Raw genomic sequence first — 57671 nt, 5'->3', positions numbered from 1 at the left:
CTTGGAAAGTACATCTATATTAATCCTTCCGTTTTCTTCTATAATTTGAAGCAAATCCAATTCTTTTTCTGTTAATTGCATGCGCTTATCCCATCTCCTTCTTATAAACATTGACTCATTATAGCAAATATTCCGCCTAAATGTATTACGATTATTTTACAGAACATATTGAAGAAAATACAAAGGTTTGAAATAACAATGAGAGGATAAAATACCTATATCAATTCAAACCAGGAGTGACAAAATGAAGACCAATCAATTCACAACTAATATTGGGGGGATCAATGTGTTTTATGAATTTCACCATGACTTTAACTCCCCCTTTACCAATAAACCAACACTTGTCCTTATCCATGGGTTTCTTTCGTCATCCTTCAGCTTTCGCCGCTTAATCCCATTGCTGACAAAAGAATACACAGTTCTCGCAATTGATTTACCACCATTTGGGAAAAGCGGAAAATCCAAAGAATTCGTGTACTCTTATGAAAACATGGCAAAAGTCGTGATATCGCTTCTTGAAAAGCTAGGGATTAATCGTACGGTATTAATTGGACATTCCATGGGTGGACAGATTTCCTTGAACATCAGTAATCAGAAACCTGAACTCGTTGAAAAAGTTGTCCTGCTGTGTAGCTCAGGTTATTTAAAAAGAATGCGCAGGTCGATTGTTTATTCATCACGCATTCCATACTTCTACGTATGGTTAAAATATTGGCTTGCAAGACAGGGCCCTATCCAAAATTTATTGAATGTGGTGTATGATCATTCCTTAATTGATGACGAGATGATTGCGGGATATACAGAACCTTTTTATGATGACCAAATTTTTGTCGCATTAACGAGAATGATCCGCGATCGGGAAGGGGATCTTGCTGCTGAAATATTAAGAAAGATTGAAACACCAAGCCTATTGATCTGGGGGGAAGAAGATAAAGTGGTTCCTCTTGAGGTCGGAAAGAGACTCCATAAAGACTTGCCGAACTCCCGATTAATTACCTATAAAAAAACCGGTCACCTACTTCCAGAGGAAAAACCGCAAGATGTATATGATAACATTTTAGACTTTCTGCAAACCTCTCCATAAAAAAGGAGAAAAGCTCTAAGCGGCTTTTCTCCTTTTTATGAGGAAGCTTATTTTCATGACAATTAAGAATCAGTGGCTTATTATAAAGAACAAGAATCCTCTTCGTTTTTAATGACCATTAGCTCCTTGGCTTTTTCTTTGCATTTGGATAAAGGAATAAATTCCTCAAAAGAAAATTCATAAATATCTTGGATTTTTTTTGCTAATATTTCTGTATCGTCCATTTCATGCACTGCTTGAACAACATCTACGCATTCCGTATCGTAGGCATCAACGCCATAGCCTAGTGGATCCCATTGCAGTAAGTTTTCCATTAATCTAACATTCACACTTGCTTTTATCATGAAACTTCCACCTTGCTTTCAACAACATTTACTGCATATTATACCTTGTTTTTAGAAAATTGTTTAGTACACTGAGGTCGAATTGATTGGAGGCGATGAACAGTTATGAAAACCTATGATTTTAATGAACACATTAGCAGAAAAAACACTTCCAGTGTCAAGTGGGATGAAACAGCTCGGATTTTCGGAAGTAGTGATGTATTGCCCATGTGGGTCGCGGACATGGACTTTCAAGCACCGAAAGAGGTAACCCAAGCGATTATAAAAAAGGCGAAACATGGAATTTATGGTTATACTTCCATATCCCCATCTGTTTCCGATGCTATTGTAAACTGGTTCCAAAAACAACACAACTGGAAGCTTAAACAAGAATGGCTCACCTATATTTCGGGTGTGGTCCCAGCACTGAGCGCGACCATCCAAACCTTTTCCAATCCTGGTGACAAAGTTATCGTGTTTTCTCCTGTCTATTATCCTTTTTATGACATGGTTACAAGTAATGACCGGAAATTAATAACCAGTCCAATGGAATATAGAGATGGCAGGTATCATATGGATCTTCATCATTTCGAAGAACAACTAGATGGAGATGTAAAGCTTCATTTATTATGCAATCCTCATAACCCGGGTGGAACAGTTTGGTCTCATGCGGAATTAGAGAAGCTTGGGCAGCTTTGTGTGAAGCACCATGTAATCATCGTTTCCGATGATATACATGCTGATCTGGCATTCAATCAGCACACATACTATCCCATTGCGTCTATTTCTAAGGACATTGCTGAGCAGACCGTTACTTGTATTGCTCCGACCAAAACCTTTAATATTGCTGGATTACAGGCTGCTGCAATGGTCACTTCAAACCAATCACTCCGTGAAAAATTGGACATTTTCTTAAAAAAACAGGGCCATTTCTTGTTAAACATGCTAGGTGTCGCTGCAATGGAAGCTGCTTATAGGCATGGAAAGCCCTGGCTTGACGAAGTGTTGCATCATATAGAAGAAAACATGGATTATGCGGTAGAGTATATTCATAAAGAGATTCCTGATGTATACGCACGCAAGCCGGAAGGGACTTATCTACTCTGGATCGATTGCAGGAAGTTAAGATTAGGAGAGGAAGAACTAAAAAGTCGCCTTCTTCATAAAGGTAAGCTTGCCCTTGAATCGGGAAGCAAGTTCGGCAAAGAAGGAAACAGTTTTCTGCGCATGAATGTCGCCTGCACAAGAGCAACTCTGCAAGAGGGCCTCCTAAGACTAAAAACTGCCCTGAGTTAAGAGAATATGAATAGAAAGTTAGCAGATGATTGGAGCAAAAGGCGAAGACTCCTCAGCGAGATAGCGCTAGGTGGAGACCCCGCAGGCGTAGCCGAGGAGGCTCCAGCAGTGCCCCTAGGAAAGCGAAGCCATTTGCGGAAATCCACAGCGGTGTTTAAGGAAAAAAAATCATGTACTTTTCAGTGGCCTCGCATTGCCGAGGAGGCTCCAGCAGCGTCCCCAGGAAAGCGAAGCCAATTGCGGAAATCATCAGCGGTGTTATATAGGAACAAAAAATATGGGTTATGCAGCACAATGCTTGCATAACCCGATTACAAATTATATAAGTGCTCTGAATTATTCAATGAAACAACAGATAAACCTTCATCATCTTTCCTGATAATGTGCATTCCTGTATCTCCTGTCGGGAACTTAATGTTCGTATGAACGGGTAATTGCAACAGTGCTTTCAATAAATTTGAAGTAATTCCTCCATGTGAGACAATCGCAATTCTAACAACAGCAGAACTCTCTGATAAGATTTTTGATAGCGTCATTTCGGCCCTCATGCGAAATTCAATGTCAGATTCTCCATTTTGAATCCTCTCATGTGGTTTTCTTCCCCCAGGAGGCAATGGATACTTAGTAGCTGCCACTTCTTTAGGTAAACCTGCTAATACACCATTATTATATTCCATCAGGCCTGGTTCCTTTATGACCATGCAGCCCACTTCTTCTGCTAAAATGGCGGCAGTTTCTGAGGCTCTTTTTAATGTACTGGTCCATATAATATCTGGAGGACAATGCTCGTTTAATCGGCAAGCCAGCCTTTTTGCCTGCATCTTTCCAAGTTCCGTCAAAGGGTAGTCTGCTCTCCCCTCATGAACTTGGAGAATATCTGCTTCTGATTGTCCATGCCTTATCAATAGTATCTCCAAAGATGCCCCCCCTTTTTTTATCTATAAATTTAAAATTATCTTAAAACTACGAACTGTGTCAATAAGATTACGAATATTTCTGTAATAATACAACGTAGTTTTTTCATTTAAGCAAACAAAAGACACACCTTTTAATTGTGTGCCTTTTAGTAAAGTTATTTTTTTTCGTCTTCATCAACCGGTTCTTCTACCGCTTCATTTTTTTCTGCGACCTCTTTTGTAATGACACCGCATGCAATTCTCTCTCCTGAATCACCTGCTGGCTGAGTCATGCCATCATCAATGTTTTCTGTAATGATAATTGCCGTTCCATCTTTGCCGAATAGGGAGGTTTTTCCCTCCTCTAATGTTGCTTGTGGAGCCATCAATTCTGCAATGACCGTCCCGTCATCTTCCACCAAGATATTCGGCAAGTCTCCTACATGCGCTCCTTCAGGATGCATTAAGCCATGCTGTTTGTCATCAGGATTGAAGTGATTGCCTGCCGTTTTAAAATCTGGGGCATCGCATAACCCTTTTTCATGAATATGTACCCCATGCTCTCCAGGAGGAAGCCCTTCTAGATTCAATTCAATCTTCACGCCATTTGGGTCTTCCGAAACCTTTGCAACTCCTAAAGAGTCACCCGTCGCATTAAATATCTCCACATCAAGTGCTGTTATTTTACTCTCCATGCACCCCGTTAGAACCAAACATAGCAGAAAAGGCAGGATAAACGTTTTTGTCCGCATAAAATAGTCGACCTCCCATTACTCGTTTTACCAAAGTTTCCCCGAAAGTAAGGGGGAATATGTTTTTGTACAATAAAAAAAGGGCTCACTTCACCATTATTGGTGAATGAGCCCCTAAACATTTAATCTTTAATAACTTTTTCCCTTCGCAACTGTTCCTCTAATGCCTTCGCCTTCTGGCTTTCTCTTTTGGAAACATTAATAATATATCGAAAAACAAATATGGCAGCTATAAAGAAGATGGCAAAGGTAATCCCTGCAGGAATGTACTCAGATTTATCTTCTGGAAAATATAAGAATAGTTGTAACATAAAAAAATTAAGCATCGTTACCACACGACCTTTCAAAGGTTATGAACGTATTCATTATATCAAAAGTTTCTACAAGGAACCATTCTCGACTTATACTTCCTTATTTTACTACGGTCATCTTCTTAATCACAACATCTTCTACTGGCTTGTCTGCTTCACCTGTTTCCACTGTTGCAATGGCATCAAGCACTTCCATGCCTTCTATCACTTGTCCAAATACGGTATGTCTAAAATCTAATCCAGGTGTCCCGCCATTTTCCTCATATAATTCTATTACTTCTTCAGGATATCCCGCTTTGATCATTGATTCCATAGTTGCCTCATCTACCTCTTTAGCATGAACAATGAAAAATTGACTTCCGTTAGTATTCGCTCCAGAATTCGCCATAGAAAGAGCACCTCTGAAGTGCAGCATCTCACGACTGAACTCGTCTTCAAACGGTTGTCCAAAGATACTTTCTCCACCTCTACCTGTACCTTCTGGATCTCCACCTTGAATCATGAAATCTTCGATGACACGGTGAAAGATCAATCCATCATAGTAGCCATTTTCTGCATGTTTAACAAAGTTCTCTACTGCTTTTGGTGCTGCATCTGGATAAAGGTTTACTACCATTTTCCCTTTTGTTGTTTCTATTTCTACAGTACGGATTGTCTCACTAGTGTTTGTAAACTGTTGAAACTCACCGACTTCAACTTCTTCGCCTGCTCCTTCTTCACCTTTGTCTTGTCCTGCATTTTCTTCCGTCTGTTGTTCGTTTGTTGCATTATTGCTAGTTGCATTTTCTTCGTTTGTACTTGTCCCACAACCTGTTACAATAAGAAGTAGCGCAAGCATCATAATCATCCATTTTTTCACGTGTGTCACACCCCATATTTTATTTACTTAACAAGATATTACTAAATATAACAAAAAAAATCACTATCTGAATGCGAAAGGGGACTTATGATGGAGAAAATAGAGGTAGGCAGTATCGTAACCGGGATTTATAAAACTGGAAAATATATTGGAGAAGTAACTGCAATTCGCCCTATGCATTATTTAGTTAAAGTAAAAGCAGTATTGAAGCATCCACAGCAAGGGGATTTACACGCACCTAAAGAAACGGACGTTCCTCTCTTTCATGAGCGTCGGGCTTTGGCCTTTCATGAACAGACCAACATACCTAAAAACATGGTGAAGCTCTATGGTGGGGAAGTTATTGATTACAAAGAATCGTTAAAACTTGCACTCCATTCAGCTGCGCAAGCACTCGAGAATGACGAAAGCCTTTGGGCAAAAAGAAGCATAGAAAACTTTTCCATTCTAAAAAAGGATTATAAGCTTTGATAATAGCAAACTAAAAGCCAAATCTCCTGTTTAAGGGATTTGGCTTTTTATAAGGCATATTTGTTTATTATCTTGGAAAGGTCAATTCGGTCTCCAATGGTAGTAGGTTCTGGTTTGGCAAGATAACTTTTGTCCTTTTCAACGAGTCGAAAGATATTAAATGTCGTAAGTGCATCATCAAGTGCCCGGTGATGCTTACCTGTTCCTTCCTTTCCATATTCTTGCACAGCTTTCCATAACCCAGTTTGATTTTGGTCACCAAAGAATTTCTTGTATTCCATTGAAAGATCAACATGCTTGCACATTAAAGGAAAAGGTACTCCGTGATAATCACAGTTGTTTCTTAGCACCTTCATATCCATGTTCCCCCACGTTACAACTGTTCCCCTCTCTTGCACGTTATAGGAATTCAAAACGTCTATCAATTCTTCAAAACTTGCCCCCTCAAGGACACTCCTTTGACTGATATTTAAGAAGGTTTTACAACGGTTAGTCAAAGTTGGAAATGCAGTTGGGCGAATATAGTTTGAATATTGGTCGATTATTTTATCTTTTTCCACTGCAACAATTCCGGCTTCAATGATTTCGGGGAAAAAGTTTTTTGGATAATTTCTATTTTCGGGCATTGAAAATTCAAAATCTATAAACAAGTGTATCGGTGTTGACTTCATGGTTCCCCTCCCTCTTTAATTTTCAGAATTTTATTACTATATTATATCACGGTGAATACCGTTTTTAGCACGAAATTCACTCATTTTTCCAAAAATAAAGCTTGTTTTGTTGATTTTCCTAGAGAATGCGTTATTATTTAGTTATACGAAATATTTATAATCCGAAATTTTTGTAGAGAAGGTGACGATCATCTCCATATCAGGACGAAACTTGTTCATTATGTGGATTGCGAACTTTTTCGTTGCTGCTAGTGCTACTATGATTCTCCCTTTCTTATCCTTATTCATTGAGACGTTTGGGAATTACTCCGATTCCTATATACAGCGTTGGTCGGGATTTATTTTTGGGATTACCTTTCTCACAGCGTTTTTCGTTTCACCGATTTGGGGGAGAATTGGGGATAAGTACGGTTTTAAGCCGATCTTGTTATTAACAGGAACAGGAATTGCAACCAGCATCCTGTTGATGAGTGTCGTAGATTCTGTTCATGGGTTGTTCATTCTCCGGATGATCATGGGATTGGCAACCGGATTCATCCCGACTTCAATGGCATTAATCTCCTCTCAAGCCCCTAAAGAGATTGCAGGAAAAACACTCGGAACCTTACAGACAGGTACGGTTTCCGGCGGACTTTTCGGCCCATTGATTGGCGGCATGCTTGCAGATTCCTTCGGCTTTGCCTACACGTTTTTCCTTACATCAGCCCTAATTTATTTCGCTGTGATTCTAGTGGCATTCGGCATTAAAGAGAAGAAAAAAAGTTCTGCAAATCAGAAAGAGAAGAAATATTCACGGAAAGAAGTTCTGCAATATATCATACAAAAACCGCTATTGCTTAAGATTATGTTCTTATCCATGTTCATCCAGGCGGCTAATTTCAGCATTCAACCCTTGCTTGCACTTTATGTGAATGAATTAACAGGTGGAGCAGCAACAAACATCGCCCTGCTTGCAGGGTTCGCATTCTCTGCTACTGGCTTTGGTAATTTGTTAGCGTCACGGAACTGGGGAAAACTTGGGGATAACATTGGCCATGACAAAATCATCGTTATTCTTATGCTTGCAAGCTCGATACTCTTTATCCCTCAAGCGCTTGCCACATCGCTATGGCAACTTGTTTTGTTCCGTTTCTTGTTTGGCATGGTGGTTGGGGGCTTGATTCCATGTATGACTGCATATATCCGTAATGTAGCACCGTTATCCATGCAGGGAGAAGTACTCGGCTACAATGTCAGTTTTCGATTCTTAGGGAATGTTATTGGACCTGTAATGGGCGGAATGATAGCTGGCTTTTACGGAATTACTACTGTGTTTTACATCACTAGTTTTATCTTTTTATGCTCAGGAGTGATGTTACTCTATAGCATTTTTCATTCAGAAAGTGCAAAGAAAACAGCAGAATCTTAAATTGCTTGGTTTCACCTCCTCATTTCCTGTATCCTACTAGTAAAAGGACAGGATATGGGAGGTTTTTTTATGGCGAGCATTTCTTTGGAAAAGTATCAAAATGAGTTAATCGATTTATTTCGGACAAATAGGAATGAATGGAATAAAGAGCCAATGGAAAATTATATGCGCAATCACTTCTCTTTCTTAGGGATAAAGTCGCCTGAGCGTAAAGAGTTATTAAAAAGATTTTTTGGGGAATTTGGCAAACCAGAACGAGATTGGATCAAGCGTCTTGTAACTTTTTTATATGCTCAGCCTGAAAGGGAATTTCATTACGTGGCCCTTGCAATGATAGATGTTCATATTAAACAGCTGGACGCTCAATGGCTTCCCTTTTTGGAAGAATTGATCAGTACAAATTCCTGGTGGGATACAGTGGATCATATTGCACCACATCATATCGGGGCAATATTGCTGAAGGAGAAGTCAAGTATAGGGGATTTTCCAGATAGGTGGATTGAGTCCGATAATTTCTGGTTGCAACGATCGGCAATTCTTTTTCAATTGAAATACAAGGGGAAAACCGATGCTGAGAAGCTGTTTTCTTATATAGAGGCGACTAAGGGGTCTAGGGAGTTTTTTATTCAGAAGGCTATTGGCTGGGGGTTAAGAGAGTATTCCAAGACTGATCCAGCTAAAGTGTTGAAGTTCATTAATTCTACGGAGGATTTGGCGCCACTTAGTCGACGTGAGGGACTGAAGCATATGGCGAAGAGGGAAATGGAGGTTTAAATACCCCCAGTCCTCTTCTCTTTTTTATCTTTACCTTTTCTTTAAAATGGCCATTGTACATCGCGAAATACAAATTAACGCGTCTTCCTCATCAACAATCTTTATATCCCAAACCATCGTTGATTTTCCACGGTGTAATGGCGTTCCGATTGCCGTCACTACCCCATCCTTTTTTCCTTTGAGATGATTTGCATTTATCTCCAACCCGACACAGATTTCGGTTTCCTTGTCGATCATATTAAAAGTCCCGATGCTTGCAATCGTCTCAGCCAAGGCTACTGACGCTCCACCATGCAACAATCCGAATGGTTGATGTGTGCGTTTATCGACTGGCATGGTCGCCACCGCTCTTTCTTCCGACAGTTCTACAATCTCGATTCCTAGTAAATCTATTAGTGTATTTTCTAGTTCCACTCCTGTTTCCCCCTTTTATTTCTGCTTCTCTCTTAATAATACTACTGCAAAAAGAAAATACACAGAGAATAATACAAAAATAGGAATAAGTGCCGACCAATCCAGCATGAAACTCCCCCCTTTTCGCATAAAAAAATCTATGTTTGTGTTAAAAACAGACCGCCACCTTCCAAATTGGAAGACTAAACGGTCTGTTATTTTAATATATATATTCAAGTTTAACGGATGCACTAATGGTAATGTCTTGTGGCTCAATTGGGGTGCTTGTTTTTTCTTGAACAGCTAAAGAGGCATAACGCGGCCCTGCAAATACTTGTTGTGTAACCTCCTCTACCTTGATTGGTACAGGAGAAAGGCAAACTTGTAGAGTTAACGCCATTGCATGTGCCTTTTTCGCCCCATCCACAACTGCCAGCTGCAAAACATGACGGTAGATTTCGTTATAATTGGAAACTTCAAATGATACACTCTCGGAAATATTTGCACCATTTTCAAATGCCACATCTACGATGGTGCCAGCTTTTGTAATATCTCTGACTGCTATGCGGAAAATATGGCGGACTTCATAACCAGATAAGACAGATTTACCTGATGAATCTGTTTCATAACGCGGAAATGAAGTATAAGAGGATGTTTCAATGTCTTCTTGAGAAATGCCGGCTGCTATTAGGGCTTTAATTATTCGATTTGCTATTAATCTATTTTCTTCTTGCGCGCGCTGTACATCCGGATTGGTGGTGATCACCCCTAATTGCAGGTACGCAATATCCGGCTGTACTTCCTTTTTTGCGGTTCCCTGAACAAGCATCGTTCGTTGCAACATGACCACCATCCCCCATATCCTTTTATTCATAGTCTATGAGAGGACAACCTAACATATACGTTAACTATATTTTTGGACAATCCTTTATACTTATTAGATAAACTATCAACCTCTTTACTAATTCATGCAAACGAAACGGAGGATACTCTTATGGAAAATAAAACCGTCATTATTACAGGTGCTTCCGGAGGTTTTGGAAAAAGTTTCACAAAAGCATTTCTACTTGCAGGATATCAGGTAGTTGCAACAATAAGAGATGAAACAAAGAAGCCCATCTTGTTGGAAGGGTTATCTACAAAAGAAAAAGGAAACCTTACTTTTTCCCTACTGGATGTAGCAAACAAAGAGTCGGTGAATAATTTCGGCAGCTTCGTTCAAGGACTGGAGCGTGTTGATGTACTCATTAATAATGCTGGTTTTGCTGTTGCTGGCTTTGCAGAAGAGTTGAGTATGGAGGAATATCAGTTCCAGTTGGAAACCAACCTTTTGGGAGTAATGAGGGTAACAAATCATGTGCTTCCCAAGATGCGAAAGAAAGGCAACGGCAGGATAATCAATATTAGCTCCATCAGCGGCTTAATTGGCTTCCCCGGCCTTTCCCCTTATGTTTCCTCTAAATATGCTTTAGAAGGGTACAGTGAAAGTCTCAGACTGGAGGTAAAGAAGTTAGGTATAGACGTGGTACTTGTGGAACCAGGCTCGTTTCAAACGAATATTTGGTCTTCCGGCACCCATATGTCATCCAAAGCTGGAAACTCCAATTCCCCGTACCTTGAATTGTATACGGGGATGAATAACAGACTTCAAAAAGATCGGGAAAAGTATGGGGAGCCTGTTGAAGTTGCTAACCTGGTGTTGAAGATAGCGGACATGAAGAAAACTCCCACACTCCGCTATACTGTCGGAAAGGGTGTTAGGCTCTCTCTACTTACCAAGCGTCTATTGCCTTGGAGAGTATGGGAAAAGATTGTATTAAGCCAATTAAGCAATAAAGACTAAATAAAAGGGTGACAACTCTCCATTCCTTTTAACATTACATATAGTACTGTACCGATGAAAAAATGGAGGGTTCGTCATGTATTTTTATCAAACCCCTTTCCACCGCCCTGTCTATTATCCAAGAAATATTTATTTTCCTGTGTATACGCATGCAATGCCAAGACCATATTTCCGGATCTATCCCGAAGTGGATCCGACTGTTTTTACTGAGTCTGCAGAATCCATGCAACAATTGATGAAAGAGGCCAGCATCATTTTGCAGAAGCTGTCTGATTCCAAAGAGTTCGCAACGGAAGTGATGGCAGCTGCACAGGAAGGGAACAAAGAAAAAGTGTCTCAGCTATTACTTTCAACAGGTGTGCATTCTGGTGTAAAAGTGGACTTTAATCCTGATGGCATTAACTTGAATATGACGTCTGACACGGAAGGGAATGATTGCTGCCACTTGACCATCTCTTTAAGATGGGGATGACAAAAAGGATTACAGGGGCGCCTGTAATCCTTTTTGGTGTTATTGATTATTCCGTTTCGTCATCTGTTCCTTCAAGTTGTTGAAGAAAGGCTCTTGCACCTTTTGCTTCAAGCTTCACTTCTCTGAAGTCGATGTGATGTTTTTTCTTAGAAACACCCTCCATGTTACCTAACAAGAACTTAAGACCTAGCTGGGCATCTTCTGGTTGATCCCATTCAAAATGATAGGTATGCGGTTTACGACCAATTTCTACTACATCTTCAAAAAATCTGTGATAGTAAGGGGCGCCATTATCCATCACGACTTCAATAGTTCTAGGACGATTTGATCGCGTTTCCAGTTCGAGCTCATAGGTTATACCTCCTGCAAGCTCAAGGTTTTCCTGAAAAAACATAATATCCCACGGATTTTCACCTAGCTTTTTTATAGTAACGGTGGCATGTTCGTCCTTCGCTTTTACTCTCGCTTTAGAAGTACCATCATACTCTCCTTGCACATGTAGATTCCAGTTTTCCATACTTTTAGTAAAATCACCATTCTTAAGAGGGAATAGCTTCTCTCTTGTACCTGCAACTTCCACTCTTACATTATCTATCATAACCTGATGCTCTTCATTAGTGATATCGTTACCTGCGACGTTACCCAGCAGATATTTAAGCCCGAGTCGCATATCCTCATTAAGCGCTACCTCAAAAGTGTGAGTAGTTCGCTCTGGAGTAAGAGGAATCACCTCGGACAGAGAGCGGTTATACGAACTGTCCTCTAACACCACTTCCACACTACGCTCTAAAGTGGAAGAAGCATCAAAGGAAACAAGGTACGTATTTCCACCTTTCATCTGCAGGCCTTCCTGCATGAAGATGACATCCCATGGGTTCCATCCTACATTTCTAATAGTTGCTACCGCTTTTCCGTCTTCCACTTCAAAGCTAGCATCAGAAGGTCCATCATAAATTCCTTGGACATGGTTGTTCCAATGCTTAGGACCAAAGTTGAATTTCCCATTTTTTAATGGGAACATTTCTTCAAAAGACAGAACATCTGCATGCAGTTTTTTCGCAAACATGGATACATTATCCAATGTGACGGACCCTGCATTTCCACCTAATAAAAATACTAGTTTTGCTTCTGAGTCATCTGCATTTTCCGGTTGGAAACTAAACGTTTTATTCTCTCCCGTTTTAGAAAGGGAAATGGTTTCCCAGCCGGAATAATTCACACTTCCATCTTTATTTAAAACAGCAACCTGAATATCTCTTCCTTCTACGGCACTAGCATCAAAGGAAAGTGTGTACTCATTGTTACTCTTGATGGAAATACCTTTTTGAACAAGTTGAACAGAATCAGATGTTCTGTCTTCTTTTACATCCACCCTTAATGCTCTTGTAACTTCTTCAACATATCCTTGTGCATCTGCTCCATTTAAGATAAGATTCCAATATGTCATTCGATCCATTCGACCCTGGTCAAAGGTCCCATTATAAATATGGTTGCCATTACGTAGCGGTGGCTTCGCTGCGTCTTCGTTATATGGATCAATGGCATCTATTTCTTCCACTCTTACATTTCCAATCCAAACTGAATTCGTATGTAAGCCCATATTGAATTCTAGGCGAGCTTTCGCATCTGATTCCGCTTGCATTTGATACGTATATTCATAACTTTGTAGTTCAGGGGTTAAGGCTATCTCATAATTTGGTGAATATAGAGACCAGCCACGTTCTGCTCCACCGCTTACTTTTAGATTCATATTCCTGTTAGAAGCAGCTTTCGCATCAAAGCTAACTTTATATGTTCTACCTACTCCTGCTGGTACATTCTGAATCAATTGAATGGAATGCGGCTGTGAACCGGCTTGACCTATATCAATCTTTGCAAATCCATTTTCTACTGAAGCGCTTCCATTTCCGCCAAATTGATTTAAATGGACAAAGTTCCATTCATCTTCACTGAAAGTTTCCGTTCCATCCTTTATTTCTGCAAATCCTTTTTCAAAAGCAGTATCATAGATATAGTTACCATTTACCGGTTCCTTGGACCCTTCCGGTAACTCTTCTTTTTCAAAAACAGGTTCTACAGGTTCACGGTATTGATCTTCGGGCAGTTCGTACACTTTTACATAATCCACTTCCATTTTTCCAGGGAACTCAGTGGACTCATTTGGACCTCCACCATACCATCCTCCAATTGCAAGGTTAAAAATGAGGTAAAACTCCTGATCAAACGGTGCGGGATAGGAATATTTCGTTCCATTATCTCCATTTAGACTTGTCCAGTTATTCAAAGTTTGGAAAAGCTCATCATTCACATACCATCTTATTTCTCCAGGTTCCCACTCTACAGAATAGACATTAAAATCTGTGATGTCCGTTCCTTCTCCAAAATGGTAATCTTTTGCGGTATACGTATTATTAGGCCACTGGCTTCCATAATGGATGGCACCGCCTACTTTATTCAAATCTCCACCAGCTGCCTCCATGATGTCAATTTCACCAGATGCAGCCCAGCCGCCATACTTGTCTTTTTCTGGCATCATCCAGAAAGCAGGCCAATACCCTTGTCCGGCAGGCATTTTGATCTTCGCTTCAAATTTTCCATACTTTTGGTTAAACTTTCCCTTGGTATGAATTTTTCCGGAGGTGTAGTCATATGTTCCGTACTCATCAGAAGCATTTTCACTTTTTCCGGTTAGAACAAGATTACCACCCTCTAAAGACACATTATCTTCTTTATAATACTGAAGCTCTTCATTTCCCCAACCCGGTACATAGTTGCCATCAGGTTGAACAAATCCGTTGCCTGTGTCATAAGACCATTTAGATTGATCTAATTCCGTTCCTTCAAAATTATCTTCCCATACTAGCTGCCAAGCTCTTTTTCCATCCGTCATCGTATTATTCTCTCCTTTCCCTACAGCATCATTGGAATAGGCGTGAGAATACCCCGTTGTCAATAAGCATGCTGCCAACATAACCGTGAATCCTTTCTTTAACACGTTTTTTCCTCCTTCACCCTTTTGTTTTTCCTTCCTTAAAGTTAGCCCATCACCTCCTTAAAGAAATTAGTTGAATACAACAGTCGTAATAGATCTTGCAGGAATGACAAGTTCCATTACTTCCCCTTCAAGTTCTATCAAAGTATCTTTATTTGCTTCTGTTTCATTTAGAAGAACGACGGCAATACTTTCATCTTTATTTTTGAATGCCACAAGTGATAGGTCTGAAAGCTCCGTTTCATGCGCGATTCTCTTCGCACCAGGCTTGATAAACTTACTAAAGTGTCCAATATAATAGTAAGAACTGTTGTAATGGACATCATTTTTTTCCGTATCCGCTATGATCGGCGCATCACAGTAATTGCCCACATGGTTCGGTCCGCCTTGCATATCAAGCACAAGATTCCAGTCGATGAATCCTTCTAGCCAGTTGTTCATATCCCCGATAATGTTTCTTGCATAACGCTCCCCCGTATGCCATGCACCAAGCTTCACGCCACCTTCAATACACCCTTCTGTGAACAATAAGTGTTTGTCTGGAAATGCTTCATGTACTTTGGAGAGATTCTCAAATTCCTCTGAAACATACCAGTGGTTCCCTGTTCCCCAAACATATTTCGCTGCCTCAGGATCGGACAATACAGTTGTAGCTCTTTCAACAATGACATCTCGATTATGGTCCCAGATGATAATCTTTTTCTCTCCAAGCCCGTTCTCTTCCATCATTGGACCTAAGAAGTTTTTGACAAAATCTCGTTCTTCCTCTGCTGTGTAAATACAAGAATCCCAAACCTGTGTAGCTTCCGGTTCGTTTTGCACGGAAATTCCCCAAATCGGCACCCCTTCCGTTTCCATTGCTTTTACATATTTCACATAATAATTGGCCCATGCTTCCCTGTACTCGTCCAACAATTTTCCGCCGTTATTCATCTCACCATTTGTTTTCATCCATGGTGGAGGACTCCAAGGAGAAGCTAATATGGTCAGCGTTTCTTTCGCTTCCTGCTCTGCTGCTTTGATAAATGGAAGAACGTACTTTTGTTCCCGCTCTATGTTGAAGGACTCCAGGCTCACATCTCCTTCTTCGACGTATGTATAGTTGCCCAGCGCAAAATCACTACTGTGGATTGCAGTCCGACCAAGATTGTATCCTAATCCTGTTTCTTTATTAAAATAAGCGTTGATAATAGCTTTTTTGTTAGTTTCTGATAGCTGAGACCAATTAAACGCAGCCGCTTCCGTAAATGCTCCGCCGAAACCAAGCCATTGTTGATATTGTTCTTCAGGTAAAAGCTTCACAGAGGATTTGTTCGTGTCTTCTTTCTGCTTCCAAGCAACCTCACTTAGTTCGTTCCAATGTCTTTCTCCATCTTTCTTCGTTTGAATAACTGTTACATTTTTCATAAAATAACCTCCATTTTTTTGAGTTCGTGCCAAAATGGGGGGAGTTGATGCCGAATCAACCCGAGTTCGTACCAAAACCACATGAGTTGATGCCAAAATCCCCCTAGTTCATACGAAGCCACTGAAATAGTCATTGATTTTAGATGTTGTTAAGACACCGCTGTTGATTTCCGCAAATGGCTTCGCTTTCCTAGGGGCTGACGTGAGTCTCCTCGGCAAGCCTGCGGGGTCTCCACCTAGCGCTATCTCCCTCAGGACAAGGAAGGCTTCGGCAGCGATTCATCGCACGAAAAAAATGCGTAGCATTTTCGAGGAGTCTTCGCCTTTTGCTCCAATCAACAGCTAGAAATATTTATTAACTTTACGTTAACAGTTTTTCAGTGTCTTCGTCCCTACCAAACCCATTTTCCCTTTCAAAAAAACCACTCAATCCTGAGTGGTCCTGTGTGCAGATTTTGTCATAAAGAATAAGCAGTGCTAAGTTCTGTTAAATGAACTTATATACTCCTTAAACTGATAATCTCCTGATATCTCTTCGCACTATCTTTCAAAATTCTTTCCTGCGTTTCAAAATCCACATACACCATGCCGAAACGCTTGTCATAGCCAAATGCCCATTCAAAATTATCAAATAAAGACCAAAGGAAATAACCCGCGATATTCATGCCTTCATCATTCAACTCAGCAACAGCTGTAATATGCTTCTCCACATAATCTTTACGCTCATGGTCATGTACACAACCGTCCACGACTACATCGTCATAAGCCGCGCCATTTTCCGTGATGTAGATTGGTAGATCGGTATAGTTCTCACGAAGTCCTCTGATCAATTCCTTAAACTCTTGTGGAGAAATATCCCAGCCCATACCCGTTTTCGGATAATCAGAGTATGCACCTTTATTTAGCATTGGGGAACTTGGATCAAACTCCACCAATGATCTTGCGTAATAGTTGATTCCGAAGAAATCACATGGAGTTGAAATCGATTCCAAATCTCCTTCTTGAATGAAATCAAAGTTATGAATCAACTTGGAAAACAGGTTAATCATATCCATTGGATAAGAACCTTTGAAAATTGGATCTAGGAACCAACGGTTAGCATAGCCGTCAGAATTGTTTCGTGCAATCTGATCATTGATTGAATCTGTTGGAGCATAAGAAGGCGCTAGGTTAAGTGTAATTCCAATCGGTGTAGAAGATCCGAATTTACCTTTTAACAACTTAACTGCTTCACCATGAGAAAGTAGTATATGATGTGCTGCTTTTACTCCTTCTTCAAGGTTTGTATGTCCAGGAGCATGATGTCCAAGGTGATAGCTCAAGAAACTTGCACACCACGGTTCATTGTGCGTAATCCATGAATAAACCAATTCGTCTAACTCTTCATAACACTTGTCTGCAAACTCCAAGAACCATGAAACAGACTCACGGTTTACCCATCCGCCTTGTTCGTGTGCCCACATCGGAAGGTCCCAGTGGTATAACGTAACCATTGGCTTGATACCAGCTTCCAATAAGCCGTTAATTAACTTTTTATAAAAGTCCATACCTTCTTGGTTATAAACACCTTGTTGTGGGAAAATTCTCGGCCAAGCGATAGATAGTCGATAAGAATCTACACCAAGACTTTTGATAATGTTGATGTCTTCTTCATAACGGTGGTAGTGGTCACAAGCAACATCTCCTGTGTCTCCATTCCACACCTTACCTGGTGTTCTTGAAAAAGTATCCCAAATGGATGGAGTACGACCTCCTTCATCGTGTGCTCCTTCTATTTGGTAGGAGGATGTTGCTGTTCCAAAAATAAAATCCTTTGAAAAATTTAACATGCCGTTCACCTCTTCTATTAATCTAGTTGCTTTTTATTTATTCTTTTACTCCACCTGCGGAAATACTGCTAATGATATATTTGGATAGGAACAAGAAGATAATCATAATTGGTACAACAGATATCGCGATTCCTAAATACATTGAACCTAGATTCTCTGCTACCTTTGATCCTCTCAAGAAGCCCATCATGACCGGTAACGTGTACTTTTCCGGACTGAATAAAACTACTAATGGAACAATGTAGTTGTTCCAAGATCCGATGAAGGTAAAGATACCCATTGTAGCTACTGCCGGCATCATGATAGGTAAACCTATCGTATGGAAAATTCTTATTTCACTTGCTCCATCCATTCTGGCAGCTTCCAATAATGTTGGATGCAGGGTGGAGACAAGAAATTGTCGTAGGAAGAAAACAACGAATGGACTTGCTATAGCCGGAATGATTAATGGGATATAACTGTCCAATGTACCTAATGTCTTATTTAAGTCATAGAATCCAATTAGACCTAGTTGGCCCGGGACCATCATCAAAATTAATACAGAAACGAATAGAAAATTTTTACCTTTAAAGTTATAAATCGCAAACCCATATGCCGTCAGTGCGGAAAAGTATGAGCTTAATACAGTGACACAAATTGCAATAAATACACTATTACCAAATCCTTGCCAAATGTTGACGAAACTTATCAATCTTTCATAGTTTTCCATGATTGCGCTACCTGGTAAAAGGGTGAACCCTTTTTGCAGTATTTCTGAATTGGATCTCGTAGCGTTGATAATCATCATATAAAATGGGATAAAGCTAATAATCGCAAGCAATATTAAAAGCCCGTAGAGGATGCTCTTTACAAAAGTACTTTTATTCACACTAACTCACTCCTAATCCATGCTTTTGCGGTACATAGCTTTAAATGTTGCAAACGAGAAGATTAACGTAATCAAGAATAATCCGTATGCGACCGCTGCGGCGTATCCATAGTTGTTAAATTTAAATGCCTGGTTGTACATATATAAAACCATTGTGTTTAGGGATCCTTGCGGTGCACCCATACCGTCTGTTAATAACATCGGCAATTCGAAAATCTGCAAGCCGCCAATAAGAGAAGTGATCATGATATATAACATAATTGGTTTTAACAATGGCAATGTAATGTGGAACAATGTTTTCCAACGGTTTGCTCCGTCAATAAGTGCCGCTTCATAGTAATCCTTTGAAATACCTGAAATACCTGCCATTAACACGATAAATGTATGACCAAACCACATCCATGCCCCGATTAAAGCAACAGACCATTTTGCTGTAGTAGGATCATTAAGCCAGTTGATTGGCTGAGAGATAATTCCTAAATCCATTAATAAATGATTCAATGTTCCATGATGCCAGCCTAGTAAAATACCAAACAATAAAGCTACCGATGCGATAGTAATCAAGTTTGGAAGATAAAGTACAGCACGGAAGAAACCAAGTCCTCTCATCTTCAAGCGGATATCAGAGAACAAAATCGCAAGCCCCAATGCTATAAGCATTTGGAAAAAGAAGTTAACTCCCCAAATGTACCAAGTGTTAAAGAATGCTTGTAAAAAGTAGCTGTCAGTAAGTAGTCTTGTATAGTTAGCCAATCCAATAACTTCTGGCACTCCCATACCGGAGTAGTTTGTAAAACTATAATAGAAGGTTAGTACTATTGGATAGATGCTAAATATTCCAAAGACGATGAAAAATGGTAGGATGAACAGATAGCCATAATGATCTTTTTTCTTCAAATCAATCGCCTTCTTTCTTATAACCCTGTTAATAAAAGAGATGATATGTTAAATAAATAACCTAGCTGTGGATTGGAGCAAAAGGCGCAGACTCCGACGGGAGATAGCGGCAGTTAACAGAGCTTACTTTAAATGATGGGTGGGAGCCAAGTTTCAGCTCCCACCACATCCCTTGTTGCATTATTCAGGTGTCTTAATATCTGGGTATGCATTCTTCACTAAACGATAGAACTCTTCAATTGCTTCTTCTTTCGTTTTCGTTCCTTCCACATACTCCCCAACCATAGATCCAAAGAATCCATCAATCTGTTGGTCATATTTCGTTACAGTACCTGGGTTGATATTTGCAGCTTCTTCTAAGAAGAACGTATAGTTATTTTGTCCGCCTAAGAATGGCTCTTGGAAATCACCTTTGATTTTTTCTGTAACCGGTAAGTAGGAAAGAACATCTCCTGTTTCTTTTGCCCAATCAGTTAAGAACTCTTCGTCATGTGTCATCATTTGAACGAATTTCCATGCAAGATCTTTATTTTCAGAACCTTTGTAGATTCCTAACCAAGTTCCGCCCCAGAAGTATGGGTTCGGACCGTTTGTTACTGCCCAGTCTCCAACCGTTTCTTCTGTGTTTGTTTTTAGAACACTGTGAAGACCCCAAGTTGGTAATGCATATGCGAACACTTCTGTTTGATCAGAACTTTCTTCTTTCACTTCTTCCCAACCTGCATTGTAATTGATTGGCTCATCCATTGCTGCAAACCATGCAGGAGACCATTCCGGTGCAAATGCTGTTAAATCTTTATCACGTAATTCTTTCGCATAGTCGAAATAGTTGATTCTTCCTTCTGTCAAAACTAGCTCGTTATTTTCGTTAACCCAAGGTTGTGGATCTTGACCTTGTGCAAACCAACGAACAGCTCCTTCATCAGGGAATAGACGGTAACCAGCAGATTTTAATTCTTCTCCAACTTCAAACAAACCGTCCATTGTGCTCATTCTTTCGCCGATCTCAGTAGGATCATCCGTACCTAATACTTCTTTAGCGATACTTCTTCTATAGAAGATACCACCTGGAGTTGTTTGCCAAGATACAGCTTTGATTTTACCTTCTGAATCTTTTCCTAGATCAAATACATAAGGGATATAGTCATCTTCCCATTCTTGAACGTTGTAAGGCTCTTGAGAAAGGTCTTCCCAATAATCTTGCTCTACCCAATCTTTAATGAAAGCAAGTTCTCCTGTAAATACGTCAGGAGCACCTTGACCGCTCTCCAATACTGGACGTAAACGAGTTGGATAATCTTCAATAGGAATAATCGTTAAATCAACCGTTACTCCATTTTCTTCTTTAAAAACATTGATAGGTTCTTGTAACTCATCGGTAAAGGACCATACTGTCAAATCTGCCTTCTTGGAAGAAGATTTGTCACCGCAGGCAGCCAATAAGCTTAACGTCATTACTGCAGTAATAAGAATTAATAATTTCTTTTTCACAAAATTACCCCCCGTTTTGTTTTTAAATACTAAAGCGCTTTCGAAAATGCTTATTTTTTAACTAAAGCGCTTTCGTTTTATGGATAAAAAGAAGACTGTTTTTAGTCCCCTCTTCACTCATCGACTTTAATGGATGAACAAGATTCCCTAATTATTAGTTCTACAGGGATAGTGATGGCTTTTTTTAGCTTGCTTTTTTCATTAATTTGCTCTAATAGCAAATCAGCAGCTGCTGTGCCAAGTTGATCCATATTTTGTTTGACAGTGGTTAGTGGCGGTGCTACATGTTTTGCTATTTCAATGTCATCATAGCCGATTACAGAAATATCATCTGGTACAGATAATCCTTTTTCTTTAATCGCTTTCATTGCACCAAGAGCCATGTTATCCCCTGCAGCAAAGACAGCAGTTGGAGGATCGTCTAATGACAATAATTCCTTCATTGCCTGTTCTCCACTTTCCATGGAGAAAAACTCACCATTCACGATGTAAGATTTGGGTATGTCCAGATTATGCTTTTTCACCGCTCTAATGAAGCCTTTCAATCTTTCAGTCCCTGCATACGTTTCCTGATGTCCGTAAATGTGTGCAATCTTTCTATGCCCGAGCGAGTAAAGATAGTCAACTGCCAACACACTTCCGTAACTATTATCACTATAAACAACACTTGATTTAGAGCTATGCATATCAATGATAACGGTAGGTAACGGTGACTCCATCAGTTTTTTTACTTCTGGATCATCAGATACGGAACAAACCACTACTACTCCGTCTACTCCTCTATGCCGGAAGTGATCTAGGTAGCTTTTTTTTTCGTTAATAATGTTTCTTGAAACAAAAAGCATGTCATAGCCAAACTGCTCTGCTCTTTGTTTAAAACTTTCAATAACGGCATTGAAAAAGGGATGTTTAATACCAACACCTAAGTTTTCCATAAACACCACACCGATTGTCCATGATTTCTTGGTCATCAATGAGCGTGCATGGGAATTGGGGTAGTACCCCATTTCTTCTACAGCTTCTAGTATCTTTTTTTTGGTTTTCTCACTTACATCTGTATAATTATTTAATACCTTTGATACAGTTGTTATAGAGAAGCCCGTCTTTTTCGCAATATCATAAATAGTTGTCATTGTTTTCCCTCTCTCAAACCGAAAGCGCTTTCGAAAGTAATTATAAAATATAATGAAAACGTCGTCAATAACTTTTTCATAGAAAATTTAGAAAGATAATTGTATGGTTACTGGTAAATCTCCCCTTCTCCAAATTTCCTCCTCATTTTAAACCTTTTCCAATCTATTTCGTTATAATTAATGAAGGATTCAATAATGAATGTAGTTACCCTGGAAGGTAGCTATCAAGAAGTTAAACAAACAAGTTCATGCCGTCAAACAGAAAGTAGGATTCACCATGATCGAAATTCACAATCTATCAAAAACATATAAACAGCAAAAAGTGCTATCATCTATCAATCTGCAAATCTCTACGGGAATTTTCGGTCTATTAGGTCCAAATGGCGCAGGAAAATCAACACTGATGCGAATTATGGCAACCTTAATGAAACCATCGTCAGGAGACATTCTCATTGACTCCATTTCCATCCTATCACATCCAGAAAAGGTCAGGAGAATGATTGGATACCTGCCTCAGCACTTCCATGTCTACCCCCAAATGTCACCATTAGAGATATTAGATTATGTAGGGGTGATGAAAGGGGTTACCAACAAGAAAGAACGCAAAGATCAGGTAGAAAAATGGTTACACGAGGTAAACTTAACTTCCAAAGCCGATGAGAAGATTAAGACATTTTCCCATGGGATGAAACAGCGTGTAGGCATCGCCCAAGCATTTATGGGAAACCCGAAACTAGTTATTCTAGATGAACCAACTGTAGGTCTAGACCCAGAAGAAAGGCTGCGCTTTCGTAATCTTTTATCTAAAGAAGGGCTTAACAAAAGTATCCTCCTCTCTACCCATGTTGTAACAGATATTGAAAGCAGTTGTTATGAAATCGCGGTAATGCGAAGAGGCGAAATGTTATTGGATGCTACAGTCGAAGAGTTGAAAGAATTAGCTTGTGGAAAAGTGTGGGAGGGCGTTGTTCCATCAGGATACTTAGAAAATCTGGAAGAAGATACTGTCCTGAGCTCAGAACATCGTGGTAGCTCTGTGTATGCACGAGTTCTGGCTGATGAAAAACCGTTTTACGGAGCCAAGATGCAAGAGCCTAGTTTAGAGGATGGTTATCTCGCCTTGTTAGGAGGAACGTCCTCATGAGATTCTTAAAACAATTACAACTAGAGAACCGTTTTCTTCTAAAAAATTGGTTTTTTCTGTTAGCACCTCTTGTGTATGGAATAAGTATGTCGTTGTGGATGATTAATCAAAATGATACGAATATAAACATTTTCGGGCAATATGCAACCAGTTTTTATAAAGCTACTAATGAATTTCTTGCGATTGGGCATACCCTTTCACTTGGAGTACTATTTTTAGCAAGTGTGCTTTCTATTAGGAGAGAGAAACAAACGGTGTTGTTAGACTGGACAAATTCATTGCCAAATTCCTTTTTGTACATTATTCTAGCAAAATTTTTATCGCTTGTTATTTACAGCGGTTTGTTTACTTTATTTTTTTTCTTGATCTTTTTGTGGCAAGGTTACTCGTTTGGCAAGGATTTCTCCTATTTACTCGACCATGGCGTTATCTTCTCTATCCAAAGTCAACTTTCTTACACGGTAACCATCTCTTTAGGGATGGTATTGGCTGTTCTAATAAACAACAGGATTGTATATATCATCGTTTTTTGTGCATGGATGTTTGGCACATTCTTTATGGAAGGCTATATTATTCAACGCTATCAATTATATTTTTTAAAGACGTTTCATCTTAATCAGTTTTTCATGGATATTTCTCATTCTGATGACTGGGGTTACCGTTTTTCTAGAAAAGAAACCTTGTACTCCCAGTTGTTTGTCTTGTTTTTCAGTCTGTTTTTGTTAGCCATTACGATTATGAAGTCATCTACTAATCGAATTTCATCTTTTGAAAAGCGGAAATGGACTTTCTTTGGACTCGTAACTGTCCTTACCATCGCTTCATTTTTCCCCTACGGTTCATTATGGACAGAACGCATTGGGCATTATGATCAGTTAAAAGCCGGCGCTTTACTAGAGCCTGAGACCGGAAGTTTACGGGACACTGTTGAGGATTTTTACAAAGTTACTAGCTATTCTATCAAATTGGAACATATTGGAGATGATGAATTTCACGTACGGGCGGAGTTGACTATTCCAAGAACGGAACTAAATTCCTCACTAAAGTTTAGTCTTTATCCTTCTTTTGAAGTGGACACCGTAACTTGGAACGGGGTGAAAGCTGCGTTTAAAAAGGATCATCATCTCATCACCGTTCAGGATCTAGAGCAACAGGAATTGAACCAGTTGGAAGTAGAGTATAGTGGAAGTCTTAATGAATGGGGACATGTTCACGGAAAAGAAAGAAATTTTGCTTTCTTGAAAAGAGAGGATATGTATCTCCCATCCTATATAGGTTGGTACCCTCTCCCAGGTAATTATCCAATTTATACACTATTTAATAGGGGTACCGAAGATTATATCCATCCCATTAAGTATAATCGTCATCTCGAATTGAACCAACAGCTACCCGTTTCCAACTTTCATGTAGAATTGTTTAACTTTGACTCTCCTGTTTTTAGTACTAGTCATTCTAGCAACACAACAACAGATGGGGTGCAAGTGTTTTCCAGTGAAAATGCGAAAGGTATGACACTCTTCTCAAATAATGGCCTTATTGAAAATACAGAAGATCTCCCTGTATCTATCATTGCTCACAAGGAAAATAACCAATTATTACTGGAAAATTTTGCAGATATGAAAGATATTAAAGAGTATTTACAGAGCTGGCTAGGTGAAACATTCCAACAAGACATGAAGCTAATTTACATTTCATCCCTTGATTTAGTCGGTGTGGAATATTATAACACCAACATTTTTGATGAGGCACTTTTCTTTGATGATAGCATGCAGACGTACGTACAAGTTGATGAAGGGAAAGTCATGAATAATACGATGACAGACTTGAAATTGAAGGTAATGACGTTTCTGCTGTTCGAACACAAATCTTTACACCACAACTACTACGAGGTCCCTGAAGACTCTGTGTTAGAGGGGCTAATTGAAGCATACCTGCTTGTTTTATATAAAGATTATTATGACTTCAAATGGAGTGATTTCGAGCAGTTTAACGGCACAGAATTCTATTATCTTTCCACTGTCTCCCATATAAACTGGATGGCCTCATCCGCAGATATGACTATCCTAGAAAAGTTTGATGAACTGATAGACTCGTACAAACTTCAATATAATGACCAGGTGGTATTGAAGGTGGCAAAGGAATGGGAGAAAGGAAATAAAGAGGAAGTAAAACAGTTACTTAAAGATATTTTTCAAGATATAAAGAACAATAACAAAAATTCTTTTACCTATGAAGAATGGATGACCTATTGGAATCGTACGTTTGAAAGCGGGGGAATGCGTTGATAAGCGATGAAAGGCTTCTAGAACAAATGGCTGAGGGTGACCAAGCGGCATTCGAAGCATTTATTCACAGGTACCATGTACAGATACATCAATATACAGAAAGGCTGTTGAAGGACTCAAAAAAAGCAGAGGATGTTGTCCAAGAAACATTCATTCGCCTTCTGAAGCAGTTAAAAACAAAACAAATACCAACATATCCAAAGGCCTGGCTGTACCGAGTTGCCTCTAACATCTGCAAGGATTATTGGCGTAGTGCTCAATATCGTTCAGAAGATACGGCTAAAGAGGAACTGCCTGTTACAGTGGATCAACAGGCATCTGTTGTTGAAATTTATGAACGTCAAGAAACGAGAAAAGAGATGTTAACTTCCTTAAAAAGTTTGTCAGAGTCACAACAACAAATTGTGACATTACGATTTTATCAAGACATGAAATTAAAAGAAATTGCAGACATTCTGGATCTACCTCTCGGAACGGTTAAATCCAATTTGTTTCATGCATTAAAGAAACTTAAAGGGGTATTATCAATAGAAGCAGAAAAGGAGGCGGAAAAAAATGAAGGAACAACACAACCAGGACCAAGAGCTGTATCAACTAGAGGATGAGATGAAAGAAATGTTTTCTTCATATGTCGTCAAATCGCCATCCAGTCAGGATACAAAAACATTGCTGGCAGCCCTGCAACCTACATTCAATGAAATTGGGATTTCACCTGTTGAGGAATTTAAACAAGAAGCAATACATCGGCCAAGCTTCCTTTCTCAGTTAAGATCACAAATTTCTTTTTATCAATGGCACTTCTGGGTGATGAGTACGCTCATTTTTGTCATGCTGACCTTATTTTCTTCCAACGTTTATGTTACAGAAGCAACACAGTTTTATCAGTTTGCGATTCCTTTATCGATGTTAGTCGGTGTGTTTTATACATACCAAACATGGAATAAACAAATGCGGACAATAGAGAGCATTACACCATTCCCACCCGCCTTGTTATTGCTAACTCGGATGGTCATCATCTTAATCATGAATATTATTTTGGGGATCTTGGGCTCCTTTTATCTAAGCTTTAAGGTACAACATTTTCAACTGCTTCCCTTTCTGTTAGATTGGATTGCACCTGCCATGCTAATCTATGGAATGATTGCCTATGTGATGATGCGAAAAGGAGTAAAGTTCGGTCTTGCCTTCGGGATCGCAGCATGGACAGCTCTTATGATTGCAGGCTCACTTTATCAGGCACAAGGTTATGCATACATTCCATTTTCACACAGCCAAGTAGCAGGCATACAAAGCTCCTTTGTCACGCTTGGTCTATTTCTACTATTCTTGGCTTATAAAAAAAGCCTGAAACTCCAGACGATGTTTCGTTAATTGAGGCGATATGACATGATAAAGTTAGACAATATATACTGGAAATACAAACACTTTTCTTTAGAGATAGATGATTTGACACTGCAAACGGGAATCACCATTTTAGTCGGTAATAACGGTTCTGGAAAGTCCACTCTTTTGCATCTCCTGGCAACCGCTACACGGGCGCCACGGGGGACCATTCTTTACCACGAGGACACGATGGACTCCGCACTGGCATCAGTCAGAAGTAGCATTGGTTTTGTGCCGACAGGAATTGAACTATATCCGGATTTCACTCCACTAAAATTATTAATGTATATGGCACAGCTTAAAGGCCTCGGAAAAGACTTTTCCATACGTCAAATTGACGAATTACTGAAAGTTTTTCATCTGGAGGATGTTAAAAAAAAGAAAGTAAAAAAACTTTCCCAAGGAATGCAACAGCGTTTAGCGTTGGCACAGGCATTTCTAGGCAAACCTAAATACATTTTTTTGGATGAGCCTCTTAACTTCCTAGATATTCATGAGAGAAAAAGTTTATTAAACTATGTGGCAAAACTTGCCCCATATTGCGTCATTCTTGTTGCTACCCATGAGTTAAATGAGTGGGAACCAGTGTGCAACAGAGTTCTATGGATGTATCAAGGAAAAGTCGTCTATTCAGGCAGCAAACTAATGTGGAAACATCAACTCCCATTAAAAGTTTGGACCGGTGAGCTGGAGGACAGCTTATACCATCACTTTTCAGATCAGCACCTTATCGTTTATGCAGGCCGTGTGAAAGATAAGCTCACAGTCAGGTGTGCAAGTACCACAAAGCCTGTATTTGACTTTATAGAATCACAACCTACCATGGAAGATGCTTTCTTTATTAGAAAATATACAAAAGAAGCTAAAGGTAACTAGCTTCTTTTTTCTTTCCATGCAGTCTCTATCGCTGTTACACAAGTTTCACATATTCCCAATATCTTTGTAATGGTGTGGTATTGTATAATAATATTGGGGGAATATTTTTTCTTTGTGAAACCAGCCTTTTTTAAAGGAGTATTAGAGAATGATAAATTTTTTCAAAAAACTGGATTGGTTACTGTTAACAGCTATCGTGTTGTTATGTATATACGGTTTAATCATGATTTACAGTGCCGGAATGTTGCTAGGTTATGAGCTTCATGAGGACTACGCTTATTTCTTTAATCGTCAGAAAACTTGGCTGTATTTAGGAATACCTGTTTTCATTGCTGCTATCATTACTCCTTACAAATTATATGACAAAATGACTCCCTTACTGGTGGGAGGAACTTTACTTGCACTATTACTTGTACTTGTTCCGTTTATTGGAAACGAAGTGAATGGAGCAAGAAGCTGGTTCCAGTTAGGTAGTATAAGTGTGCAACCTTCTGAAATTGCCAAGCTAGTAATGATTATTTATTTTGCGAGGGTTTATGCAAGAAAACAGCCATATATCCATCAATTTGGTAAAGGCGTTGCCCCTCCATTGGCAGTAGTAGTATTAGTATTTTTCCTGATTATCCTTCAACCGGATGTTGGTACGGGCTCAATGATTATCATTGCATGCGGAGCAATCCTCATATGTTCAGGGGCTAGGCTAAAACATATCCTTTTACTCGGATCTGTAGCAGCCTTGGCAATCTTCATTCTTGCCAAAACCGCTAGTTACCGCTGGGCAAGGATTACATCTTTCATTGATCCTTTCGGAGATGCATCAGATACAGGTTTCCAACTGGTAGAATCCTTTATCGCCATAGGCAATGGCGGTCTATTAGGAAGAGGGTTGGCGCAAGGGGTACATAAACTGGGTTATCTTCCAGAGGCTCATACAGATTTTATCCTTGCAGTTATTTCAGAGGAACTTGGGATTTTTGGAATATTGACATTGTTTTTACTGTATGGAATCGTTCTAGTAAGAGGTGTTCGAGTCGGGGTTTCCCTAAAGGATCCCTTTGGCAAATTATTAGCGTTCGGAATCACCTTCCAAATCAGCAGCCAGGTGTTCTTTAATGCTGGAGCAGTTAGCGGATTATTGCCTATCACGGGTATCACACTTCCTTTCATCAGTTATGGAGGGTCTTCCCTGCTTATCACCATTTTTGCAGCAGGTATTCTAGTTCACCTATCGAAACATGCCACCATCGCGAGAGAAGCTAGAGAGGAGACAGATACATCATGGGGACAGAAAATAACAAGCTAGAGTATAGTCGGATCGATTATACTTTGTTATTTCTGCTGTTTTTGCTATTCATTATCAGTTTAGTAGCTGTTTATAGTGCATCGGGTCAATACTTCGTCAATGATCCGTATTATTTCGTAAAACGGCAGATTATTTGGTACATACTCGGGGTAGGAATTATGTTTTCCATTATGTTCTTTGACTACGAACTATTGGAAAATTTAGCCTTACCCTTTTATTTTTTGGGAATCAGTCTCTTGATTGCTGTTCATTTATTCGGGACAGTCAGAAATGGATCTCAACGGTGGATCAACCTTGGGGGATTTTTGTTACAGCCTTCTGAGTTCATGAAAATATTCCTTCTAATCGTGCTTGCAGGAGTAATATATAAATGGGCTAAAGAGAAACATGAATTAGATAATAAAACCCCACTTAGTGTTGTCATTAAGATTATGGTCTATTCACTGCCTCCCTTTGGCTTGATTCTCCTACAGCCCGATTTAGGAACAGCACTTGTTATTGCAGCTATCATGGTAACCATGATATTTATCAGTGGGACTTCCTGGAGGATACTTACCTTACTTGCAGGAACCATTCTTGCTGGCTTGACGACACTTGTTTATCTGCATAACAATCACATAGAGTTGTTCTCAAAGTTTATCAAGCCTCACCAACTTGAGCGTATATATGGATGGTTAAGTAGAGAAGAATACTCCTCTTCCTATGGTTTTCAGCTAACGGAAGCTTTGAAAGGAATAGGTTCTGGTCAAGTATCTGGAAGGGGCTTATTAGAAGGTGTTCAGTCTCAGAGTGGACGGATACCTGAGGTTCAGACAGACTTTATTTTCGCCCTCATTGGAGAGGAATTCGGGTTTATCGGCGCTACTCTTGTAATCTCTATTTACTTCATTCTAATCTATCGCTTAATTATTATTGCCATAAGCTGCGATAATCCTTACGGTACCTATTTGGTGACAGGCGTCATTGGCCTCTTGGCATTTCAGATCTTCCAAAACATTGCCATGACCATCGGCTTAATGCCAATAACAGGCCTTGCCCTTCCATTTATGAGTTACGGAGGAAGTGCCTTGCTAACAAATATGATAGCAATGGGAATTGTCATGAGTGTCAAATACAGAACAAAGAGATTTATGTTTAACTAAAAAAACATCTCATCTTTAGTTAGATGAGGTGTTTTTTTAGTAAGTTATGAGTATGTTTGTTTCAAAGAGTTTTTTAGCTGTTGATTGGAGCAAAAGGCGAAGACTCCTAAGGGAGATAGCGGTAGCTTGAGACCCCACAGGCGAAGCCGAGGAGGCTCAAGCACCGCCCCTAGGAAAGCGAAGCCTTTTGCGGAAATCAACAGCGGTGTTTAACAGATTTTTACGAAATTTCTATTAAGCTATAGAACCTTTATATGAAAGAGTTTCTAGCTGGTGATTGGAGCAAAAGGCGTAGACTCCTGAGGGAGATAGCGGTAGCTTGAGACCCCACAGGCGAAGCCGAGGAGGCTCAAGCACCGCCCCTAGGAAAGCGAAGCCATTTGCGGAAATCAACAGCGGTGTTTATAAGATTTTTATTGAAATAGAAAAAAACAGTGCTTCTCTTTTAAAACACTGTCCAAACTGAATTATGAAAGTATCATAGCTTATTCCTTCGGTGCACCCAACCGCTTCTCCAACTGATCGATCCGCTCCAACAACTTCTGATTCTGCTCCTGTAACTCCTGATTCACACCCCTGGAAGAAAAATAAGGATCCGTTTCCCACCAGTCCATCCCAATCTCCTTCGCCTTATCAACAGACGCCACAAGCAATCTAATCTTTATAGTCAATAACTCCACATCAGCAAGACCAATCTTGATATCTCCTGCAATGACAACACCTTTGTCGAGAATCTTTTCTAACACTTCCACCAAGTTACTGGAATTTGACGGTGTTTGCATTGACATACATAACAGCTCCTTCACACGCTATAAAATTATAGAAGATTCCCTAGCGGTCCCAAATTAATATTTAGATCTTCATCATCTAAGTCGAAAATCTCCTTAAGGTCTTCCATTTTCAATTCCAGATTCATCAATGCCGTCCCAAGCTTTTCAATCTCCTCATCTGTTAAATTGCCACTATCCACTCTTCTTAGTGCATGCCGCTCTATCAGTTGACGCAATAATTCTATTACCGTCAGGACAAGCTGGGATAACCCTTGCTCCACATTATCCGGATCTAACTGAATCCTGCCGCTCTTTTCTGGTCTATGCTCCATTTTGTATCCTCCTCACCGATTATTTTTCGTTCATTGGATTCCATAAGTTTATCTACTGATGTAATTAACAAACGCAAATCCAGGTATATCAAATCAATGTCCGCAATGGAGATGATAAGTTCCCCTCTTAGCACGACACCTTTATCCAATATGACATCTAAAATGTCCAGTAAAGAAACATCTTGATCAGGATTTACACCATAATGCGTTGGCATCTTGTTCCCTTCCTTCTGGCTATAAGTTTGCGAAATGATAACATGGCCACGGACCGGTAAATTCCATTGTGAAACCAAGCTCCTTGTATTCTTTCTGAAGATGTTTCACTTGTTGTAAGAAGGTATCTCTCTTATTTTTATTTAATAGATAAATGCCGTTCCAATTCATATCTTGCTTTCTACCGGACATTTCCTGGCTCCAGTTTTTCTTTACATCTGACTGGGAACACAAGCCGGTCAAACTTTTATGAATTTCATCACACTTACTTCTTTTCACATTTACAACGGCTTCTTCTACTTTTTGCTTCCATTTTTTCCTTTCAAAAAACTGCCTTCCAGGACTTAGTGATTCGATTGCTTTTTCTTGTTCTTTGATGTCTGAGGAGTGCTCTACTACTTCTTCTTTAATTTTTTTATCGTCACAATAGATTTTTAGATTCCATTCTTCTTTTTGCGCAATATTTTCAAAGAGCTGGTGGAATTTAAGACCCTCAGATTCTATTGTTCTAGCTAAATTCTGTTCACTTTTGTAAATGGTACAAAACTTCAGCGGGATAAGTGTATAGCTGTTATGGAGCTTTTCAAGAGTTTCATGATGATGAAAGGCTTTCGCTTGCAACCATTCCATGTCATGATTGACCTTATCTTCAATAACCTCTTCCGAAAATTCCTTTTCATCAATCTCACATAAGATTGCTGTCACTTCGCCTATCTGTCGCTCATATATGTGATGTCGCTCGTCAATCCCTGCAAATGGCTTCAGCGGGTTATCTTTTAATTCTTTTGTAGGTACTAATCCATAAAGATAGAACAATGACTCGTCTGTTTTTGTTTTTGTTTCTGTCATGTTCAGGCACCCCCATTTCTTCTTTTCAATTCTTCAAACATTCGCTGCTCCCTAAGCTTTGCCACTTCGTAACGCTGCAGCAGCTCTTCTTCTTGAGCATGGTATTGTTCTTCTGTGATTTCATCTGTTTCCATTAACATTTCCAATTGAACTAGTTGCTTCTGAATATGATCAATATCATACATTTCCCGGTCCACTTCTTCTTTTATCTTTTCTCCGAGTTTCACTAACGCACCTATGGGGCCAGTAAGAAGTTTATGGATCATTAAGCTTCCTTCGCCTTCAATTTAATATCAATAAAATTGTAAGCAGGCCATGGACCGGTATATTTAAATTCTACTTTGTCCTGCCACATTTCATAGATTTTATTTACCAATTCATCAAACTCTTCCTCATGGTCTCTGTCTATCAAGAAACTTGCATTGATTAGCATCTTGCCTCCAATTGTTTCGTTTTGCTTCGCTGAAACGGCTTTTTCTGCTAATGGCAAGAAAACTTCTTGCATGCAAATTTGCATTTTCTCCTTCATAAACTTCTGCGCCATATCTCCAAGTTCAATTCGTTCATAATAGGAAGCAGCTTCTGATTTGCCACTGATTTTTTCTTTTAGCTTCATCGCTTTTTGGTTCTTGTTGATTTCAGCTTTCAACCAATCTTCCTTACCGATTATTTTCAGGCCTACTTCTATTTTGTTTTCAATTTTTTTATAGATGTCTTGAAGCTCTGTGTATAGTGATTTCATCAAAAATTCAACATCTGCCTCTGTTTCAAATACATTCCCGAAGCTCATTGGGATGACCGTTGTCTTCTCCATGAGGGAGGATACTACATTTTGATGCGTTAATAGGTTGTCTTTTTTGGGATGATAGATTTTAAGAGGTGCTTTTGTGACCACCATTGAGAATTCTTTGTGTTCAATGGTCAGTAGCTGGCTGGTCTTTCCCTCTAATACCACTTCTCCAAGTTCTACTGATTTCTGTTCATTTGGTATGACACAAAACGTATAATAGCCAAGATTATTTTCCATTTGTATTCCCTCCAAAAGCTTTCTTAAATTCTTGTGTAATAAGCGATAAAGACCTGGATTGCTTTTCATATTCCATCCCTTTATGGACGGAATGCAACAGCACATCCACACAAAGCTGTTTGAAATCCTCATCTTCGGTGCTAAGATCCATTCCTTTTTGCTTCGAAATGGTTGCAATCATAATGGCAGCTCGGATACCTGGTGCGTGCTTGCCTTTATTCAAGCATTTGTCTCTTAGTGCCGATATAAAATTAATAATACGAATTGCATCCTCTTCAGATATATCTACTTTCTGTTTCAAGATTTCCGTTTCAGCATTCTTTTCCATATAACCAAGTTCCATTGTAATCATTCGGTCCAGCAAGGCATCCTGTGTTTTGTGAACGCCTGCATATTCGGCAGGATTGCTCGTAAAAATGATGGAAAAATCCTCATGAACTTTTACCCATTTGTCCTCATGCTTGGACCCATACAAGGGAAGAACTCCTTCTTCAATAACCGATAGAAACAGATTGTTCGTTTCAGGTTTGGAACGCGTAAACTCGTCGTAAATAAGTGTATATCCGTTTTTTACCGCTTCCAATAAAAGCCCTTCCTGGAAAGACTCTTTCATTGTTTCTTCCTTTTTCATGACGGAGCGGACATAATTATCCACTAATAGCTTCTTGGTGTATCCGTTAAAGTCTCCAAGCAGATCTGCATTGGTCATTTCTTCATGCCCTTGAAGTACCACCACTGGCCTCTCTAGTTGTCTTGCTACATGGAGTGCCATGGAAGTCTTCCCTACTCCGGTCGGTCCAGTAAAATGGACGGGGAAACCATTTTTCAAGTAGTCTACCGTTCTAGAAGAAATATCCTCTACCTTGGCATGTGTCACAATCTCCTTCTCCAGCTGTTTTATCATGTCCTACTACCTCCATTGCAAATGGCCCTTACTCGTTGTTCAAATCTATGGAACTTCTAGACCGCAAGCTCCTTCGATTATATGATTCTACTTCCATCTCTTTATTCAGTTTGGCATGATAAACTCCAACCATTTGGTCTTTGGCGTATGCTTTCATGTATTCTTTTTCTTCTATAACTTCGACAACAACGTCCCAGCCCTGATCAGTAGGCTGCACAGCTGTGATTTTATATGGAGGTTTTACAAACTCCGTAAAAAAATCTGTTACCTCTTTCAACACCTTCTTCATGCTCAATGCCAACCCCACCTTTATGGAAAATGGAACAAAGGCACATGTAATATGTGCCTTGATTCCAAAATATTCATTTATCAACTTTTATGCATTTTGCCGTTCTGTAGCCTGTCCGGATAAGTGAAATTCTCCGTCCATTAGGTCATCTCTTAATAATCCAACTGCTTCTGCATAGCGCAACCATGTATCCACACTCGCGATTACTACGCGCGCTTCCACTGTAACCAGTTCAATTCCGACAAGGGATACACGTGCATAGACGTCAATGACGACACCTTTATCTAGAATTCTATCAATTACTTCTGCAAGACTGGATCCATCCGTACTTTTTTGAATAGCTGCCATTTTACTTCACTCCTTTAATATCACTCACATTTGGGATTTGATCGCTACGTTTAACGGAATGCATTCCATTTAAATCATCTGCCCTTTTCACACTTGAATAGGATTTGATTCCACTGGAACGACTTCCCTTTCCGATTTTTTCTTGAAAGCTTTCGCCTGCATCTTTTACTTTCTTCAATCGATCTTTCACCTTTAATAGCGAGTCTTGCACTTTTCCCTGGATGTCCTCTGCCTTATTGTGAACATTGTCAGCAAACTGTACAGTCGAATCATCTAGCGTATCTGATACATTTCGGATTTTCTTTTGCATTTTGTTCTTCGTTTTTTCCTGTTTATAATCCACATATTGTTCCGTCGCTTCTTTTCTAGCTTTCTTTAACAGTTTCTTCTTCAGTTCCTTCAGGTTGCTGCTCCCCTTCAGTTCGCCGAAAAAATTTCATCACCTTGTTGCGACGCTCTTTCTTAAAAAGTAAAGCCGAGCTTGCAGCTACACTTCCGACAACGGCTCCTGTCACCCACTTGTTTTTACTTAGTTGCAATGCACTTTCTTTTACACTCATTTACATCCACTCCTTTACGTAATATTTATTCTGTTTCAGATTATATTCACCCTCTGTCACATCTTTAAACAAAATACAGGAAAAAGGGTACTATTCCCTACTGATTTAGTAATTGATTCCTCAAGTGGGAACTATTCTTTTCTTGTCAGAAATAAAAAAGACCGGGCAAGGCCCGGTCAGTTTAATAGCTTATTATTAGGTTAGTTATTGATTTGTCCCCGCTGTTGATTGGGATTTTTCATTACAATAAGGATTATAATTCAACTTTTCATTTTATTAGCCACTTTTTTCTTTTATTGTCCACTTTGGAAATTTATTAGCCACTTTTTCCTTTTATTGTCCACTTCACGCCATATAAATGCCATTCGACACACATCGACACAATCAATGTTGAGAACGGTCACAGACCGCCAACAGACATTTTTTAAAATTTTTTACATTTCACGAACCCACTGAACAAGTTTTAGGGATAAATGGGTAGCATCCTCTCCAGAATCTAATACAGATTGGAACTCTGTCTCCAATCTCTTCGTCAAGCTCGTATTATCTTCCTCGTAAGGAATAATAGTAGACCATTTTATAGAGGGAATCGCGATTAACGTCTGCTCCTCTTTTTTATTCTCATGAATATACACATTAACCGAATCAACTTCTAAATTCGCTTTTCTAATCTTCATGCAAAAACGTCCTCCTAAACTTTATAATTCATATTTTAGCGAGGCCAACAAAAATATTCAACCACGTCATGTGTTAACCAAATGAATATTGGTGTTGACAACTATCAAACTTTTAGATTATCATTTTATTGTTAACTACATACAACAAAGGGGTTTACATTATGAAACGTTCACTGTCAACATTGGATATTACTTATGCAGCCATGTTTGTTGCCTTGATGGCAATTGGTGCCAACATCGTATCTTGGATGCCATTTCTTCAAATCGGTGGAGTTCCACTATCAATGCAACCATTTTTCTGTGTGTTAGCTGGAATTCTACTAGGATCAAGACTTGGAGCCATTTCCATGATCGTGTATTTATTAGTAGGTATTGCTGGTGCACCAGTTTTTGCTCAGTTTAGTTCTGGGTTTGCAACAATCGTTGGACCGACTGGAGGATTTCTATTATCCTATGTGGTTACCGCTTTTGTAGCAGGTCTAATTGTTGAAAAGAAAGCTCAACCGAATCTTGGCACTTTTATGATTGCCTCTTTCGTTGGAATTATCCTTATCTATGTTATCGGAACAAACTACATGTTTGTCATTCTCAATTATGTACTTGAAATTAGCACGCCTTATGTAGCAGCATGGGCTACAATGACCTTATTTGCTGTTAAAGATGTAGTGTTCACAATCCTTTGCGCAATGCTTGCATCACGATTATTTTATGTCGTCCATAAAACAACTAAAGCACCACACACACGTAAGGCTGCATAATGAACAAAGCCAGGCCGCAAAACTCGCAGCCTGGCTTTCTTGTGTATTTTATAAAATCACCGCAGCAATACAACCAAAAATAATCAGCGGGATATTGTAGTGTAGAAAAGTCGGTACACACGTATCCCAAATGTGGTTATGCTGACCGTCCGCATTCAAACCTGAAGTCGGCCCAAGCGTACTATCAGAGGCAGGAGACCCAGCATCACCTAGAGCAGCAGCCGTACCAACGATAGCAATGGTTGCCATTGCGCTAAAGCCAAGCTCCGCACATAACGGGACAAATATCGCTGCAATAATAGGTATCGTGGAAAAAGAAGATCCAATCCCCATCGTGATAAGAAGCCCGACAATAAGCATAGCTAATGCTGCAAGTAATTGATTAGATCCAATCCACTCTGCAGAAGAAGCAACCAATGTCTCAATATGGCCAGTCTCTCTTAGTACACTGGCAAACCCAGAAGCTGCAATCATGACGAACCCGATGAATGCCATCATACGCATACCTGAAGTGAGGATAACATCGGTCTCATTGGATTTCATTACTCCGCCCGCATACAGGATGATGATACCTACAAGGGAACCATAAATCATTCCATCTACACCAAGCACGTCACTTAAATAGACTTGTGTAGCAAGCGAGATTACAACCGCCACAATTGCAATAATGATGGACTTCTTTGTATATGTCTCTATTTCTTGATCAGCAATAGCCTTTTGTTCGTATGTTCTCGGCTTTTTATAGCTGAAGAAGACCGCGATTAGAAGTCCAATTATCATTCCTGAAACAGGAATTAACATGGCAGTCGGAATAGAGGATAAGCTGATATCCAAACCGCTTTCTTTCATATTCGTTTTTAAGATACCGTGAAAAATACCACCAAAACCGACAGGCAACAGTATATATGGTGCTGTTAGTCCGAATGTGATGATGGTCGCTGTTAGCCTTCTGTCAATATTCAGTTCATTCAATATTTTAAGTAATGGTGGAATTAGGATTGGAATGAACGCAATATGAACGGGAACGACGTTTTGGGACATAATCGATACTGCTAAAATAATTAGTAAAATTAGTACTTTAGATAATTTCTTTTTTCGTGTATCTTCTTTTGTTCCCACAAGTTTGATTGCACCTTCGACAAGTGCATCCGGAAGACCTGTTTTGGATAATGCCACTGCAAAAGCACCCAAGAGTGCGTAACTAAGGGCTACCGCTGCATTTCCTCCCAATCCATCTGTAAAAGTATTAATAGTGGTTTCAACACCTAAACCTCCAACTATCCCACCAATAAAAGCACCTGAAACCAGTGCGAGTACGACATTTATTCTAAGTAAACTTAATGTAAGCATAACCAATACGGCTATGATAACTGCATTCATACTAAAGACTTCCTTTCTTTCTATGTTTCTTGTTGTTTTACTTTAGTTAATTAAATCATTAGAGAATTAGAGTGAAAAAGCATAAAAATAAATTACCATAAATTTTTAATGACTGTCAACGGAAAAGTTAGGAAGAGAACTTGATGGGAAACGCACAAAAAATAATACGCACCCTAATTAGGATGCGCATTAAATACATTCTGTGTAAACAATTAATTTTCTTCTGTTTGGCCAAAACGCTCGACTAACGTCACTAGCGTTCGAACCATTGCACCTGTTCCACCGCTTGGTCCAAGGTCATGTGCTGACTTTGCAGTTGCTGTTCCTGCTATGTCCAAGTGTACCCACGGTGTGTCTTCGGCGAATTCTCCAATGAATGCTCCTGCAAAAATAGCGTGTCCGTCGCGACCAGGTGAGTTGTTTAAGTCAGCTACCTTACTGCTGCGAACTCTTTCTTTTGCGTGGTCAAAAATTGGCAGTCTCCACATTTCTTCTCCCGCTTCATGGGATGCTTCGAGCACTTGTTCAAACCAAGCTTCGTCATTTGTCATCGCGCCTGTCGTATGATTACCTAACGCGATAATTACCCCTCCTGTAAGGGTAGCAACGTCAACAAGGTAGTTAGCACCGTGTTGCTTAGCATAGGTTACTGCATCTGCTAGTACAAGTCGCCCTTCCGCATCGGTGTTTAAGATCTCGATTGTTTTTCCGCTCATGGACGTGATCACATCATCCGGCTTAAAGGCTTCTCCGCTTATCATATTGTCTGTCGATGCAATAACTGCTAGGACATTTTGCTCTGGCTTTAGTTCTCCAATCGCTTCCATTGCTCCTAGAACTGTTGCCGCTCCGCCCATATCTGTTTTCATTCCCACAATACCGTCTTTTGGTTTAATGGAATATCCTCCAGTATCAAAAGTGATTCCTTTTCCAACTAAACCAATCACATCTGTCCAGTCTTCTTTTCCTTGATATTTCAACACAATCATCTTAGGAGGTTCCACAGAGCCTTTGTTTACAGCTAACAAAGCTCCCATTCCAAGCTTCTCCATCTCTTCTTTTTCAAGGATTTCTAATTCAAACCCATACTTCTCTGCAAGACCTGCAGCATGGTTTGCAAGGTCTGTGGCAGTCAGCATGTTTCCGGGCAGATTAACAAGCGTACGAGCAGTATTTGTACCTTTTGCAAACACATACCCTACATGTGCACTTGCCCCGACTTCTTCTTTATCATGATCTGTCAAGAGAACAACCTGGTCCAGTGTCACTTCTGGTTCATTAGATTTTTGCTTGTATCCATCAAATCTATAAGTGGATAATGGAATGGATTCTCCTAACGCATGAGCAGCGTCTAATACATCCACATTTTCCGATACAAAACTATCAAGCGCCACTACAACATGGTTAAGTCTAGATTCTTGAATCGTTTTACCCACTTTGCCAAAAATTTTGCGTAATTCAACGAAAGTTTGTTTCTCTTCACGACCTGTCCCCACTACAAAAATTCTTTTGTATAAGGTTTTACCGAATGTATGTATTCTTGTTAACTTTCCTTTTTTTGCAGATATGTCTCCATCCTTTAATAGCTGTGTCAAATGCCCTTCCAATTGAGCATCTAGTTCTCCCAGTATACCTTCTAACTTGCTATGTTTCTCAGAAAGGCCTACTACTAGTGCTTCCTGTTGATTTGAAAAATCAGCTACATTATGTACGACAAACATATATGTACACCTCCATATTATTGTAAGTTTATTATATCGAACTTAAGGAAATATTTCGAGTTTCTAACCATATTCAAACATGACCAAAATTAGATAAGTTTGTGCTCTAATCATCATTTTGTCCTATATTCACCTTAACAAATTCGTTATAATAATTCATAATAATAAGAATATTAACTATACATAATACTCTACTTAACGTGCTACATCCCGTAAGAAAGGGTATAGTAATAGATACAACTGCAGAGAAAGGACGATTCTATCAGATGGAGTTATTTTCTAATTTTCCTTTATGGGCTGCTCTAGCAGCAATTGGTTTTGCACAATTTGTAAAAGTACCAATTCAATATATTGCCTCAAGAAGAATTGATTGGTCCTTAATCACAAGTACAGGTGGAATGCCAAGCTCCCACTCCGCTGCGGTAACAGCCTTGGCTACAGGCGTTGCATTTGAAACTGGAATGGATTCTCCCATATTTGCAGTAGCCACTGTATTCGCCATTATTGTCATGTTTGATGCAACCGGAGTTAGAAGACATGCCGGCGAACAAGCCACAGTGTTAAACAAACTTGTAGGAGACTTCAATCGATTTGTGGAAGAGACCAAGAAATGGCCAAAAATGAATGAGCAAGAAAAAGTAAAAGACCTGAAAGAGCTGTTAGGACATAAACCTATTGAAGTCTTTTTCGGTGCAATAACTGGAATCTTACTTACCATCGTTTTACATTATTTTGTTCATGTCCTATAAAGGAGAGGAAATTTAATGAGGCTCATATCCATTTGTCCAAGCAACACAGAATTACTCCACTATCTAGATTTGACAAGCACACTAGTTGGAGTGGATGATTTTTCTGATTGGCCTAAAGAAATTTTAGACCTGCCGAAGCTTGGACCAGATTTGAATATCAATATGGAGAAACTGGAAGCCTTAGAGCCTGATTTAGTATTAGCCAGCTTGAGTGTCCCTGGAATGGAGCGAAATGTTCGAGAATTGGAAAAGCGCTCTATTCCTTATGTCGTACTAAATCCGCAGTCACTTGAGGATATTGCCCGTGACTTGTTGACGGTAGGAGAACATACAAATGCTTCTTCCAAGGCAAACGAGGTTGTTTCCTCTATGCGTGAAATTATCCAGACATACAGACAGTTAGCTTCAACCACCCAGGAGAGACCTGCTTTATATTGGGAATGGTGGCCAAAACCAATTTTCACTCCCGGCAAAATAAATTGGCTGACAGAAATAAGTGATTTGGCAGGGGGAATTAATATCTTCTCTAATAAAGACGTGGCGAGTTACCAAACAGAATGGGCAGAAGTGGTGGAGAAGAATCCTGATGCGATATGTATGATTTGGGTTGGTGTAAAAGAGTCAAAAATGAATCCTAAGCATGTGATGAAGCGGGAAAATGCCGAAATAATCAACGCTGTTCAAAACTCCCAAATCTATGTATTAGAGGAAAGCCTCTATTGTAGACCTTCGCCAAGGCTTATCTTAGGCTTGCAAAAACTCGCTTCCCTTCTTCATCCTACTAACTTCCCTGCCTATACAGGAGAAGATCCTTTACTTAAATAACAAAAAGCCGTATCCTCAGAAACCACCTGTACGATACGGCTTTTGTCATGCTATTCTCCGCTTCCCCTGTATTGCTGGCGGAACACCTGCATGCTTTCGTCTTCATTTAACTTTGTCAGCTCTTCTTCGGTCAATGTACCATCGCCTTTTTTGATTATATAAACCTCGATGGTCTGTTTGCCCCAATCATTGAATACTTCATCTACTGTGTCGTAATAGAGATCTATCTTATTTCCTTTAATTGCCCCGCCAATATCAGCGACTACTCCATAACCATAACCGGGTATAAAAAGTATCGTACCTATCGGAAAGACATTGATATCTGCCGCAATGGTAGAATATAAATCCCTTTTAACTTTAAGTCCTGAGTATGTAATTCCATAGCTTGGATCTCCAGGATTTTTCCCTGTTGATTCATAGCCTGCTGTATATCCAGTTGCGTGAACCGTATGTGTCTCGTATTGATCCCAGTCTAGATCCTCAAGCTTCTTAGGCTTCTCTATCGCCTCTTCTGCAGATACCATGGTAGGAGTCGCAGAAAGGAAATTCAACTGCTTTACATTCAGTCCGATTTTCTTAAAGAACCCTTCTTTTTCTTCTTCTTGTTTTCCTTGTCCATTAGTGGCATATATGTTATTTTCTTTTAGCCAGTTGTGAATAGTTGATGCCTCAACACCTGATATGGATTGGAAGGTTACAGATAAGGCTAGTACAAATAGTAAGCCGATAACCGTCCTTCGAACAGTCATTTTCGCTATTTTCATGTGACACACTCACACTCCTCTCACAAGATATTCCTTCCCTGTTTTCAAGAAAAGTATTCCTTTTTTGTGAGAAAAGCTAGTAAACACCTATTTTTACCAAATGAAAATAATAGATTAGTGGAGGAAAAACACACAGTCCTTCTTTTGCATATAACATTAATTAGTGCTTAAAAGTCGCTGTTCCTTTCCGCAAATGGCTTCGCTTTCCGCGGGACGGTGCTTGAGCCTCCTCACAACGCTTCAGGGGTCTCAACCAACCGTTTCTCCCCCGCTGGAGTCTCCGCCATTTGCTCCAATTCACAGCTGGAAATGTTTTAAATGTTACGTTTATGCTTGTTCAGCTACCTCAGTTAGATAACTTATCTAACCCTTATATGTTCTTGTTGATTGGAATGGAAGGAGCCAAGACGCAGGAGGACGGGGCAGGTGAGACCCCTCAGGCATATGTAAAGCCACTGAGAAACTAAAATATCTCGTCCTTGGGATTATTTAGCTGTTGATTGGAGCAAAAGGCGGAGACTCCTGAGGGAGATAGCGCTAGCTGGAGACCCCGCAGGCGTAGCCGAGGAGGCTCCAGCAGTGCCCCTAGGAAAGCGAAGCCATTTGCGGAAATCAACAGCGGCGTATAAACAACAACTTAAATCCTTCGGCGCAAGCCGGGGTCAAGTTGTTGGAACGGAAGTTAACAGGGTTATTTACTTTCTATTTCCAAAAAAAAATAAGAACCAGAAAAGTACCGGTTCTTAATGTAATGTTAAAACATTTGATATCCATTTTTGCGAAGCATTTTAATAACGATACCAGAAGTTATTGCCCCAGCTAAGCCACTCACCAAAATAGTGATATCTGCAACTTGCAAGGAAGCCACCTCTGAGCCAAGTTTCGAAAAAGCACTGCCAGGCTGCCTGAAATAATCAATCAATCTCACATCGTCCTGAGCGATGATCCACACACATACTAAAGGATATATAATGGCCATAATCCAAGACATGCGCAATAACATATTTAAAAGGAATCCGATCCCAAAGAAAAGCACGAAAAATAAGACAACAGATATAAGTAAAATTGGTATATTCAATACCAAGCACCTCCATTACACATCTTTCCTTAGTGTACTGAAAGCCTTGATACGAGTCAATTATTTTTGGCATTCAAACAAAAACACAATCGCAATTGTCCTAAATACGTCATAAATGACCTATTATAGAACGAGCGCGATTGTGTGAAAAGCATCTATAAGCTATTTATTTTCTTCCGCTTCCTCCACAGCAGGAACAAGTTTCAGATCCACCTAGCAATAACTGAAAATATCCTTTACCTGAACAATACGGGCAATCCTTTTTCTCTGTTTGCAGTTGATTTTTCATTCCATATCCCTCCAGATGATTTTCTCAAAACAGAATTTAATTTAATTTTCTGATAATATATCATCCTTTTAAGGTAAAAGGAAAGGGACAAAAAAGGCTGAAAAAGACAATGTAAGCGAATACATCTTATCCAATCTATCTGTTTCTTTCTTTTTCTTAAATTTACAGAATTATTAGAAAAATAATTTGTACGAACTATAGTTAAATATATGTCCAGGATTCATAGTCTTCGTTTCTTTTAAAACAGAAAGATTTGTGAGCTTGGAGCAATAGTGGATGAGTAAAGAAGAGTCAGGATCCCTCTCCAGTTCCTCAAGCGTTTTAAATGCCGCATCAGACAGTTCGCTTTCTTGATAGACTACGTCATGATCTAAGGGAGAACATAAGAACAAAAGCATATTATCACTGATTTTATCCTTTATGACACCAGATCTGACGCCGATTAACCCCTCAACCTTTACGTTGATGCCTGTTTCCTCTAGTATTTCTCGGGCTACTGCCTCGTCTACGGTTTCATTTGCTTCCACAAATCCTGCCGGAAAGGACCACTTCCCCTTTAGTCCACCGTAGCGCTTTTTTACGACAAGCCATTTGCCGTCGTCATCTACTACTATACCCGCAACCGCGAGCCAGACATTTTCTCTTTTCCCCATGTTATCATCTCCCTGCATCTACCTGATAAAGTAATGGTATCAGGAAATATGGCAAAAAGAAAAGCTGCACGTTATAAAATGTGCAGCTTCTCAGAATATATCTTATAGTACGTTGAATTTACCTTTTTTCATTACTAGGCCAGCTCCACCGATCATGTATAGTGCACGGTTGTCGACCATTTTCTTCATGAAGGACGCTTTAGAGCCCCAGATTTTGCGACCGAATACTACTCCGATAGCATCGTCTTCACCTAAAGAACATACCGTTCCTTTTAAGTCAGGAGTGAAAGTTTGTAATTCCCCTTGGCCACGAACCAATACTGCCAAGTTTTTCGCACATACTTCGCCTTGCTGCATCGCAATTTGAGCAGTTGGAGGGTATGGACGGTTAATTTCTTCGTTGATAATTAGAGAACAGTCACCAACGATGAACACATCCTCATGTCCAGGAGCGCGTAAGTAAGGATCTACTTTCACACGGCCACGCATGTTTTCAAATCCGGAATCTTCTACCAAGTGGTTTCCACGTACACCAGCAGCCCAAACGACTGTACCAGCTTTGATTTCTTCCACTTCTTCGTCTTTCGCAACGATAATTCCTTCTTCCGTCGCTTCTTTGATTGCCGTACCGATTTTGAATTCTACGCCTTTGCGCTCAAGCGTGTTTACAGCGTATTCCACTAGTTCCGGATCAAATCCAGGAAGTACAGTCGGTGCTGCTTCTACACACACGATGCGTACTTTTTCTTTAGGAATATCAAACTCCTGGCAAAGTTCAGGAACACGGTTAACCAATTCTCCTAGGAACTCGATACCAGTAAATCCAGCTCCACCAACTACGATAGTTAGACGATCATCACGACGGTGTGCTTCTGTGTTGTAAGTAGCAAATTGATATTCGATGTGCTCACGGATCTTACGAGCAACATTTAAGTTTGCAATCGTGAACGCATGCTCTTTCAAGCCCTTGATGCCAAAAGTCTCTGCTTCATAACCAAGACCAACCACTAGATAGTCGTAAGAGATTTCTCCGCCTTTAGTCAAAGCAACAGTTTTTGCTTCACGGTTGATGCCTGTCACTGTATCGTGTAAGAAATGAATCTTGCTGCGATCAATTACATCAGAGATTTTGTAACGCGTACGATCAGCCGGCAACGTTCCAGCGGAAGCTTCGTGTAACCATGTAGACTCATAATGGTAATCGTTTTTGTTTACCAACGTAATATCGGCTTCATTGACACCGATCATTTTTTGCAGACGAACAGCCGTTACAAGTCCACCGTAACCAGCACCCAAAATAACTATACTTGGCTTTTTCAAATGAATCACACCTTTTATATTGAAATTTTTAATAAAATAATTATGAAGACATGAAACAAATCTCACTGTACCTATTCTTACTATCCACTATTAAGTTAAAATTTATTAGAAATAAATGATTGTGAAATACTTCACGAATACGGACGGCAAAAAAGTGCGAAATTTGTCACAAAGAAACTTAACCTACCTAACATCATATTCTTTTTCCGTCTTTTTTTCAAGACAAAATCATAGTTTAAAAAGCTTTAAAATATTCGGAAAAAACAAATGGTTATGTGCAAAAATTCCTAAATTTCTATCTATTTTCAGTATATGTTCCCCTTTTTCCAAGGTTGAAACAGAATTTGTGAGAAAATTATGCTATGATAAAGAAAGAAAGTAAACAATTGTTTAGGGGGATAGATTCAGATGAGCGAAGAACAAAAAGTATTTGACATCACCATCATCGGTGGAGGGCCAACCGGCTTATTCACTGCTTTTTACGGAGGTATGAGGCAGGCAAGCGTCAAAATCATTGAAAGTCTACCACAACTGGGTGGACAGTTATCCGCGTTATACCCCGAAAAGTACATATACGATATTGCTGGATTTCCCAAAATCCGTGCACAAGAATTGATTAACAACCTAAAAGAACAGATGGCCAAGTTTGAGCCAACGGTTGCACTTGAGCAATCCGTTCAAACACTCGAAAAAATGGGTGACGGAACGTTCAAAATTGTAACGGACAAAGAATCGCACTATTCCAAAGCAGTCATCATCACTGCTGGTAATGGCGCATTCCAACCACGCCGCCTAGAGCTTGAGAACGCGAAAGATTATGAGAACAAGAACATCCACTATTTTGTGGACGATATGAATAAATTTGCAGGCAAGAAAGTTGTTGTATTCGGTGGCGGTGACTCTGCTGTTGACTGGGCGCTAATGCTTGAGCCGATTGCTGAAAAAGTGACCCTTGTTCACCGTCGTGACAAGTTCCGTGCGCACGAGCACAGTGTGGAAACATTACTGAATTCAAAAGTTGAAATTAAAACCCCATACGTACCGAAAGAACTAATCGGTGACGATAACGCAATCAATCAGGTTGTCCTTGAAAAAGTGAAATCTGAAGACCGTGAAGTGTTGGATGTTGACGATGTTATTGTAAACTATGGATTTGTTTCCTCCCTTGGTCCTATAAAAGATTGGGGACTAGAAATCGAAAAGAATTCCATCGTAGTCAATTCCAAAATGGAAACAAATATATCCGGAATTTATGCTGCCGGTGATATTTGCACCTACGAAGGAAAAGTTAAACTAATCGCTTGCGGCTTTGGCGAGGCACCTACTGCTGTAAATAACGCCAAATCATATATCGATCCAAAAGCAAAAGTACAGCCGCTTCATAGTACTAGTTTATTCTAAGCCGGCTATGAAGGTGCAGCCAACCCTTGTGGGAACAGGGGTTGGTTTTTTCCTTTTTATGAAAGGGCGCAATGAATTGTGGATGAAGACAGTTTCAAATTGATATTTGTGCTGATATCGTCTTCATAGTATTGATGAAGACAATTTAGAGCTGATTTCTGTATTCAAATTGTCTTCATGCATGGGATGAAGACACTTTCAAACTGTTTTCCCAGTTCAAATTGTCTTCATATACTATCCTATATAAAATATCTGTTCTTCATTTTCGGTAGCCCTCAAGTTTAACGAACCTGTAACTTTCTCCACCATTCTACGTCTAAACTAGTAACAAACCTAATGAGGTGATCAGCTAAATGAAATTCTTCAAAGTTGTTGCCCTATCCTTTCTCCTCACTATCCTATCCCTACCGTTCTCCTCCTTAACAGGCTACGCATGTTCCTGCTTGCCACCGGGTACACCGCAAGAGGAACTGGCAAAAGTGGATGCCGTATTCACAGGAAAAGTGTTAGAAGTTGATGAGAAATTCAACAGTACAACAGAAGTAAAATTGAGTGTGACAAAAACATGGAAAGGAGTGGACACGAAGAAAGTAGTCATTTACACTGCCATGGACTCCGCTGCATGTGGGGTTAATTTTCATAAAGACAAAGAGTACTTAGTCTATGCTCATTTGGAAGATGAAGAATATACGACCTACCTTTGTTCCAGAACAGCAGAGCTACCATATGCACAGACCGATCTGAAGGAGCTTGGAGAAGGTAAGGAGCCCACAAATGATAAAGAGCCAGAGCCATTCGCGAACTTCTCCATACAAAATGCCGTAATCGGGACTATTGGATTGGCACTTGTTTTGGGAGCTTGTTTCTTCTACCGCTGGAAGAGTACAAAATAATTGAACATAGAAAAAGCACCTCTCAATAGGAAAGGTGCTTTTCTCGTATAATAAGTTTACCAAAAGACAACAATCTTGCCATTATCAAGGCTGATAAAATATCCTACATAATCCCCAAGATCTACATTAACCTCTTCCCCAGTTTCTAGAACGTGCTTAATGCCCTCCACTAGTCCGCTATACTCCTTCCAATCCTCTGTAGAAAAATAATCTATCAATACTTCAGCATGTTCAACCTCTGCCATCGCGGCACCTGTACTCATGGAAAGTAAAATCCCTTCTGTCTCATGATAGAACATAAATCCATCGGATTCCGGAATTCCATATAGATGGGCACCATGCTTTTCTGCGATGGTTATGTCACTTTTAAATCTCTCGTCAAGGATCTTATGGTAGGTATAGTCACCAATAGTAACTGTTTCCACCTGATTTTCAACCTCATCTTCTTTATGGTCAACAGGTTCAGCGGCTGGGGGCTCTTCTCGAGGAGTTTCAGTTGGTTTTTCCACCGACTGTGCACTAACTTCCGTAATTTCTTTTACTTCATTGCTATCTATGGAAAATGTATTAGATGGTATCGCCATACGTACATATTGATTAGAAGGTTTTGTTGAATGAAATTGGTATGACCCACTAGCCTGTATTTCGACTCCTTGACAGGCTGTTGTTATACTTGCAAATCCTAGCGCCGACAAAAGAATAATTTTCATGCTTCTTTTACCTTTCACTGTGACCACTCCTCTTTTTCATCTAACTATATAGACGGTTGGGAGAGGTAGATGGTTTCATAATTTTGGAAAATAAATGCAAAAAACTTGGATAACCTGAGAGGCTATCCAAGTTTATTTAGCATTCTTCCGGCGTTCCTGCTTCCGTTGCGGTACGGAACGAAGAACCACACCCACAGTTGGCAATAGCGTTCGGGTTATCGATGGTAAAGCCGCCGCCCATCATGGATTGTTTGAGAATGTTGATATATCAAGGTTTATTTAAGTTTTTAAGGATTATAAATTGCAAGCATGGTTGTTAATTGCAAGCCTTCACGATTGTTAATGTTGTTAACTGAATTATACCTAATGAGTTGTAATTGAACAAGCAAAAAATCCCACCTTCAATAAAAGAAAATAGGATTTTCTAGTGATAAACAATACACATAAGCCTAATGCCCACTTAAAATGTATAAGGGTTATAGCTGTAACAATATGCAATCAAATTACTATAAATTGAAAACCCGCGTGCTATTCGTTGCACCAATTTCGGATAGTATGTCTATAGAAGTAAATATACCAAGGGGTTTTACTTGTTTGAGTGTTTTCAATACGTGTTATACCTAAATATTAAGATACGGAAAAATGTTTTAAACTTCAAATGATAATCTAAGTTAGACTGAATGTTTATAAAAAAAAAAGCGATATTAATAGATTTAAATTGCATTTCATTTTGTAATTAATCAAGAACCGGGAAAGTATTTTTTCAATCTTTTTTCCGCTGCCAGTTTTATTTTTTCTAATTCACTTTTATTCATATTAGTTCCATCACCTATTCTGTGGTTGCATGAAGCGCATAACAAAGCTAGATTTTCAACAGAATCTGCCCCTCCACTTACTTTAGGTACTATATGGTGGATATTTATACTATTAGCATATTGCTCACATAAGTCACAACGCCCGTTACTCAGCTCTTTAATGCGTCGAATTGTTTTCAAATCACGTGTAACTCTTTTAACAGGAGATATAAATTCATTTTCACCTTCTACTTTTAGGAATTCTGCTTTACTTTCGCCATCTCCACTTAAACTTCCCTTAACCTTATCTAATCCTATATCATTGTTTAACTCATTAATTAATTCAACTAATTCTGTAATCTGTCTTTCTGAGTCTTCTTTATATTTATTAAATCCTATTATACTATCTTCGATTTTCTTTAATTTATCATCAAATTCTTTCGAACTAAGTACTTTGTCTATCTTTGCTTGATGTTTTTTGATCTCATTTTTTATTCTCCTACCTGTCTCAGCTATTAATGCTAATGCAATTGCTACAATAATTCCTAGTAAAGTAGCCGCATAATTAATATATTGATACATATCCGTAACCTTTTCTTTTTGAGTTTCAGTTAATAACTTTTGTTGTTCTATAATTTGTTCATAAAGCTGCTCTTTGGTCACATTGTTTAATTTCAGGTTATCAATCAGTTGATTATACTGTTCTTTAGTAATTAGCTCTTCTTTTTCAATAGTTTCATAATTATTCTCAGCTGAAACTGAAGTAGTAGAAAGAATACTAGACATTGTTACTAATAAGATAATAAGTAATTTTCCCATCATAAACCTCACTCAGAAATTGGTTTGTTTTGTGATATACACTTACAAACTGACTTTATAAATAAAACCTAAACAATTAAGAGTTATCTTTGTGATTTTCTCTGATACACAAGTCATCATTTATTTTGATAACAATAATTACAAACAATTTTAGGATTAAGTAGTAATCTCTCTCGTATTGTTCCTCATCATTAGTATTTGTTCCATGCAAGTATCTATTTCGTATGTCATGACCATTGGTAAACCTTGACTTATTGAGGTAATAGTCAAAATAGTCTTGCTCATTTCTGGAAAACAAGCTGGTTTCAAATTCAACGAGGTTTTTACTACTTAACTCTATAATACTTGCTTGTAAATCCTGAGGATAATGCCAAAAACTCATTACTTCTTTGTAATACATTTCCTTAAGAACAATTATCATTTTCTGGTCAACAAATACAATGTGTCCAGCGTTATTCTCGCAGATTAAGTTATTATCAAATAACCATTGCACCCTTTTCAATTGATATTCTAAAAAATCACTTTTAGTCAATTTTTCTGCAACCATTAAGCTGAAAAAATTGTCATATTTTCTTTTTTTATTCGGTAAATAAAATATACTACTCTGGTCTGAAAACAATAAGTATGATGCATTTTGATACCACTCACTCGAAGAGTATACATACTTATTTTTATTAAACGTTTTAATATCTTTAGTTTTAAAGCTTGAAGATGACATTTGGATTAGTTCTTGGTCTATTATTCCATCTTCTACTAAAGTATTATACTGTTTTAAAATTCTATCTATTTCAGGAAGAATAGTTCTACATTTTTCGAAATACGTAGCGTCCCTAGACGGCATTTTAACGATGAAATCAGAAATTCTAAATTCAACTTCAACATAGTCATCAAAAAACCATTCAATCATTTCTTCCAATCTTACACCAAGAACATTTAACACATTAGCGTAACTATGTATTTCAGCACTAGACAACATTTCTTTGTAATTAAATGAGGAAGATTGGAAATACAAGTGTGTTCCTTGTTGTCTAAAAACTGACTCTAAAGCGCTACATTCACTTCTTTTTGAATCTAAATCTAACCTCATAGTTCCATCTACAAATCCAAATAGATATATAAAATTGTTCCATAAAGTCGGATAATCTAAGTTTCTTTCAATCCAATCTCGACTTACCTTAATATCTGCTTTTCTTCCATCCATAGTAATTAATATTTCTTCTTCTTGATCTTTCGGATAAGAAATCATTAATCCTGTTTCAATACCTATTCCGTTATTAAATATTTTTCCTTCTTCATCTTTGGCTTTCCTCTTAGCACGCAATTTGATTTTATCAGGTATACTTAACCCTTTATTTGTTGGAAAGTTGATAATTTTCATTAATTCGTTTAGATTTACAAGCGGTGAATCAATATATTCATCAATCAATTTTATTGTATCTGTTTCATTTAAAGATGGTGGTAAATTCAAGTTATCTTCTTTTAAAAATTTTGAAAAGATAATCTCTGCATTCTTAGGGTCTGACAATAATACCTCTTTTACTGCTTCATCGAAATAATCAGTTAATCTCTTAAATTTAAGTACCATATAAATATCCACATTTTCTTTATATAGAAATAGTCTAAAATTATTAATTTCAATTCTTTGATATAACTTGTGGCTATCAAGAACTTCAAAAAAATCATCTGTTTTATTTATGTCAATTTCATCATATAGCTTTAGGATGTTATCTTTGTGACAACCTAAGAAAATGCCGATTTTTTCTTTTATGTTCTTCTCATAAACTTTTATATCAATATTTGTCTTTTGAACTATATAGTCTCTAAACTTATTGATACTTATGTACTTTATTATATTGTGAAAATCTAATAAATCTTTAATAGTCCAATCGGAAGCAAGGGACTCACTATTAATTGTCTCAATAACTTTATCTAGTTCCCACCCGCAAGCCATGTCATACTCAGAATAGAACTTAATCTCTGACATATGTCCTCTCCTTCTTAATGTAAATATTTATCATTTATACAATCCTATTGTACTATTATATACAAATTTGTTTTTTTTTGTAATCATGTAAGTTGATTAGGTCAGCATAAATATAATATAGCTACACCATCAAATTTGCCTAAAATTTGATCTATTAGTGTATTATTGGCGCAAACCTAAACTATTATTGCTGTTTGCCTGTAAACCATCCCTCACACTTAAATAGAATAAATCAATATATTTTTTTGAATTATTGCTCAATAACATTTGTTTTATTACTAAATCTGCTTCAAAATGATATATCTTCTCACCTAAAAACAAGACTATATTCTTTTTTTACTTTTGTAATGGAAGTTACTGAGAAAACAAAAAGAGTTAGCATTTTATTTTCTCCAACTGCAGAAGATTTTGGAATTGACTTTGGAAGGAAATATTAATGATGATGAGCAATGGGAAATGTAACAGAGGACAGGTGACTTACCTTTTTGGCTACAGCCCTTATATACATCAATATGATAAAAAGAGGAACTGTTGAATAATTTGAAATCACTATAGGTTCATTTTTGAAGTAAAATAGTATGCATCTGATCTTAATATACAGCTTTTAGAGGGCGTTCAATTTGTAGGAATTGTGGTTTAGATTCCTTCTTTCGTATAAAATTTAAAAGCCACTTTAAAGTGGCTTTAGTTTTCGAGAATATCATTTTCGACTATTTCTAGCTTTCTAACCACTTTAAAAGCTCTCTGCTAGCATCTTTTTTTGTCAACACTTTATCATCGATTAGACTCAAAGTAATACTAAGTAATTGGGTCTTAACCCGACTTAATTCTAGCTTAAGCGATATTTTATGGTTCTTCACAGTATAAATAGCCCCTTCTTCATTCCACTCACTTAGTATTGATTAAAGAGTGGTGATTTTTATGCCATCGGAAATATATTTTCGTCTCCTCATTCCAGTGACTACAACCTAATCCTTCAATATTTTTCAAGTAGTTGATTATAGATTCAGTGGTTGTTTTTTTATTAATAGTAACTTTCCCATTTTCAATTAATATATATCCTTTTTCAAAAAGATCATCACATCCAAACTTACACATAGGCATAACAACATTTTTAAAATCCAGTTTTTCTTCATTAGAACAAAAGGATCTTTTTTTTGATATGTGCTGCAACCAAAAAGGAGATCGGATATTTCTTTCCACCTATACCACATTTAGCAGTTGTCTTATTTCCAAAGAGTGATTTTCTCAAGAATCCCTGCTCAGCTCTACTCTTGGTCTTTCCTTTAATATCTAAATCCTCTAAATTGAAATGCTCAATAATATTCTTGTAATCTTCCTCGCTTATGGGTTGAATAGCTGTTTCACTTTCAAGATCAAAGTAACTTAACACGGCATTACTCTTTTCTTCATCAAGAACCGCAAAACCTTGAACTTTATAATTCTCCGAATACCCAACAATTTCGTTAAATTTAGAGATTGGAATATCATGTTCTCTAATTTCATCTAGAAAGTAAATGTATTCCCATGTTTGTTCTTCTGAATTATTGCCCCAAAGATGCTGTGCTAAATTCTTATTATGAAGTTTGAATGTTATAAATCCATAAGAATACAATTTACTATTAGCTGAAAAGAAAGCTAAATCTGCAGCATGTATTTTACTCCACTTATTTGCATTAACATTATTTTTCCCAGCAGTTACTCCCCATGTTGGCACTAATCCATTTGGATAGAGATTACTCAAATATTTATATTCATCACTTGTTATGAATGGTTTCATTTTTAAAATATCTACAGGTCGTACAAGTGTATCAATATAATGCTTTCTTGCATCTTTGTTTCCAGTAGGTTGAAGGATTACTTTGCTCATCTTCGTTACTCCTATAATTCTTTATGTTTTGTGTTGACACCATAGGGTTTTTTAACAGGATACTTCAATTTGTTCTTTTGGAGTTTAATTTTATAATCTCCTCTATATCAATCTGCACGTAATTTTATTCTCAAGAGCTTCTTAGTTACTTTTCCATTGAAAATTCTCTAATAGCTCACTTGCTTATAATGAAAGGGAGATTTCCAAATCTTTCGCATTATGCAACTGCTTCCCAGTTTCTATCATCTCTAAACTAACATGAGATCTTTTATATTACTGTTTATTATCAGTCTAAACCTTTTTCAACCTATGTTTTTTAGTAGTGTTTTTAAAAAAAGACACTTAATATAGTAAATGTCTCTGCTAATTAATCGATTATATTCCAAGATATAATTAATGCTATCTCATTACAATTTTTCTTAATCTTTCCGATAATAAACTTTCCTCAGGTTTAGTTGTTCCATTTTTAATTTCATTAAGTAAATATATAAAATCTTCATCCACTAATGGAATAACTAAGCCTCTTTGGTCATGATAAGTATCAGCACACCTTTCTATAAATTTATCCATATCATCAATCTTCCTACATACAAGAATTCCAAATTTCCCTCTATTTGGAGAAAACCTTCCAGAAATTTGATCTAATTCGGGATTAGTGACTTCATTAGAATAATTTTTTACTTCAACGAAAATATACTGACTTGGAATATCCTTTGTAGCATGTAACTGATAAAAAAAGCCAGTAGTAGCTGAGTTATCAAAACTTATATCTATCCTCTTTCTTCCTTGATGAATTTCATGTTCAATTATAGGACGAGTAAGGTTTGGATAGAAAATAAACTCCATTATCCCCAGTATATGTCTATGATACTCTCCTGCTGATTTGGAACCCGTTGGTATCTTATTCAATCTACTTATTAATATATCAATGTAGTCATTAATTTCAAATGAATCATCAGATTCTAATTGTTCATGTGTAAGAGGCTGTACCTCTTTCTTAGTTAATGACCTGAAATTTTCAAATATCTCAGGGTGCTGTTTAGTAAATTCCCTAAGGTATTCTTTCCTAAAAGCTTTCTCTTCTTCGGCAATATCCTTCTTTGTAACCCATACTTTTTCATTTCCATTTTTAAGCTTCTTTCTTCTAACCAACGAAGAATTGATACGAATATGTTCATTTTGTAAAAAATTTAACACAAAATGTTGACAATACCTTTCGGGCGTGTATTTATATGAGTATGTAACTATACTTTTTGGTACTAAGATAATTTTTCTACCTGCTATTACTAACATTTCAGTAAGCATATTATCCCATTGACGTAAGGTTGAATTCCAAAAATAACCAGAAGGTACATCACTAGTTAAGGGGATACCAAGTAATTTACATTGAGTTTGCGTATATTCAATTAACTGTTTACGTATAACATTAGTGATTAAATCAGAGATCTTGTCTTTTCCAACATTATCAACAAAAACAACCATGTCTTCTAAGTGACCAACTAGACCTTGTTCTATTGCTTGACTAGATGTTATATTATCAAATATTTCTACTGCTTCGTTTGTTCCAACACCTCTACCTCTTGGTTTGCCGTCAGAAACCCCAAAACATGTCTCGTTCGGCTCACTGAGATTTACAAAAAGTTGCTTTGCCTCTATTCTTCTACCTGCTTTATATAAATCTAGAACATTATGAAAAAAACTTTGAATAGTTCGATGCGCATCTATTGACCAAGGATCTACTCTTAAAGATAAAAAATATGGATCAAGAAATAGAGGTAAATCTTCTTCAATATCAATATCAACAAAATCTAATTCTCTTTGACTTTTTTCTAAATTATAAATTTCACTAATCTTCATTAGTTATCCCTCCCATTAATTTTTTTCTTAGAACTATTATACTATTTATTAGTATAATTTGTAATATTTAGTAGAATAAAACAAGAGAAATTAACTATTTGATAGTATATATAAGACAAAAAGTATAGATACTCACTTTTTTTATACTATGTATATTTTTTTAAGACTTTTCCATATATGAGAATAATACATACATACAAAAGCTCACATCATTAAATACAAAGTTAATAAAATCGATATTTTATTAATTAGTTTTTCTTCAACAATATCAACTAAAGTCAGAAATAATTAATAGCAATTAATTAAAGTGGACAAGGGTTCGCTTTTCTAATTCTTAAATAATATATCAATACAAATATACTATTGTACCTGTCGGAAGGATGAGGAATATGACATGGAATAAAGAATTAATTGTAGAGAAATTAAAAGAGTTTGGGATAAACAAAGAGAATATAAGTGGAAGTGATATAAAACATTCTAATCAAAGTTTATATAGAGCTTGTTTTCGTCACTTTGGAAGTTGTAAAGAAGCAATCTCTGCAGCAGGATTAAATTACAAAGAAAGTCAGATAAAGTGGAATAAAGATAAAGTGATAAAAAACATTCAAGAAAAAAACACTAGTAATATTCAGCTTAACGATCATTACGCAAATCGGAATTATCAAAAACTCTATGCGGCCGGACAACGTTATTTTGGCAGTTGGAAAGAGGCTGTTAATGCTGCAGGTATTAATTATGAGAGTATTAGAAAATCAAAAGAAAATAACTACTGGACACCTGATAAATTTAAAGATAGATTATTTGAATTAATTAATGATAATGAGCAGTTAAGCTCCCAGTATATCCAAGATAATCACCAAGACTTATACAGTGCTGCACTTAAAATATACGGTAGTTGGAAAGATGCTATTAATTTCCACGGATTAGACTACCCAGATATAAGTCTATATCTGCGCTGGAAACCCGAAGAAGTCATTGAAGAAATAAAAAGGTTACATAGGATTAAAAGTGATCTTAGTAATAAGGAAATTAGAATTACTAAAAATACTTTATTTAAAGCAGCGGTTAGATATTTTGGATCATGGAAAAGAGCGTTAGATAAGGCTGATATTGACTACAATATTTATTTAAAAACAAAACCGAAAGGATATTGGTCAGAGAAACAAATTATAAATGAAATAAGAAAAATGTTCTCTGAAGGTAAACCTATCAACTCTTCTTATGTAATGACTAATAATAAATCATTATATGGAACAGCAAGGAGAATGTTTAAAACCTGGGAAGAGTCAGTAACATTAGCAGGATTCGATTATAATGCTGTTAGAAATGACATTAATACTACAAGTTACTGCGGATATATGTTTGAAAAGGTGGTTGATGATGTCTTAAAAGAACTCAATATCAACTATACGAAACATAACACAGGAAATGCTTTAATTAAGCCAGATTATATCTTTAATGAGGTAAAATGGGGAGATGCAAAATTGTCAAAGTGGTCAATTTTCCATTCAGATACAGTCTCAAAGTATAAACA

61 protein-coding genes and 1 pseudogene (2 of these 62 only partly in view) are annotated in these 57671 nt (G+C 38.2%); 21 read left to right on the top strand and 41 right to left on the bottom strand.

Translation table 11 applies throughout. The annotated features are described in order from the left end of the window. Nucleotides 1-81, bottom strand: the 5' end (the start) of a protein-coding gene (locus AAV98_RS10755) for an Lrp/AsnC family transcriptional regulator (RefSeq protein WP_060665562.1). 420 nt of this gene lie to the left of the window's left edge; 81 of the gene's 501 nt are visible here — the first part of the coding sequence; it begins with the start codon at nucleotides 79-81; the stop codon falls past the left edge of the window. Nucleotides 82-244: 163 nt separating this feature from the next. Between AAV98_RS10755 and AAV98_RS10750 the strand changes: the two genes are divergently transcribed. Further along, nucleotides 245-1084 (top strand): alpha/beta fold hydrolase, encoded by an 840-nt coding sequence (locus AAV98_RS10750; protein WP_060665561.1) that lies wholly within the window; start codon nucleotides 245-247, stop codon nucleotides 1082-1084. Nucleotides 1085-1164: 80 nt separating this feature from the next. On the opposite strand, the gene AAV98_RS10745 is transcribed toward AAV98_RS10750, so the two are convergent. Next, the gene (locus tag AAV98_RS10745; RefSeq protein ID WP_060665560.1) at nucleotides 1165-1428 is read right to left on the bottom strand and encodes a DUF1871 family protein; all 264 of its coding nucleotides are present in this window, start codon (nucleotides 1426-1428) and stop codon (nucleotides 1165-1167) included. 105 nt (nucleotides 1429-1533) lie between these two features. Here AAV98_RS10745 and AAV98_RS10740 point away from each other — a divergent pair, with 105 nt between their 5' ends. Then, nucleotides 1534-2703: a MalY/PatB family protein gene (locus AAV98_RS10740; protein WP_060665559.1), complete on the top strand. Its 1170-nt coding sequence runs from the start codon at nucleotides 1534-1536 to the stop codon at nucleotides 2701-2703. A gap of 311 nt (nucleotides 2704-3014) precedes the next feature. Here AAV98_RS10740 and AAV98_RS10730 read toward each other — a convergent pair whose 3' ends face one another. From AAV98_RS10730 to AAV98_RS10715, 4 genes are all read right to left on the bottom strand, one after another. Next, entirely contained in the window at nucleotides 3015-3620 is a 606-nt protein-coding gene (locus tag AAV98_RS10730) for a histidine phosphatase family protein (RefSeq protein ID WP_060665557.1), read from the bottom strand. Between the two features lie 155 nt (nucleotides 3621-3775). Further along, nucleotides 3776-4351 (bottom strand): superoxide dismutase family protein, encoded by a 576-nt coding sequence (locus AAV98_RS10725; protein ID WP_060665556.1) that lies wholly within the window; start codon nucleotides 4349-4351, stop codon nucleotides 3776-3778. Nucleotides 4352-4473: 122 nt separating this feature from the next. Continuing rightward, complete coding sequence (locus tag AAV98_RS10720) at nucleotides 4474-4677, bottom strand: hypothetical protein (protein WP_060665555.1); 204 nt, start codon at nucleotides 4675-4677, stop codon at nucleotides 4474-4476. 85 nt (nucleotides 4678-4762) lie between these two features. Next, the gene (locus AAV98_RS10715; protein ID WP_060665554.1) at nucleotides 4763-5521 is read right to left on the bottom strand and encodes a peptidylprolyl isomerase; all 759 of its coding nucleotides are present in this window, start codon (nucleotides 5519-5521) and stop codon (nucleotides 4763-4765) included. A gap of 87 nt (nucleotides 5522-5608) precedes the next feature. Here AAV98_RS10715 and AAV98_RS10710 point away from each other — a divergent pair, with 87 nt between their 5' ends. After that, a complete protein-coding gene (locus AAV98_RS10710; RefSeq protein WP_082380866.1) occupies nucleotides 5609-5992 on the top strand; it encodes a kinase-associated lipoprotein B in 384 nt (127 codons plus the stop codon). Between the two features lie 47 nt (nucleotides 5993-6039). Here AAV98_RS10710 and kapD read toward each other — a convergent pair whose 3' ends face one another. After that, complete coding sequence (kapD, locus tag AAV98_RS10705) at nucleotides 6040-6663, bottom strand: 3'-5' exonuclease KapD (protein ID WP_060665552.1); 624 nt, start codon at nucleotides 6661-6663, stop codon at nucleotides 6040-6042. Nucleotides 6664-6883: 220 nt separating this feature from the next. Here kapD and AAV98_RS10700 point away from each other — a divergent pair, with 220 nt between their 5' ends. Together AAV98_RS10700 and AAV98_RS10695 are read left to right on the top strand one after the other, a co-directional pair. Beyond that, nucleotides 6884-8071 (top strand): MFS transporter, encoded by a 1188-nt coding sequence (locus AAV98_RS10700; RefSeq protein WP_269433460.1) that lies wholly within the window; start codon nucleotides 6884-6886, stop codon nucleotides 8069-8071. Between the two features lie 69 nt (nucleotides 8072-8140). Then, nucleotides 8141-8845 carry a DNA alkylation repair protein gene (locus tag AAV98_RS10695; RefSeq protein ID WP_060665550.1) on the top strand — a complete coding sequence of 235 codons (705 nt, stop codon included), beginning with the start codon at nucleotides 8141-8143 and terminating at the stop codon, nucleotides 8843-8845. Nucleotides 8846-8875: 30 nt separating this feature from the next. On the opposite strand, the gene AAV98_RS10690 is transcribed toward AAV98_RS10695, so the two are convergent. Together AAV98_RS10690 and AAV98_RS10685 are read right to left on the bottom strand one after the other, a co-directional pair. Beyond that, nucleotides 8876-9259: a hotdog fold thioesterase gene (locus tag AAV98_RS10690; RefSeq protein WP_060665549.1), complete on the bottom strand. Its 384-nt coding sequence runs from the start codon at nucleotides 9257-9259 to the stop codon at nucleotides 8876-8878. A 199-nt stretch (nucleotides 9260-9458) separates the two neighbouring features. Then, the gene (locus AAV98_RS10685; protein WP_060665548.1) at nucleotides 9459-10082 is read right to left on the bottom strand and encodes an SIMPL domain-containing protein; all 624 of its coding nucleotides are present in this window, start codon (nucleotides 10080-10082) and stop codon (nucleotides 9459-9461) included. 150 nt (nucleotides 10083-10232) lie between these two features. On the opposite strand from AAV98_RS10685, the gene AAV98_RS10680 reads away from it, so the two are divergent. After that, nucleotides 10233-11081 (top strand): SDR family oxidoreductase, encoded by an 849-nt coding sequence (locus AAV98_RS10680; RefSeq protein ID WP_060665547.1) that lies wholly within the window; start codon nucleotides 10233-10235, stop codon nucleotides 11079-11081. Nucleotides 11082-11157: 76 nt separating this feature from the next. After that, on the top strand, nucleotides 11158-11553 hold the full coding sequence (locus tag AAV98_RS10675; protein WP_156317738.1) for a hypothetical protein: 396 nt from the start codon (nucleotides 11158-11160) through the stop codon (nucleotides 11551-11553). A 46-nt stretch (nucleotides 11554-11599) separates the two neighbouring features. On the opposite strand, the gene AAV98_RS10670 is transcribed toward AAV98_RS10675, so the two are convergent. The 7 genes from AAV98_RS10670 to AAV98_RS10640 form a co-directional block, all read right to left on the bottom strand. Further along, nucleotides 11600-14548: a carbohydrate binding domain-containing protein gene (locus AAV98_RS10670; protein WP_060665546.1), complete on the bottom strand. Its 2949-nt coding sequence runs from the start codon at nucleotides 14546-14548 to the stop codon at nucleotides 11600-11602. 66 nt (nucleotides 14549-14614) lie between these two features. After that, entirely contained in the window at nucleotides 14615-15952 is a 1338-nt protein-coding gene (locus tag AAV98_RS10665; protein WP_060665545.1) for a glycoside hydrolase family 30 protein, read from the bottom strand. Nucleotides 15953-16449: 497 nt separating this feature from the next. Then, on the bottom strand, nucleotides 16450-17781 hold the full coding sequence (locus AAV98_RS10660; RefSeq protein ID WP_060665544.1) for a GH1 family beta-glucosidase: 1332 nt from the start codon (nucleotides 17779-17781) through the stop codon (nucleotides 16450-16452). A gap of 37 nt (nucleotides 17782-17818) precedes the next feature. Beyond that, nucleotides 17819-18649: a carbohydrate ABC transporter permease gene (locus tag AAV98_RS10655; RefSeq protein WP_060665543.1), complete on the bottom strand. Its 831-nt coding sequence runs from the start codon at nucleotides 18647-18649 to the stop codon at nucleotides 17819-17821. A gap of 12 nt (nucleotides 18650-18661) precedes the next feature. Then, on the bottom strand, nucleotides 18662-19546 hold the full coding sequence (locus tag AAV98_RS10650; RefSeq protein WP_060665542.1) for a carbohydrate ABC transporter permease: 885 nt from the start codon (nucleotides 19544-19546) through the stop codon (nucleotides 18662-18664). A gap of 180 nt (nucleotides 19547-19726) precedes the next feature. After that, entirely contained in the window at nucleotides 19727-21037 is a 1311-nt protein-coding gene (locus tag AAV98_RS10645) for an ABC transporter substrate-binding protein (protein ID WP_060665541.1), read from the bottom strand. A gap of 113 nt (nucleotides 21038-21150) precedes the next feature. Continuing rightward, nucleotides 21151-22170 carry a LacI family DNA-binding transcriptional regulator gene (locus AAV98_RS10640; RefSeq protein ID WP_060665540.1) on the bottom strand — a complete coding sequence of 340 codons (1020 nt, stop codon included), beginning with the start codon at nucleotides 22168-22170 and terminating at the stop codon, nucleotides 21151-21153. Nucleotides 22171-22447: 277 nt separating this feature from the next. Here AAV98_RS10640 and AAV98_RS10635 point away from each other — a divergent pair, with 277 nt between their 5' ends. The 7 genes from AAV98_RS10635 to rodA all read left to right on the top strand — a co-directional run bounded on the left by AAV98_RS10635 (nucleotide 22448) and on the right by rodA (nucleotide 30303). Continuing rightward, nucleotides 22448-23314, top strand: coding sequence for an ABC transporter ATP-binding protein (locus tag AAV98_RS10635; protein ID WP_060665539.1), 867 nt, complete (start codon nucleotides 22448-22450; stop codon nucleotides 23312-23314). Next, nucleotides 23311-25599 (top strand): ABC transporter permease, encoded by a 2289-nt coding sequence (locus AAV98_RS10630; protein WP_060665538.1) that lies wholly within the window; start codon nucleotides 23311-23313, stop codon nucleotides 25597-25599. The genes AAV98_RS10635 and AAV98_RS10630 overlap by 4 nt, the downstream gene beginning before the upstream one ends. Next, nucleotides 25596-26204 carry an RNA polymerase sigma factor gene (locus tag AAV98_RS10625; RefSeq protein ID WP_082380864.1) on the top strand — a complete coding sequence of 203 codons (609 nt, stop codon included), beginning with the start codon at nucleotides 25596-25598 and terminating at the stop codon, nucleotides 26202-26204. The genes AAV98_RS10630 and AAV98_RS10625 overlap by 4 nt, the downstream gene beginning before the upstream one ends. After that, nucleotides 26155-26970 carry a hypothetical protein gene (locus AAV98_RS10620; RefSeq protein ID WP_060665537.1) on the top strand — a complete coding sequence of 272 codons (816 nt, stop codon included), beginning with the start codon at nucleotides 26155-26157 and terminating at the stop codon, nucleotides 26968-26970. Before AAV98_RS10625 ends, AAV98_RS10620 begins: the two co-directional genes overlap by 50 nt. Nucleotides 26971-26985: 15 nt before the next feature. Continuing rightward, complete coding sequence (locus AAV98_RS10615) at nucleotides 26986-27858, top strand: ATP-binding cassette domain-containing protein (protein ID WP_060665536.1); 873 nt, start codon at nucleotides 26986-26988, stop codon at nucleotides 27856-27858. A 148-nt stretch (nucleotides 27859-28006) separates the two neighbouring features. Further along, on the top strand, nucleotides 28007-29161 hold the full coding sequence (gene ftsW / locus AAV98_RS10610; RefSeq protein WP_060665535.1) for a putative lipid II flippase FtsW: 1155 nt from the start codon (nucleotides 28007-28009) through the stop codon (nucleotides 29159-29161). Continuing rightward, entirely contained in the window at nucleotides 29137-30303 is a 1167-nt protein-coding gene (rodA, locus tag AAV98_RS10605; protein WP_060665534.1) for a rod shape-determining protein RodA, read from the top strand. The genes ftsW and rodA overlap by 25 nt, the downstream gene beginning before the upstream one ends. A 485-nt stretch (nucleotides 30304-30788) precedes the next feature. Here rodA and AAV98_RS10600 read toward each other — a convergent pair whose 3' ends face one another. The 12 genes from AAV98_RS10600 to AAV98_RS10545 form a co-directional block, all read right to left on the bottom strand. Next, nucleotides 30789-31091 (bottom strand): gas vesicle protein, encoded by a 303-nt coding sequence (locus AAV98_RS10600; RefSeq protein WP_060665533.1) that lies wholly within the window; start codon nucleotides 31089-31091, stop codon nucleotides 30789-30791. A 29-nt stretch (nucleotides 31092-31120) separates the two neighbouring features. Further along, a complete protein-coding gene (locus tag AAV98_RS10595; RefSeq protein ID WP_060665532.1) occupies nucleotides 31121-31405 on the bottom strand; it encodes a gas vesicle protein K in 285 nt (94 codons plus the stop codon). Beyond that, nucleotides 31366-31620 carry a gas vesicle protein gene (locus tag AAV98_RS10590; protein WP_060665531.1) on the bottom strand — a complete coding sequence of 85 codons (255 nt, stop codon included), beginning with the start codon at nucleotides 31618-31620 and terminating at the stop codon, nucleotides 31366-31368. The genes AAV98_RS10595 and AAV98_RS10590 overlap by 40 nt, the downstream gene beginning before the upstream one ends. A 19-nt stretch (nucleotides 31621-31639) precedes the next feature. Then, the gene (locus AAV98_RS10585) at nucleotides 31640-32467 is read right to left on the bottom strand and encodes a GvpL/GvpF family gas vesicle protein (RefSeq protein WP_060665530.1); all 828 of its coding nucleotides are present in this window, start codon (nucleotides 32465-32467) and stop codon (nucleotides 31640-31642) included. Nucleotides 32468-32469: 2 nt separating this feature from the next. Further along, on the bottom strand, nucleotides 32470-32733 hold the full coding sequence (locus tag AAV98_RS10580; RefSeq protein WP_060665529.1) for a gas vesicle protein GvpG: 264 nt from the start codon (nucleotides 32731-32733) through the stop codon (nucleotides 32470-32472). Further along, nucleotides 32733-33494: a GvpL/GvpF family gas vesicle protein gene (locus AAV98_RS10575; RefSeq protein ID WP_060665528.1), complete on the bottom strand. Its 762-nt coding sequence runs from the start codon at nucleotides 33492-33494 to the stop codon at nucleotides 32733-32735. Before AAV98_RS10575 ends, AAV98_RS10580 begins: the two co-directional genes overlap by 1 nt. Beyond that, entirely contained in the window at nucleotides 33484-34398 is a 915-nt protein-coding gene (gene gvpN, locus AAV98_RS10570) for a gas vesicle protein GvpN (RefSeq protein ID WP_060665527.1), read from the bottom strand. Before gvpN ends, AAV98_RS10575 begins: the two co-directional genes overlap by 11 nt. 28 nt (nucleotides 34399-34426) lie before the next feature. Further along, complete coding sequence (gvpO, locus tag AAV98_RS10565; RefSeq protein WP_226682309.1) at nucleotides 34427-34687, bottom strand: gas vesicle protein GvpO; 261 nt, start codon at nucleotides 34685-34687, stop codon at nucleotides 34427-34429. Between the two features lie 87 nt (nucleotides 34688-34774). Continuing rightward, nucleotides 34775-35035, bottom strand: coding sequence for a gas vesicle structural protein GvpA (gene gvpA, locus AAV98_RS10560; protein ID WP_060665525.1), 261 nt, complete (start codon nucleotides 35033-35035; stop codon nucleotides 34775-34777). Nucleotide 35036: 1 nt separating this feature from the next. Continuing rightward, nucleotides 35037-35345 carry a hypothetical protein gene (locus AAV98_RS10555; protein WP_156317736.1) on the bottom strand — a complete coding sequence of 103 codons (309 nt, stop codon included), beginning with the start codon at nucleotides 35343-35345 and terminating at the stop codon, nucleotides 35037-35039. Nucleotides 35346-35400: 55 nt separating this feature from the next. Beyond that, nucleotides 35401-35595, bottom strand: a complete 195-nt coding sequence (locus AAV98_RS10550; RefSeq protein WP_060665523.1) for a hypothetical protein — start codon at nucleotides 35593-35595, stop codon at nucleotides 35401-35403. A 434-nt stretch (nucleotides 35596-36029) separates the two neighbouring features. After that, on the bottom strand, nucleotides 36030-36272 hold the full coding sequence (locus tag AAV98_RS10545) for a YueH family protein (RefSeq protein ID WP_060665522.1): 243 nt from the start codon (nucleotides 36270-36272) through the stop codon (nucleotides 36030-36032). A gap of 161 nt (nucleotides 36273-36433) precedes the next feature. Here AAV98_RS10545 and AAV98_RS10540 point away from each other — a divergent pair, with 161 nt between their 5' ends. Then, entirely contained in the window at nucleotides 36434-37030 is a 597-nt protein-coding gene (locus tag AAV98_RS10540) for a biotin transporter BioY (RefSeq protein ID WP_060665521.1), read from the top strand. Nucleotides 37031-37078: 48 nt separating this feature from the next. Here the strand turns inward: AAV98_RS10540 and AAV98_RS10535 are convergent, their stop codons facing one another. After that, nucleotides 37079-38410 carry a Na+/H+ antiporter family protein gene (locus tag AAV98_RS10535; protein ID WP_060665520.1) on the bottom strand — a complete coding sequence of 444 codons (1332 nt, stop codon included), beginning with the start codon at nucleotides 38408-38410 and terminating at the stop codon, nucleotides 37079-37081. 212 nt (nucleotides 38411-38622) lie between these two features. After that, the gene (locus AAV98_RS10530; RefSeq protein WP_060665519.1) at nucleotides 38623-40131 is read right to left on the bottom strand and encodes a leucyl aminopeptidase; all 1509 of its coding nucleotides are present in this window, start codon (nucleotides 40129-40131) and stop codon (nucleotides 38623-38625) included. A gap of 266 nt (nucleotides 40132-40397) precedes the next feature. On the opposite strand from AAV98_RS10530, the gene AAV98_RS10525 reads away from it, so the two are divergent. Both AAV98_RS10525 and AAV98_RS10520 read left to right on the top strand, forming a co-directional pair. Next, complete coding sequence (locus AAV98_RS10525; protein WP_060665518.1) at nucleotides 40398-40880, top strand: divergent PAP2 family protein; 483 nt, start codon at nucleotides 40398-40400, stop codon at nucleotides 40878-40880. A 15-nt stretch (nucleotides 40881-40895) separates the two neighbouring features. After that, nucleotides 40896-41705, top strand: a complete 810-nt coding sequence (locus AAV98_RS10520; protein WP_060665517.1) for a cobalamin-binding protein — start codon at nucleotides 40896-40898, stop codon at nucleotides 41703-41705. Nucleotides 41706-41755: 50 nt separating this feature from the next. Here AAV98_RS10520 and AAV98_RS10515 read toward each other — a convergent pair whose 3' ends face one another. Continuing rightward, nucleotides 41756-42469 carry a 3D domain-containing protein gene (locus AAV98_RS10515; RefSeq protein WP_060665516.1) on the bottom strand — a complete coding sequence of 238 codons (714 nt, stop codon included), beginning with the start codon at nucleotides 42467-42469 and terminating at the stop codon, nucleotides 41756-41758. 287 nt (nucleotides 42470-42756) lie between these two features. Here AAV98_RS10515 and AAV98_RS10510 point away from each other — a divergent pair, with 287 nt between their 5' ends. Next, complete coding sequence (locus tag AAV98_RS10510) at nucleotides 42757-42936, top strand: hypothetical protein (protein WP_060665515.1); 180 nt, start codon at nucleotides 42757-42759, stop codon at nucleotides 42934-42936. A 287-nt stretch (nucleotides 42937-43223) separates the two neighbouring features. Here AAV98_RS10510 and AAV98_RS10505 read toward each other — a convergent pair whose 3' ends face one another. The 4 genes from AAV98_RS10505 to AAV98_RS10495 all read right to left on the bottom strand — a co-directional run bounded on the left by AAV98_RS10505 (nucleotide 43224) and on the right by AAV98_RS10495 (nucleotide 45818). Continuing rightward, a complete protein-coding gene (locus AAV98_RS10505; RefSeq protein WP_060665514.1) occupies nucleotides 43224-43553 on the bottom strand; it encodes a YuiB family protein in 330 nt (109 codons plus the stop codon). A gap of 160 nt (nucleotides 43554-43713) precedes the next feature. Continuing rightward, nucleotides 43714-43836 (bottom strand): YuiA family protein, encoded by a 123-nt coding sequence (locus AAV98_RS20590; RefSeq protein WP_157860702.1) that lies wholly within the window; start codon nucleotides 43834-43836, stop codon nucleotides 43714-43716. A gap of 173 nt (nucleotides 43837-44009) precedes the next feature. Then, nucleotides 44010-44489: an NUDIX hydrolase gene (locus tag AAV98_RS10500; RefSeq protein ID WP_060665513.1), complete on the bottom strand. Its 480-nt coding sequence runs from the start codon at nucleotides 44487-44489 to the stop codon at nucleotides 44010-44012. Nucleotides 44490-44591: 102 nt separating this feature from the next. After that, nucleotides 44592-45818 (bottom strand): NAD(P)/FAD-dependent oxidoreductase, encoded by a 1227-nt coding sequence (locus tag AAV98_RS10495; protein WP_060665617.1) that lies wholly within the window; start codon nucleotides 45816-45818, stop codon nucleotides 44592-44594. A 399-nt stretch (nucleotides 45819-46217) separates the two neighbouring features. Between AAV98_RS10495 and AAV98_RS10490 the strand changes: the two genes are divergently transcribed. Beyond that, nucleotides 46218-47210 carry an NAD(P)/FAD-dependent oxidoreductase gene (locus AAV98_RS10490; RefSeq protein WP_060665512.1) on the top strand — a complete coding sequence of 331 codons (993 nt, stop codon included), beginning with the start codon at nucleotides 46218-46220 and terminating at the stop codon, nucleotides 47208-47210. A 353-nt stretch (nucleotides 47211-47563) separates the two neighbouring features. After that, on the top strand, nucleotides 47564-48103 hold the full coding sequence (locus AAV98_RS10485; protein WP_060665511.1) for a hypothetical protein: 540 nt from the start codon (nucleotides 47564-47566) through the stop codon (nucleotides 48101-48103). 56 nt (nucleotides 48104-48159) lie between these two features. Here AAV98_RS10485 and AAV98_RS10480 read toward each other — a convergent pair whose 3' ends face one another. The 6 genes and pseudogenes from AAV98_RS10480 to AAV98_RS10455 all read right to left on the bottom strand — a co-directional run bounded on the left by AAV98_RS10480 (nucleotide 48160) and on the right by AAV98_RS10455 (nucleotide 56137). After that, on the bottom strand, nucleotides 48160-48831 hold the full coding sequence (locus tag AAV98_RS10480; protein ID WP_060665510.1) for a hypothetical protein: 672 nt from the start codon (nucleotides 48829-48831) through the stop codon (nucleotides 48160-48162). Between the two features lie 118 nt (nucleotides 48832-48949). Further along, nucleotides 48950-49066: pseudogene (locus AAV98_RS19980) on the bottom strand (iron-sulfur cluster assembly accessory protein); the annotation flags it as partial. 487 nt (nucleotides 49067-49553) lie between these two features. Further along, a complete protein-coding gene (locus AAV98_RS10475) occupies nucleotides 49554-50429 on the bottom strand; it encodes an HNH endonuclease (protein WP_082380863.1) in 876 nt (291 codons plus the stop codon). 73 nt (nucleotides 50430-50502) lie between these two features. Beyond that, nucleotides 50503-52410: a hypothetical protein gene (locus AAV98_RS10470; protein WP_060665508.1), complete on the bottom strand. Its 1908-nt coding sequence runs from the start codon at nucleotides 52408-52410 to the stop codon at nucleotides 50503-50505. Between the two features lie 1135 nt (nucleotides 52411-53545). Continuing rightward, entirely contained in the window at nucleotides 53546-54280 is a 735-nt protein-coding gene (locus tag AAV98_RS10460) for a hypothetical protein (RefSeq protein WP_060665506.1), read from the bottom strand. A gap of 399 nt (nucleotides 54281-54679) precedes the next feature. Beyond that, complete coding sequence (locus AAV98_RS10455) at nucleotides 54680-56137, bottom strand: hypothetical protein (protein WP_060665505.1); 1458 nt, start codon at nucleotides 56135-56137, stop codon at nucleotides 54680-54682. 389 nt (nucleotides 56138-56526) lie between these two features. Here AAV98_RS10455 and AAV98_RS10450 point away from each other — a divergent pair, with 389 nt between their 5' ends. Further along, nucleotides 56527-57671 carry the 5' portion of a hypothetical protein gene (locus tag AAV98_RS10450; protein ID WP_060665504.1) on the top strand. Its footprint extends 169 nt past the window's final position, so only the first 1145 of its 1314 coding nucleotides appear in the window; its start codon is at nucleotides 56527-56529; its stop codon lies beyond the right edge, outside the window.

Source organism: Bacillus sp. CHD6a (genome assembly GCF_001293645.1).
In the GTDB taxonomy this organism is placed as follows: Bacteria; Bacillota; Bacilli; order Bacillales; family Bacillaceae_I; genus Sutcliffiella_A.
This window is presented reverse-complemented; position numbering and strand designations above follow the sequence as displayed.

Bases quoted from the DNA above. Each gene is read 5' to 3' on its own strand.
- AAV98_RS10535 (WP_060665520.1), bottom strand. From the start codon at position 38,410: ATGAATGCAGTTATCATAGCCGTATTGGTTATGCTTACATTAAGTTTA.
- AAV98_RS10520 (WP_060665517.1), top strand. From the start codon at position 40,896: ATGAGGCTCATATCCATTTGTCCAAGCAACACAGAATTACTCCACTAT.
- AAV98_RS10515 (WP_060665516.1), bottom strand. From the start codon at position 42,469: ATGAAAATAGCGAAAATGACTGTTCGAAGGACGGTTATCGGCTTACTA.
- AAV98_RS10555 (WP_156317736.1), bottom strand. From the start codon at position 35,345: ATGCAAAAGAAAATCCGAAATGTATCAGATACGCTAGATGATTCGACT.
- AAV98_RS10630 (WP_060665538.1), top strand. From the start codon at position 23,311: ATGAGATTCTTAAAACAATTACAACTAGAGAACCGTTTTCTTCTAAAA.
- AAV98_RS10695 (WP_060665550.1), top strand. From the start codon at position 8,141: ATGGCGAGCATTTCTTTGGAAAAGTATCAAAATGAGTTAATCGATTTA.
- AAV98_RS10745 (WP_060665560.1), bottom strand. From the start codon at position 1,428: ATGATAAAAGCAAGTGTGAATGTTAGATTAATGGAAAACTTACTGCAA.
- AAV98_RS10595 (WP_060665532.1), bottom strand. From the start codon at position 31,405: ATGGAGCATAGACCAGAAAAGAGCGGCAGGATTCAGTTAGATCCGGAT.
- AAV98_RS10550 (WP_060665523.1), bottom strand. From the start codon at position 35,595: ATGAGTGTAAAAGAAAGTGCATTGCAACTAAGTAAAAACAAGTGGGTG.
- AAV98_RS10460 (WP_060665506.1), bottom strand. From the start codon at position 54,280: ATGAGCAAAGTAATCCTTCAACCTACTGGAAACAAAGATGCAAGAAAG.
- AAV98_RS10700 (WP_269433460.1), top strand. From the start codon at position 6,884: ATGTGGATTGCGAACTTTTTCGTTGCTGCTAGTGCTACTATGATTCTC.
- gvpN (WP_060665527.1), bottom strand. From the start codon at position 34,398: ATGATAAAACAGCTGGAGAAGGAGATTGTGACACATGCCAAGGTAGAG.
- AAV98_RS10455 (WP_060665505.1), bottom strand. From the start codon at position 56,137: ATGAAGATTAGTGAAATTTATAATTTAGAAAAAAGTCAAAGAGAATTA.
- AAV98_RS10545 (WP_060665522.1), bottom strand. From the start codon at position 36,272: ATGAAGATTAGAAAAGCGAATTTAGAAGTTGATTCGGTTAATGTGTAT.
- AAV98_RS10615 (WP_060665536.1), top strand. From the start codon at position 26,986: ATGATAAAGTTAGACAATATATACTGGAAATACAAACACTTTTCTTTA.
- AAV98_RS10710 (WP_082380866.1), top strand. From the start codon at position 5,609: ATGATGGAGAAAATAGAGGTAGGCAGTATCGTAACCGGGATTTATAAA.
- AAV98_RS10475 (WP_082380863.1), bottom strand. From the start codon at position 50,429: ATGATGGGAAAATTACTTATTATCTTATTAGTAACAATGTCTAGTATT.
- gvpO (WP_226682309.1), bottom strand. From the start codon at position 34,687: ATGAAGAAGGTGTTGAAAGAGGTAACAGATTTTTTTACGGAGTTTGTA.
- AAV98_RS10470 (WP_060665508.1), bottom strand. From the start codon at position 52,410: ATGTCAGAGATTAAGTTCTATTCTGAGTATGACATGGCTTGCGGGTGG.
- gvpA (WP_060665525.1), bottom strand. From the start codon at position 35,035: ATGGCAGCTATTCAAAAAAGTACGGATGGATCCAGTCTTGCAGAAGTA.
- AAV98_RS10540 (WP_060665521.1), top strand. From the start codon at position 36,434: ATGAAACGTTCACTGTCAACATTGGATATTACTTATGCAGCCATGTTT.
- AAV98_RS10580 (WP_060665529.1), bottom strand. From the start codon at position 32,733: ATGATCCATAAACTTCTTACTGGCCCCATAGGTGCGTTAGTGAAACTC.
- AAV98_RS10680 (WP_060665547.1), top strand. From the start codon at position 10,233: ATGGAAAATAAAACCGTCATTATTACAGGTGCTTCCGGAGGTTTTGGA.
- rodA (WP_060665534.1), top strand. From the start codon at position 29,137: ATGGGGACAGAAAATAACAAGCTAGAGTATAGTCGGATCGATTATACT.
- kapD (WP_060665552.1), bottom strand. From the start codon at position 6,663: ATGAAGTCAACACCGATACACTTGTTTATAGATTTTGAATTTTCAATG.
- AAV98_RS10490 (WP_060665512.1), top strand. From the start codon at position 46,218: ATGAGCGAAGAACAAAAAGTATTTGACATCACCATCATCGGTGGAGGG.
- AAV98_RS10525 (WP_060665518.1), top strand. From the start codon at position 40,398: ATGGAGTTATTTTCTAATTTTCCTTTATGGGCTGCTCTAGCAGCAATT.
- AAV98_RS10675 (WP_156317738.1), top strand. From the start codon at position 11,158: ATGTATTTTTATCAAACCCCTTTCCACCGCCCTGTCTATTATCCAAGA.
- AAV98_RS10750 (WP_060665561.1), top strand. From the start codon at position 245: ATGAAGACCAATCAATTCACAACTAATATTGGGGGGATCAATGTGTTT.
- AAV98_RS10640 (WP_060665540.1), bottom strand. From the start codon at position 22,170: ATGACAACTATTTATGATATTGCGAAAAAGACGGGCTTCTCTATAACA.
- ftsW (WP_060665535.1), top strand. From the start codon at position 28,007: ATGATAAATTTTTTCAAAAAACTGGATTGGTTACTGTTAACAGCTATC.
- AAV98_RS10635 (WP_060665539.1), top strand. From the start codon at position 22,448: ATGATCGAAATTCACAATCTATCAAAAACATATAAACAGCAAAAAGTG.
- AAV98_RS10660 (WP_060665544.1), bottom strand. From the start codon at position 17,781: ATGTTAAATTTTTCAAAGGATTTTATTTTTGGAACAGCAACATCCTCC.
- AAV98_RS10620 (WP_060665537.1), top strand. From the start codon at position 26,155: ATGAAGGAACAACACAACCAGGACCAAGAGCTGTATCAACTAGAGGAT.
- AAV98_RS10600 (WP_060665533.1), bottom strand. From the start codon at position 31,091: ATGTCAATGCAAACACCGTCAAATTCCAGTAACTTGGTGGAAGTGTTA.
- AAV98_RS10500 (WP_060665513.1), bottom strand. From the start codon at position 44,489: ATGGGGAAAAGAGAAAATGTCTGGCTCGCGGTTGCGGGTATAGTAGTA.
- AAV98_RS10720 (WP_060665555.1), bottom strand. From the start codon at position 4,677: ATGCTTAATTTTTTTATGTTACAACTATTCTTATATTTTCCAGAAGAT.
- AAV98_RS10740 (WP_060665559.1), top strand. From the start codon at position 1,534: ATGAAAACCTATGATTTTAATGAACACATTAGCAGAAAAAACACTTCC.
- AAV98_RS10530 (WP_060665519.1), bottom strand. From the start codon at position 40,131: ATGTTTGTCGTACATAATGTAGCTGATTTTTCAAATCAACAGGAAGCA.
- AAV98_RS10590 (WP_060665531.1), bottom strand. From the start codon at position 31,620: ATGCCAACGCATTATGGTGTAAATCCTGATCAAGATGTTTCTTTACTG.
- AAV98_RS10685 (WP_060665548.1), bottom strand. From the start codon at position 10,082: ATGTTGCAACGAACGATGCTTGTTCAGGGAACCGCAAAAAAGGAAGTA.
- AAV98_RS10725 (WP_060665556.1), bottom strand. From the start codon at position 4,351: ATGCGGACAAAAACGTTTATCCTGCCTTTTCTGCTATGTTTGGTTCTA.
- AAV98_RS10485 (WP_060665511.1), top strand. From the start codon at position 47,564: ATGAAATTCTTCAAAGTTGTTGCCCTATCCTTTCTCCTCACTATCCTA.
- AAV98_RS10665 (WP_060665545.1), bottom strand. From the start codon at position 15,952: ATGAAAAATGTAACAGTTATTCAAACGAAGAAAGATGGAGAAAGACAT.
- AAV98_RS10585 (WP_060665530.1), bottom strand. From the start codon at position 32,467: ATGACAGAAACAAAAACAAAAACAGACGAGTCATTGTTCTATCTTTAT.
- AAV98_RS20590 (WP_157860702.1), bottom strand. From the start codon at position 43,836: ATGAAAAATCAACTGCAAACAGAGAAAAAGGATTGCCCGTATTGTTCA.
- AAV98_RS10575 (WP_060665528.1), bottom strand. From the start codon at position 33,494: ATGGAAAATAATCTTGGCTATTATACGTTTTGTGTCATACCAAATGAA.